We start from the raw sequence: 57146 nt of genomic DNA on the forward strand, positions 1-57146 counted from the left end.
GCTTCAGGCTTCAGGCTTCAGGCTTCAGGCTTCAGGCTTCAGGCTTCAGGCTTCAGGCTTCAAGAAGATTGTGCAGCTCGACGAATTGCTGGGTGAGCTTGTGGCTGCGGTCCAGGTGGATGAGCGGGGTGCAGGCCTGGTGGGACTCGCGCATTTTCACCGAGCTCATCAGGTTCACCGGCAGCACCGGCAGGCCCTCGGCGATGAGTTCGTCCAGCAGCTGCTGGGGCAGGCTGGCGCGGGGCTGGAACTGGTTGACCACGATGCCTTCCACCTCCAGGCCGTCGTTGTGGTCTTCCTTCAGCTCCTCGATCTCGGCCAGCAGGCCGTAGAGGGCATTGCGCGAGAAGCTGTCGCAATCGAAGGGAATCAATACGCGATCCGCCGCGATCAGCGCCGAAACCGTATAGAAGTTCAAGGCCGGCGGCGTATCCAGGTAGATACGGTCGTAATCCTCGGCCAGCTCGTCCAGCAGCTTCGCCAGCTTGTTGATCTTGTGCTTGGCCTCCAGCTTCGGCTGCAGGTCGGCCAGCTCCGCCGTGGCGGTGATCACGTGCAGGTTGTCGAAGGGGGTTTCGTAGATATCCACCTTGCCCTTCTTGCCGAAGGGCCCGGACGACAGGGTCTGCTTGAAGAAGTCGGCGATCCCCATGGGGATGTCCTCGCCGGTCAGGCCCGTCAGGTAGTGGGTGGAGTTGGCCTGGGTGTCGAGGTCGATCAGCAGCGTGCGATAACCCTCCGATGCACTCACCGCCGCCAGGTTGCAGGCGATGCTCGACTTGCCCACGCCGCCCTTCTGATTGAACACCACTCGCCGCATCACACACCTCCCGGGTCCCTTGGATAGTCCCGGATTCTATGCAAAGCCCGTGACAAGGGCGAGCACTGACGGGCCTTTCTTACCAGCGGGGATTTATGTGCCTTACATCTGAAGATTGTGTCTGAAGTTTGCGAAGTTACCCGACGGTCGGGGATAATGCGGCACTTTGCTATGGCGTCATCGACAAGGCCTTTGTCGTTCAGGGATTGCCAGTCGACAAGGACGCCCACAGGGGCCGGGAAGAGCTCTTAGCGTGACTCACTTCAGCATCGAACAATGGCGTGCCTGGGCCCCGGGTCTGGAAAGCGAGGACGACTGGCGCGCCTGGTGCAGGCAGCCGTTCGCGCCTGCCGACCTCACTGCGCAACCCGATGTCTCCTTCCTTCCCGCCATGCAGCGGCGGCGCCTGTCGCGCCTCGCACGCATGGCGATGAGCGTCGCCTGGCCCCTGGCCGCCGAGGGTGAGCAACTGCCCATGGTGTTCGCCTCGCGCCACGGCGAAACGCCCCGCACCCTGGCCCTGCTGCAGGACCTGGCGCGCGGCGAGCCGCTGTCGCCCACCCAGTTCAGTCTTTCCGTGCACAACGCGATCATCGGCCAGTGGTCGATCCTGCGGGGTGACACCAGCGAGATGACCGCCCTGGCCGCCGAAGGCGACGGCCTGGAGCACGCGGCCCTGGAAGCCGCCGGCATGCTCGCCGAAGGCGCCCCGGCCGTGCTGCTGGTAGTGACCGAGGAGTGCCCGCCGGACATCTACCGCCCGTGGGTGGAGGATGTGCCCTTCCCCTACGCCGTGGCCCTGCGGCTCGCGCCCGGGGACCAGTGGCAGCTGAAGCTGTCCCCCGAAGCGCCGGAACAGGCGCCGGAACCCTGGCCCCATGCACTGGGCCTGCTGCGAGCACTGCTTAACGATCTGCCCCACCGTCAGCATCAATGGAAGAGCCGTAAATGGACCTGGCAACGCAACCGGCCCTGAACGCCCGCCCCAACGCCCCCTACTGGTGGCGCCTGATCGCCACCGCGCTGTCCTTCACCCTGTTCGGGGTCGGTGGCGTGCTGTTGCGCATCGTCGTATTCCCGCTGCTGTCGCTGCTGCCGGGCAGCGCCCTCGACCGCCGTCGCCGCGCCCGCGCCACCACCAGCCGGCTGTTCTGGCTGTTCGTGCAGTTCATGTACCGCAGCGGCGTGCTCACCTATGAAGTGGAAGGCGCCGAGCGCCTCGGCCGCCCCGGGCAGATGATCATCGCCAACCACCCCTCGCTGATCGACGTGGTGGTGCTGATCGCCCTGATCCGCGATGCCAACTGCGTGGTCAAGCAGAGCCTGTGGGACAACCCCTGCATGCGTGGCCCGATCCGCGCCGCCCAGTACATCAGCAACAGCGGCAGCATGGACATGCTCGACGAGGCCGCCGCCGCCCTGCAGGAAGGCCAGACCCTGATCGTCTTTCCCGAAGGCACCCGCACCACGCCGGGCCAGGCCCCGCAGTTCCATCGCGGCGCCGCCGCCATCGCCCTGCGCGGCGCCCGCATCGTCACCCCGGTGACCATCACCGTGACCCCCACCACCCTGACCAAGGCCGAGCCCTGGTACAGCATCCCGGCGCGGCGCTTCCACTTCCACCTGCGCGTCGGCCACGACATCGACCCGCAGAGCTTCGCCGCACAGGGGCCGGCGCCGATCGCCTCGCGCCGCCTCAACGACCATCTGCATCAACACTTCATGAAGGAGCTCGGCCTGGATGAGCGCTCTGCAGCTTGAAATCAAGAACCTGATCATCGAGGCCCTGGGCCTCGAAGACATCGGCCCCGACGACATCGACGCCGAGCAGACCCTGTTCGGCGAAGGCCTGGGCCTGGATTCGGTGGACGCCCTGGAACTGGGCCTGGCCATCCAGAAGCGCTTCGGCATCAAGATCGACGCCGATGCCAAGGACACCCGCAAACACTTTGCCAACGTGGCCAGCCTCGCGGCCTTCGTCTCGGCACAGAAAGCCGCCTGAGGAAAGACCGCGATGCAAACCCGTGACGAGATCTTCACCACCCTGCGCGACGCCCTGGTCGAACTCTTCGAGCTGGACCCGGCGCAGATCAGCCTGGAATCCAACCTCTACGAGGACCTGGAGATCGACAGCATCGACGCCGTCGACCTGATCGACCACATCAAGCGCCACACCGGCCGCAAGATCGCCGCCGAGGACTTCAAGGCCGTGCGCACCGTCAGCGACGTGGTCGAGGCCGTGCACCGCCTGGTGAACGAGCCCGCATGAGCCGCCTGATCGGGCTGCTGCTGGTGCTGGCCGGGCTGGGCTACCCCTTCGCCGTGTACTACGGCATGGAGCACCTGTCGCCGCGCCTGTTCGCCCTGCTGCTGGGCGGCCTCTGGCTGGCCCGCAGCCTGAGCGCCGCGCAACGCCCCGGCAACCGCTGGACGGCCATCGCCGCCCTGGGCTTCTGCCTGCTGCTGGGGCTGGTCAACCAGGCCGACCTGCTGCGCTGGTACCCGGTGCTGATGAGCGCCGTGCTGCTGGGCCTGTTCGGCGCCAGCCTGGTCCATGGCATGCCGCTGGTGGAACGCCTGGCGCGCCTGCGCGAGCCCGAGCTGCCCGAGGTGGCGGTGCGCTACACCCGCCGCGTCACCGCCGTCTGGGCGCTGTTCTTCCTGGCCAACGGCCTGATGGCTGCGGCTCTCACCCTCTGGGCGCCGCTCAGCTGGTGGACCCTCTACACCGGCTTCATCGCCTACCTGCTGATGGGCCTGCTGTTCGCCGGCGAGTGGCTGGTGCGCCAGCGTGTGCGGAGGTTCGCGTGAACTGGATCGCCCCGCAGGACCTGCTGCTCCACACCGCCGCGCAACGCCCGGTCACCTTCGCCCCGGCGCTGGACCAGGCCACCCTCGCTCAGCGCGCCCTGCGCCTGGCCGGTGCCCTCCAGGCCCGCGGCATCCAGCGCGTCGCCCTGTACCTTGAAGACGGCGCCGAGCTGGCCACCGCCCTGCTGGCCGCCTGGCGCGCCGGCATCGAGGTGCTGCTGCCGGCCGACGCCCAGGCACAGACCCGCAAGCGCCTCGGCGAACGCTGCGACCTCTGGCTCGACACCCTCGACGGCCTCGACGGCGAGCCCCTGGCCCCCGCCGCGCTGGACCTGGACGCCTGCCGCCTGGTGCTGTGCACCTCAGGCTCCAGCGGCGAAGCCAAGCTGATCGACAAGACCCTGCGCCAGCTGGCCAACGAGGTCGAAGCCCTGGAAGCGCTCTGGGGCGGCGACCTGGCTGGCGCCACCCTGGTGGCCAGCGTCTCCGCCCAGCACATCTACGGCCTGCTGTTCCGCGTGCTCTGGCCCCTGTGCGCCGGCCGCCCCTTCGTGCGCCGGGCCCAGCCCTTCGCCGAAGACATGCAGCAGGCCAGCCTGGAGGCCGGCGACTTCGCCTGGGTCGCCAGCCCCGCCCTGCTCAAGCGCATGGGCGACAACCTCGACTGGCCCGCCCTGGGGGGCGTACGCCGGGTGTTTTCCTCCGGGGGCGCCCTGCCCGCCGACGCCGCTGCCGAGCTGCAGCAGCGCCTCGGCCAGTGGCCCACGGAAATCTACGGCAGCTCCGAGACCGGCGGCATCGCCTGGCGCCAGGGCGGCGCCCTGTGGCAGCCCTTCGCCGGCGTCGAGCTGGGCCGGGACGAGGAAGGCGCACTGAACCTCGCCTCGCCCTACCTGCCCGCCGGCCACCGCGAACAGACCGCCGATGCCGTGCGCATCGACGCCGACGGCCGCTTCGAACTGCTCGGCCGGCTCGACCGCATCGTCAAGCTGGAAGAGAAACGCATCTCCCTGCCCATGCTGGAACAGGCCCTGGGCGAACATCCCTGGGTGGCCGAAGCCCGCCTGGGCGTGGTGCAGGAAGGCCGCGCCTTCCTCGGCGCCCTGGTGGCCCTGAGTGCCGACGGCATCCACGCCCTGCGCAACCAGGGCCGCCGCGCCGTCACCGAAACCCTGCGCCGCCACCTGGCCGGCCATTGCGAAGCCATCGCCCTGCCGCGCCGCTGGCGCCTGCTGCGCCAGTTGCCCTGGAGCAGCCAGGGCAAGCTGCCCCAGGCGCTGGTGGAAACCCTGGTCAAGGCCCCGCGCCCGAAAACCGTGGAGCCGCTGGCCAGCCGCGAAGCCTACGGCGAATGGCAGCTCGAACTGGAAGTGCCGCTGGACCTGGCGCACTTCTCCGGCCACTTCCCGCGCACCCCGGTGTTGCCTGGCGTGGTGCAGATCGACTGGGCCCAGCAGCTGGCCCGCCAGCTCATGGACCTGCCGCCACGCTTCGCCGGCATGGAAGTGCTGAAATTCCAGCAACTGGTACGCCCCGGCGATCGCCTGCAGCTGTCCCTGCGCTTCGACGCCGACAAGGGCAAGCTCTACTTCGCCTTCCGCAATGGCGAGGCCGCCTGCTCCTCCGGGCGCATCCTGCTGGTGGCCGCGCATGTTTAAGAGCTGCGCGGTGATTCCCGTCTACAACCACGAACACGCCCTGCCCCTGGTGGTGGACGCCCTGCGCCAGCACGGCCTGCCCTGCGTGCTGGTGGACGACGCCTCCAGCACCGACTGCGCACGGGTGATGGATGATCTGGCCACCCAGCCCGATGTCCACCTGGTGCGCCTGGCGGTGAACCAGGGCAAGGGCGGCGCGGTGATGGCCGGGCTGCGCGAGGCCGGGCGCCTGGGCTTCTCCCACGCGCTGCAGGTGGATGCCGACGGCCAGCACGACCTCGAAGACGTACAGCGCTTCCTCGCCGCCGCCGAAGCCCGCCCCGCGGAACTGGTGTGCGGCTACCCGCAATACGACGAGAGCGTGCCCAAGAGCCGCCTCTATGCCCGCTACCTGACCCACGTCTGGGTGTGGATCAACAGCCTGTCGCTGTCGATCCGCGACGGCATGTGCGGCTTCCGCGTCTACCCCCTGGCACCGACCCTGGCGCTGATCGACTCCGCGAGCCTGGGCAAGCGCATGGACTTCGACCCGGAGATCCTCGTGCGCCTGGCCTGGCGCAACCAGCCCATGCACTGGCTGCCGACCCGGGTGCACTACCCGCTGGACGGGCTCTCGCACTTCCGCCTGTTCCACGACAACGCGCTGATCTCCAAGATGCACGCCAAGCTGTTCTTCGGCATGCTCCTGCGCGCCCCGCTGATCCTCTGGCGCAGGTGCCGGCCATGAGCGAGGGGCACTGGGCACGCCAGGACGAACGCGGCAGCTTCCTGCTGATGAAGTTCACCGCCCTGGCCGTGCGCCACCTGGGCCGGCGCGTGCTCAGCCCGCTGCTCTACATCATCGTGTTCTACTTCTTTCTCTTCGGTGCCAAGGCCCGCCGCAGCGCCCGCCGCTACCAGGCCAACCTGGCCGCCTGGAGCGGCCGGCCGGAGCTGGCGCCGACCCTCCGCTCGGTGTTCGCCCAGTTCATGGCCTTCGCCGACGCCCTGCTGGACAAGCTCGACATCTGGCGCGGCAAGCTGCCCCTGGAACGCATCGAACTGGTGGACCCGAGCGGCCTGCGCCAGCAACTGCGCGGCGAGCGCGGCCAGCTGCTGGTGGGCGCCCACCTGGGCAACCTGGAGGTGTGCCGCGCCCTGGCCGAGCTGGGCGAGAAGGTGCAGATGAACGTGCTGGTGCACACCCGCCACGCCGAGCGCTTCAACCGCCTGCTGGGCGAGGCCGGCGCCAGTCACCTGCGGCTGATCCAGGTCAGCGAACTGGACCCGGCGATCATGCTGCAATTGAGCGATCGCCTGGAGCGCGGCGAATGGCTGGCCATCGCCGGCGACCGCGTGCCGCTGCACGGCGGGCGCAACGTCAAGGTCGACTTCCTCGGCCACCCCGCCGCCTTCCCCCAGGGCCCCTGGCTGCTGGCCGGGCTGCTCAAGTGTCCGCTCAACCTGATGACCTGCCTGAAGATCGACGGCCGCTACAAGGTGTTCCTCGAACCCTTCGCCGACGCCGTGCAGTGGCGCCGTGGCGAACGTGACGCGGTGATCGAAGGCTGGGTCCAACGCTATGCCCAGCGCCTCGGCGAGCTGTGCCTGAAGGCGCCCGAGCAATGGTTCAACTTCTACCCGTTCTGGAACGAACATGACGACACATCAGCCTGAACCCGTGGTCTTCGGCGAGCTGCCGCTGACCATCGAGCAGGTCGTGGCCCTGTCCCAGCGCCGCGCCCCCTCCCTGTTGCAGGGCGACGCCGCCTGGCGCGAGCGCATCGCCAAGGGCGCGCGTTTCCTCGACACCCTGCTGGACAAGGAAGGCGTGATCTACGGCGTCACCACCGGCTATGGCGACTCCTGCGTGGTGGCCGTGCCGCTGGAGCAGGTCGAAGCCCTGCCGCGCCACCTGTTCACCTTCCACGGCTGCGGCCTGGGCAAGGTGCTGGACGAGGCCGCCACCCGCGCAGTGCTGGCGGCACGCCTGCAGTCGCTGTGCCATGGCGTTTCCGGCGTGCGCGTCGAACTGCTGGAGCGCCTCCAGGCCTTCATCGACGAGGACGTGCTGCCGGTGATCCCGGAAGAGGGCTCGGTGGGCGCCAGCGGCGACCTCACCCCTCTTTCCTATGTCGCCGCGACCCTTTCCGGCCAGCGCGACATGTTCCACAAGGGCCAGCGCCGCAGCGCCGCCGAGGTCCACGCCGAACTGGGCTGGCAGCCGCTGGTGCTGCGCCCCAAGGAAGCCCTGGCGCTGATGAACGGCACCGCCGTGATGACCGCCCTGGCCTGCCTCGCCTACGCCCGCGCCGACTACCTGCTGCAACTGGCCACGCGCATCACCGCGCTCAACGTGGTGGCGCTGGAAGGCAACCCGGAGCACTTCGACGAGCGCCTGTTCGCCGCCAAGCCGCACCCGGGACAGATGCAGGTGGCTGCCTGGCTGCGCCAGGATCTGGCCATCGACGCGCCGACGCCGCCGCTGCACCGCCTGCAGGACCGCTACTCGCTGCGCTGCGCGCCCCATGTGCTGGGCGTGCTGGCCGACAGCCTGGGCCTGCTGCGGCAGTTCATCGAGACCGAGCTGAACAGCGCCAACGATAACCCGCTGATCGATGCCGAGGCCGAGCGCGTGCTCCACGGCGGCCACTTCTACGGCGGCCACATCGCCTTCGCCATGGACAGCCTGAAGAACCTGGTGGGCAACGTCGCCGACCTGCTCGATCGCCAGCTCGCCCTGCTGGTGGACGTGCGCTACAACCACGGCCTGCCGAGCAACCTCTCCGGCGCGCCCCAGGCCACGGCCATGATCAACCACGGCTTCAAGGCGGTGCAGATCGGCGCCAGCGCCTGGACCGCCGAGGCGCTGAAGAACACCCTGCCGGCCAGCGTCTTCTCGCGCTCCACCGAGTGCCACAACCAGGACAAGGTCAGCATGGGCACCATCGCTGCCCGCGATGCCCTGCGCAGCCTGGAGCTCACCGAACAGGTGGCCGCCGCCACCCTGCTGGCCGCCAACCAGGGCGTCTGGCTGCGCCAGCGCGAGAACCCGCGCGCGCTGCCCGAGCCGCTGACCGCCATGCACCAGCAACTGGCCGGCGACTTCCCGCCGGTGATCGAGGACCGCGCCCTGGAGGGCGAGCTGCGCCTGTGCCTGGAGCGCATCCGCGCCCGCCACTGGAGGCTCTATGCGTAGCGCCGGGGTGATCCAGGCCGAGGTGGAAGTCCTCGTGCCCTTCTTCGACGTCGACATGATGGAAGTGGTCTGGCACGGCCACTACGTCAAGTACCTGGAAATCGCCCGCTGCGCCCTGCTCGACAAGCTCGGCCACAACTATTCGCAGATGCGTGACGCCGGTTATGCCTGGCCGATCATCGATCTGCAGCTGCGCTACATCCGTGGCGCCCGCTTCGGCCAGACCATCGTCGTGCGCGCCGACCTGGTGGAGTGGGAGAACCGCCTGAAGATCAACTACCTGATCACCGACGCCGCCACCGGCGAGCGCCTGACCCGGGGCAGCAGCGTGCAGGTGGCGGTGGAGATCGCCACCCGCGAGATGCTGTTGGCCTCACCCAAGGTGTTCGTCGAAGCCGTGGAGCGGGCGCTGCCATGACCGCCCGCCTGCTGCGCGTCTTGCTGCTGGTGCCGGCCCTGCTGGCGGGCTCGCTCGCCCAGGCCTTCGACCTCGACCAGCTCGCCGCGCAACTGGGCAAGCCCGCCGTGGTGCGCGGCCCCTTCGTGCAGGAGAAACACCTGCGCGCCCTGCCCAGACCGCTGACCAGCGAAGGGCATTTCGTGCTCTCCCGCGAGCAGGGACTGCTCTGGCTGCTGGAGAAGCCGCTGCAGCAGGACTACCGCATCGGCGCCGCCGGCATCGCCCGCCGCGTCGACGGCCAGTGGCAGGCGCAGCCCGGCCAGGACGTCGCCGCCCAGCAGAGCCGCCTGTTCCTCGCCGTGCTCAAGGGCGACCACCAGGGCCTGGCCCGCGACTTCCAGCTGCAGCTCCGCGGCGACGCCGACCACTGGCAGCTGCAACTGACCCCGAATTCCCTGCTGCTCAAGCAGATCTTCAGCGCCATCCAGATCCAGGGCGGCGCCCTGGTGGAACGCATCGAGCTGCTGGAAACCCAAGGCGACAGCACCGTGCTGCGCCTGCCGGCAAGCCAGCCAGGCGACGCCCTCGATGCCGCGGAGGCACGTGACCTTGCGCCCTGAACGCCTGTTGCCGCGCCTGTTCCTGCTGGGCCTGGTGGCCCTGCTGGCGCTGGCCGCCTGGCAATGGCGCAACGGCCCGCCGGTGGCCGCCGACATGCTCGCCCTGCTGCCCCAGGGCGCCGGTGACGCCTGGGTGCAGCGCGCCGAACAGCGCATGCAGGAACCGCTGAACCGCGAGGTATTGCTGCTGGTGGGCCACACCGACGCCGGGCGCGCCCAGGCCCTGGCCCGGCAGATTGCCGAACGCTGGCAAGGCGAACCGCGCTTCGAGCGCGTGCAGTGGAGCTTGCAGGCCGACCTGCCCGCCCTGCGCCAGCAACTGCAGGACAGCCGCCTGGCGCTGCTGCCCCGTGCCGACCGCCAGTTGCTGGAGCAGGCGCCCGAACGCTTCATCGCCCAGCGCGCCGAACGTCTTTTCGACCCCTTCTCCGCCGTCGCCCTGGTGCCGGCCGAGGACGACTGGCTGGGCATCGCCGGCCTCGCGCAGAAGGCCCTGGTGCCCACCAGCCGGGTGCAGACGGACCTGGCCAGTGGCGCGCTGCAGGTGCAGGACGGCGACACCACCTGGGTGCTGCTGCGTGCCCGCACCAAAGACGGCGCCTTCGATATGCAGGCACCGCCCTGGTTGGCCGGCGAAGTGGCCGGCGCCCGCCAGCAGATCGAAGCCGCAGGCGGCCACCTGCTGGCGGCCAGCGGCCTGCTCCACGCGGCCGCCGGCCAGGCCAAGGCGGCCCGCGAAATCAGCCTGATCGGCGGGGGCGCCAGCCTCGGCACCCTGCTGCTGATGCTGGTGGTATTCCGCCGCCCGCGCACCCTGCTCAGCCTGCTGCCGGTGGGCCTGGCCCTGGGCGCGGGCTGTACCGCCTGCGTGCTGGTGTTCGGCGAGATCAACGCGCTGACCCTGGTGCTCGGCGCCAGCCTCACCGGCGTCGCCGCCGACTACCCGCTGCACTACCTGAGCAAGAGCTGGACCGGCCAGCCCTGGCGCGCCTGGCAGGCGGTACGCGACACCCTGCCGGGGCTCAGCCTGAGCCTGGGCACCAACCTGATCGGCTACCTGGCCCTGGCCTTCACCCCCTTCCCGGCGCTGACCCAGATCGCGGTGTTCTCCGCCGCCGGCCTGGTCACCGCCTACCTCTGCTCGGTGTGCCTGCTGCCGGCGCTGCTGGGCAACCTGCGCCTGGCGCCGCCGAACGCGCCCCTGCGCCTGGCCGAGCGCCTGCTGGCCTGCCGCGAGCGCCTGCTGGCGCGCACCGGCAGCCTGCCCTGGCTGCTGGCCCTATTGGCCTTCTGCGCCGCCGGCCTGTGGCAGGTGCAGCCGCAGAATGACCTGCGCCAGTGGCTCGGCGCCGAACCCCGCCTGCTCGATGAAGCCCGCGAGATTGCCCGCCTCACCGGCCTGCAACCCACCAGCCAGTTCTTCCTGGTGCGTGGCGACAGCCAGGAGCAGATGCTCCAGCGCCAGGCCGAGCTGGCCGAGCGCCTCGACGCGGCGGTGGCCGATGGCAACCTGCAGGGCTACCGCGCCCTCAGCCAGCTGGTCGCGCCCGAAGCGGAACTGCAGGCACTGCGCGATGCGCTCGCGCGGCTGCCGCAGCACTGGCAAGCGCTGCTCGACCTGGGCATCCCCACCGAGGTGCTGGAAAACGAACTCAACCGGCTGCGCAGCCAACCCCCGCAAACGCTGGATGCAGCCCTGGCCGGCCCCCTGGGCGAGGCCTGGCGCCCGCTCTGGCTCGGCAGCGACGACCAGGGCCGCGCCGCCGGCATCGTCAGCCTGCAAGGGCTGGCCTCCCCGGCGCTGATGGCCGATGCCGCGCGAGGCCTGGACGGTGTGCAACTGATCGACCGCATCGGCGAGCTCAACCAGCTGTTCGCCGCCACCCAGTTCAGCGCCGCCGAGCTCAAGCTGGCCTCCTGCGCGGCCATTCTCGTGCTGCTGTGCATCCCCTTCGGCCTCGGCGGCTCACTGCGCATCGTCGCCCTGCCGCTGCTGGCGGCGCTGGCGTCCCTGGCCTGCCTCGGCTGGCTGGGCCAGCCGCTGACCCTGTTCAGCCTGTTCGGCCTGCTGCTGATCACCGCCATCGGCGTCGATTACGCCATCCTCATGCGCGAAGCGGTGGGCGGTGCGGCGGTGAGCCTGCTGGGCACCCTGCTGTCGGGCATGACCAGCTGGCTGTCCTTCGGCCTGCTGCTGCTCAGCCAGACCCCGGCCATCGCCAACTTCGGCCTGGCCATCAGCCTCGGCCTGTTCTTCTGCTTCCTGCTCGCCCCTTGGGCACAGGCCGCACAAGCCCATGGCAAGGAGGTGCCGGCGTGAGCGTCGTGCTGTTCTGGATCGGTCTGCTGGCGCTGTTCGCCCTGGTCACCTGGGTGGGCCGCACGCTGGGCCTGATCCCCATCGTCAGCCAGCTGCTGCTGGCCAGTTTCGGCCTGCCGCTGGTGATGCTCTGGCTGGGCGCGCCCGTGGGCCTGGACAACGCCCAGGTGCTCGCCGCTCCCTGGCTGCAGTCGCTTTACGGGGTGGCCTTCACCCTGCTGCTGGGGCACATCCTCAGCGATGTGATCGACCTGCGCCTGCAGGCCTCCAGCGTGAAGATCGCCCTGCCGAGCTTCTTCCTGCCGTTCTTCTGCGGCCTGGGCTGTGCCCTCTGGCTGCTGCCGGCCGACGGCCTGCTCTCGGCAATCGCCGTGGGGCTGCTGTTCGCCCTGACGGCGATCCCGGTGCTGTTCCTCTACCTGCGCCACCTGGGCTACGACGAGGCGAGCATCCGTCGCCTGCTGCAGGCGGCGATCCTGATGGACCTGATGTGCTGGAGCATCTTCGGCCTGGCCCAGGGCAGCGCCGCACCCACCACCCTGCTCTGGCCCCTGCTGGCGGCGCTGCTGCCGCTGGCGCTGTACCTGGCGCGGGTGCGGGCGCCGCTGGTCTACAGCCTGGCGTTCTTCGCCCTGCTGCTGACGCTGCAGCAGCTCAAGCTCAACGCCCTGGTGTTCGGCATCGCCTACCTGCTGGTGATGGCGGCCCTGCGCCTGCCCTTCCGCCTGCCGCTGCCGGCCGGCGTGTTCCACGCCGTGCAGGTGTGGCTGGCGGTGCCGCTGATCCTCGCCTTCGGCCTGCTGCAGATCGACTGGCACACGGCCTGGCAGAACTACTCCTGGCTGCAGTTCGGCGCCCTGCTGGTGCTGCCCATCGTCAGCAAGCTGGCGGGCAACTGGCTGGGCCTGTCCTGGGCCGAAGGCCGCCTGGCGGCCAGCCCGGTGAAGTGGCGCGAAACCGTGCTGCTGAACACCCGCGGCCTCACCGAAATCGTTTTTCTCAACCTTCTGTTCCAGCAGCACATCATCAGCGCGCAGCTGTATTTCGCCCTGATGCTGATGGGATTGATCGCCACCCTGTTGCCGGCCCTGACGCGCAGAGCGCACGCGCCCGCAGCCACCGCCCCGGAAAGGAGTCCCCATGAAGCCCATTGAAATCCAGCAGCGCCAGGTCGTGGTCATCGGTGCCGGCCCTTCCGGCGCCATCGCCGCCGCCCTGCTCAAGCGCAAGGGCCACGACGTGCTGATCCTCGAGCGCCAGCGCTTCCCGCGCTTCTCCATCGGCGAGAGCCTGCTGTCCCATTGCCTGGACTTCATCGAGGAAGCGGGGATGCTCGAAGCGGTCATGGCCGCCGGCTTCCAGATCAAGCATGGCGCGGCCTTCGCCTGGGGCGAGCGCTACACCGATTTCGACTTCCGCGACAAATTCACCCCGGGCAAGGGCACCGTCTTCCAGGTGCAGCGGGCCAACTTCGACAAGCTGCTGGCCGACCAGGCCGCGCTGCAGGGCGTGGAAATCCGCTACGAGGAAGAGATAGTCGCCGCCGAGTTCGGGGGTGATTGCCCGCTGCTCACCGTGCGCCGCCTCGACGGCAGCGAGTACCAGGTGGAGACCGCCTTCGTCCTCGACGCCAGCGGCTACGGCCGGGTGCTGCCGCGCCTGCTGGACCTGGAAGCGCCCTCCAGCTTCCCGGTGCGCCAGGCGGTGTTCACCCACATCGAGGACCGCATCGACGATGCCGGCTTCGATCGCGAGAAGATCCTCATCAGCATCCACCCCGAGCACCGCGACATCTGGTTCTGGCTGATCCCCTTCAGCAACGGTCGCTGCTCCCTGGGCGTGGTGGGCGAGCCCAGCCACTATGCGGGCCGCCCCGAGGACCTGGACGCCTGCCTCAAGGGCTTCATCGCCGAGACGCCGAACCTGCGCCGCCTGCTGGGCAACGCCGTGTGGGACACCCCGGCCCGCGTCCTGGGTGGCTACTCGGCCAACGTCAAATCGCTGCACGGCCAGGGCTTCGCCCTGCTGGGTAACGCCGCCGAGTTCCTCGACCCGGTGTTCTCCTCCGGCGTGACCATCGCCATGCGTTCGGCGAGCATGGCCGCGGCCGTGCTCGACCGGCAGCTCAACGGCGAGACGCCGGACTGGGAAAGCGAGTTCTCCATCCCGCTGAAGAAGGGCGTGGACACCTTCCGCGCCTATGTCGAAGGCTGGTACGAAGGCAGCTTCCAGGACGTGATCTTCCACGCCGGCGGCTCGCCGGAAATCCGCGGGATGATCTGCTCAATCCTCGCGGGCTACGCCTGGGACGAGCGCAACCCCTTCGTCGCCGAGCCCAAGCGCCGGCTGCGGATGATCAGCGAATTCTGCGCCAGCGAATGAGGGAGCCGACCATGGAACGCGCCGCCGCCACCTACGTCGAGGAAACCCGCTTCGGCTTCTGGTTCCTGCAGAGCCACACCTGGCAGCACCACGTGCTGCGCGTGGCGATCAACGACCTCAAGGGCCTGTTCGCCGAGCCCCTGCCGGAAGCACCGGTGCTGCTGGACGCCGGCTGTGGCCAGGGCAAGTCCTTCGGCCTGCTGAATGCCGCGTTCGCCCCCGCGCGGATGATCGGCCTCGACGCCGACCCGCACAGCCTCGACTGCTCCCGCGCCGAGGCCGAGCGCCTGGGCCTGGAGGTGCAGCTGGTGAGCAGCGACTGCGCCGAGATCGCCCTGCCGGACGCCAGCGTCGACCTCCTCTTCTGCCACCAGACCTTCCATCACCTGGTGGAGCAGGAGCGTGCTCTGGCCGAGTTCTGGCGGGTGCTGAAGCCGGGCGGCTACCTGCTGTTCGCCGAGTCCACCCGCTATTACATCGACACCTGGGTGATCCGCTGGCTGTTCCGCCACCCGATGCACGTGCAGCGCACCGCCGAGGAATACCTGGAGATGCTGCGCGGCCGGGGCTTCGCCTTCGAGCCGCGCAACGTCTCCTACCCCTACCTGTGGTGGAGCCGCTCCGCCGACTTCGGCCTGCTGGAACGCTGGGGCCTGCGCAATCCGCCACCACCCGGCCAGCGCAACGAGACCCTGGTCAACGCCGTGGCACGCAAGCCCCTGGAGAATGACGGCCGATGAGACGCCTGCTGCTCGCCGGCCTGAGCCTGCTGCTCGCCGCCTGCGCGGCGCGTACGCCGGTGCCCGAGCGGCCCCCGAGGCTGGAGCTGCCGCAGTCATTGCAGGTGCAGCGCCAGGCCGACGGCGAGGTGCGTGACTGGCTACTGGTGGTGCAGGCCGAAGGGCCGGCGCTGCGCTGGTCGCTGTTCGACCCCCTGGGCGTGCCCCTGTCGCGCCAGCTGCTGCAGGACGGCAGCTGGCGCAACGACGGCCTGCTGCCGCCCAACGACGAGGCCCGCGAACTCTTCGCCGCGCTGCTCTACGCCCTGGCCCCGGCCGAGGCGCTGCAACCGGCCTACGCGAGCATCGAGCAACGCATCGCCGAAGATGGCCGCCGCGAGCTGGCCGGCCGCTGGAGCATCGCCTACCGCGCGCCGCAGGACTTCGACCTGCAGCGCCGCGATGGCCCGCATTACCGAATCACCGCCCTCGACGAGGAACCCCGATGACCGCCAATCTCAATGCCCTGGGCCTGGTCTGCGCCCTGGGCCAGGGCAAGCAGGCAGTGGCCGACGCGCTGTTCGCCGGCGACGCCTCGGGCATGCGCCGCCTGGGTGGCTGGGTCGCCGAGCGCGAACTGAGCATCGGCGCCGTACCCGGCGAATTGCCGGCCATGCCAGCCGGGCTGGAGGACTGCCAGAGCCGCAACAACCAGTTGCTGCTGGCCGCCGCCCTGGAGATCGAGCCGCAACTGCGCGCCGCCATCGAGCGTCATGGACTGGACCGGGTGGGCATCGTCCTCGGCACCAGCACCTCGGGCATCCAGGAAGCCAGCGAAGGCATCGGCGAGCACCTGCGCAGCGGCACCCTGCCGGACGACTACCGCTACCCGCAGCAGGAACTGGCCGCACCGGCAGCCTTCCTCGCCGCCTGGCTGGGCACCCGCGGCCCGGCCTATTGCATCTCCACCGCCTGCACCTCCAGCGCCCGCGCCCTGATGAGCGCACGCCGGCTGCTGGCCCTGGGCGTGTGCGACGCGGTGATCTGCGGCGGCGTGGATTCCCTCTGCGGCCTGACCCTGAATGGTTTCAGCGCCCTGGAGGCGGTTTCCGCCGAGCCCTGCAACCCGCTGTCGCGCAACCGCAGCGGCATCAATATCGGCGAGGGCGCGGCGCTGTTCCTGCTGGACCGCGAGCCGGGCCCCATCGCCCTGCTGGGCGCCGGCGCCTGCTCCGACGCGCACCACATCTCGGCCCCCGAGCCCAGCGGCATCGGCGCCCAGCGCGCCATGCGCCAGGCCCTGGCCGACGCCGGCACCTGTGCCGAGGGCATCGACTACCTGAACCTGCACGGCACCGCCACTGCGCACAACGACGCCATGGAGAGCCAGGCCACCGCCGCGCTGTTCCCGGCGGGGGTGCCGGTGTCGTCCACCAAGCCGCTGACCGGCCATACCCTGGGCGCCGCCGGCGCGCTGGAGGCAGCCTTCTGCTGGCTGGCCCTGAGCGAACACAACCGCGACCGCCTGTTGCCGCCACACCTGTGGGACGGCGACGCCGACCCGGAGCTGCCCGCGCTGCACCTGGTGCGCCATGGCGGCGCGCTGGAGAAAACCAGCGGCCGTCGGCTGATGAGCAACTCCTTCGCCTTCGGCGGCAGCAACATCAGCCTGATCATCGGAGATGCGCCATGAACGACTGGCCGATTGCCGAGCTGGTCCCCCACGCCGGGGACATGATCCTCATCGACCGCGTGCTGCGCTTCGGCGACGAGGACGTGGAAACCACCGCCACCGTGCGCCCGGGGCTGTTCAGCCAGGACGACGGCAGCCTGCCGGCCTGGGTCGGCGTCGAGCTGATGGCCCAGAGCATCGCCGCCTACGCCGGCTGCCAGGCGCGCCAGGCGGGGCAACCCGTGGAGCTGGGCTTCCTGCTCGGCACCCGCAACTTTCAATGCGACGTCGACCGCTTCCCGGCCGGCGTCGAGCTGCATATCCGCGCCACCCGGACGCTGCAGGACGACAACGGCATGGGCGTCTTCGAATGCCAGCTGGACGGGCCCGGCATCGCTGCCTTCGCCCGCCTCAACGTCTTCCGCCCGCCGCAGGTGGCCAGTTACCTGGAGGAACCCCAACCATGAGCGAGACCATCCTGGTCACCGGCTCCAGCCGCGGCATCGGCCGCGCCATCGCCCTGCGCCTGGCGCGCGCCGGCTTCGACCTGGTGCTGCACTGCCGCTCGCGCCGCGATGAGGCCGAGGCGGTGAAAGCCGAGATCGAGGCCCTGGGCCGCCATGCCCGGGTGCTGCAGTTCGACGTGTCCGACCGCGCCGCCTGCCGCGAGCAACTGGAGGGCGATGTGGAAGTCCACGGTGCCTACTACGGTGTGGTGTGCAATGCCGGCCTGACCCGCGACGGTGCCTTCCCGGCGCTGACCGAGGAGGACTGGGACAGCGTGCTGCGCACCAACCTGGACGGTTTCTACAATGTGCTGCACCCGCTGTGCATGCCGATGATCCGCCGCCGCAAGCCGGGCCGCATCGTGTGCATCACCTCGGTCTCGGGGCTGATCGGCAACCGTGGCCAGGTCAACTACAGCGCCTCCAAGGCCGGCGTGATCGGCGCCGCCAAGGCCCTGGCCATCGAGCTGGGCAAGCGCCGCATCACCGTCAACTGCGTGGCCCCGGGGCTGATCGACACCGAAATCCTCGACGAGCAGGTGCCGGTGGAGGAGATCCTCAAGATGATCCCGGCCCAGCGCATGGGCACGCCGGAGGAAGTGGCCGGCGCCGTGAATTTCCTGATGTCCGAGGAGGCGGGGTACATCACCCGCCAGGTCCTCGCTGTTAATGGTGGGTTGTGCTGATGAAACGCGTCGTCATTACCGGCATGGCCGGCGTCACCTCCCTGGGCAACGACTGGGCCGGCATCTCGGCCAACTTCCTGGGCAACCGCAGCGGCATCCGCCGCATGGACGAGTGGGACCGCTTCACCGAGCTGAACACCCGCCTGGCTGGGCCCATCGACGATTTCGCCACCCCCTCGCACTGGACCCGCAAGCAGATGCGCAGCATGGGCCGTGTTTCCAAGCTGGCGGTCTACGCGGCGGAGCGGGCCCTGGCCGATGCCGGGCTGGCCGGCGATGCGATGATCCAGGATGGGCGCATGGGCGTGGCCTGTGGCTCGTCCACCGGCAGCACCGACGAGATCAAGGCCTTCGGCAACATGCTGCTGAACTCGGTGGCGGACGGCCTCAACGCCAACTCCTACGTGCGCATGATGCCGCACACGGCGGCGGCCAATATCAGCATCTTCTTCGGCCTCAAGGGCCGCCTGATCCCCACCTCCAGCGCCTGCACCAGCGGCAGCCAGGGCATCGGCTACGCCTATGAGGCGATCAAGTTCGGCCGCCTGCCGATGATGCTCGCCGGTGGTGCCGAAGAACTCTGCCCCACCGAGGCGATGGTGTTCGACGCGCTCTACGCCACCAGCCTGAAGAACGACGCCCCGCACACCTCGCCACGCCCCTACGACAGCGGCCGCGACGGCCTGGTGATCGGCGAAGGTGCCGGCATCCTGGTGCTTGAAGAACTGGAGCACGCCCTGGCCCGTGGCGCGAAGATCCACGCCGAGATCGTCGGCTTCGGCTGCAACTCCGACGGCCAGCACACCACCAAGCCGGAGCAGGCGACCATGCGCGGCGCCATGGAACTGGCCCTGCAGGACGCCGGCCTGGCGCCCGAGGCCATCGGCTACGTCAACGGCCACGGCACCGCCACCGAGCAGGGCGACGTGGCGGAATCCCTGGCCACCAGCAGCCTGTTCGGCGCGCGCATGCCCATCAGCTCGCAGAAGAGCTTCCTCGGCCACACCCTGGGTGCCTGCGGTGCGCTGGAGTCCTGGTTCAGCATCGAGATGATGAACAGCGACCTGTACATCCACACCCTCAACCTGGATACCGTGGACCCGGCCTGCGGCGAACTCGACTACCTGCGCGGCGAGCCCCGGCAGATGAGCAACGAGTACGTGATGAACAACAACTTCGCCTTCGGTGGGGTCAACACCTCGTTGATCTTCCGTCGCTGGCGCTGAGCAGAAGACATCCGATACACCCAACAAGACCGTCAAGGAGACACCATGAGCCTCAAGACCTGGACCGCTGTTGCTGTACTGTCCGCCGCTGTTCTGCCCGGCATCAGCCAGGCCCGTGACACCGCACACTTCCTCGACTTCAACACCGTGGTCACCGAGGCCGTGCAGGCGGGCCGCCTGGATGGCAGCGTGAAGTTCTTCCTGGCCGGCAACACCCCCGCCGGCAAGGTGACGGTGATCAACCCCAACGTCACCACCAGCCAGAAGACCAACGCCTTCAACAAGAGCGACGAGGAAGCCTGCCGCTGGGTGCTGCAGTCCGCCCTGATCCGCCTGCAGGACGCGGCCAAGGCGGCCGGCGCCAACGCGGTGGTGGACATCGCCAGCAACTACAAGAACAAGGAATACAAGGACACCACCAAGTACGAATGCCACGCGGGCGCCATCATGGCCGGCGTTGCTCTCAAGGGTAAGCTTGCCAGCATCAAGTAAGCCGCTGCAGTTGTTGGAAAAGGCCGCGCGAGCGGCCTTTTTCATGGGCGCGGGAAATGCCCTGAACGAATTAGCTGACCGGAAAGTCAACTCAATCGATACCGACCCAGCCCTCGAGGAGACCCGGCATGCCCCAGCAGACATTCACCCTCCACTACCGCTTCCACAACGAACCGCGACACCACGCGCTGGAACTGGACCGCCGGCCCGCCCCCGGAGAAGCCGCCATGCACCTGCTGGTGCTGCACTTCGCCGATGCCGAGAACAGCCTGCTGATGCCGCCGGCGGACGCCACCGAGGAAGAGGTGATCCAGCAGGCCGAGCTGCTGGGGATCAGCGATGTCCGCGTGGAATAACCGGCAGAGGGGCATGAGCCCTGGCGGGACGCGCATAAAGAAAAAGGCCGCATCAGCGGCCTTTTTCATGGGCGGGTGCCACTCAGCGGTGGTACTGCGCCGACAGCTCGTGGACGGCCTCGAAGAAGGCGCCGGCGTTGGCCGGGTCGACTTCCGGGGTGACGCCGTGGCCGAGGTTGAACACCTGGCCGCTGCCCTGGCCGTAGGCGGCGAGGATGCGCCCCACCTCGGCGCGGATGGCGGCGGGGTTGGCGTAGAGCACGGCCGGGTCCATGTTGCCCTGCAGGGCGACCTTGGAACCGACGCGGGCGCGGGCGCTGCCGATGTCGCAGGTCCAGTCCAGGCCCAGGGCCTCGGCGCCGCTGTCGGCCATGGATTCCAGCCACAGGCCGCCGCCCTTGGTGAACAGGATCACCGGGACGCGACGCCCGTCATGCTCGCGGATCAGCCCATCGATGATCTGCTTCATGTAGGCCAGGGAGAACTCCTGGTAGGCCGCCGCCGAGAGGCTGCCGCCCCAGGAATCGAAGATCTGCACCGCCTGGGCGCCGGCGAGGATCTGCCCGTTGAGGTAGGCGATGATCGATTTCGCCAGCTTGTCGAGCAGGGCGTGCATGGCCTGGGGATCGTTGTAGAGCATCGCCTTGGACTTGCGGAAGTCCTTGCTGGAGCCGCCTTCGACCATGTAGGTGGCCAGGGTCCAGGGGCTGCCGGTGAAGCCGATCAGCGGCACGCGGCCGTTCAGCTCGCGGCGGATGTTGCGCACGGCGTCCATCACGTAGCCCAGGTCCTGCTCGGGATCGGGGATCGGCAGGGCCTCGACGTCGGCCAGGCTACTGACCACCTTCTTGAAGCGCGGACCTTCACCGGTCTCGAAGTACAGGCCCTGGCCCATGGCATCGGGGATGGTGAGGATGTCGGAGAAGAGGATCGCCGCGTCCAGCTGCGGGTAGCGGTCCAGCGGCTGGATGGTGACCTCGCAGGCCAGCTCGGGGTTCTTCATCAGGCTGACGAAGTCACCGGCCTTGGCGCGGGTGGCCCGGTATTCCGGCAGGTAACGACCGGCCTGGCGCATCATCCAGACGGGGGTGACATCAACGGGCTGCTTGAGCAGGGCGCGGAGGAAACGGTCGTTCTTCAAGACGGTCATGGCAGTGTCCAACGAAAAAGTGCGGGCATTTTCGCAAAGCCCAACGCAAAAGGCACGGCGGGTGCCGTGCCTTTTGTCTATCGCGACCATTTGACGCGCTCGAAGCCTACGCCGCCGGTGGATGCAAAGAGCGGCATCCACCCTACGCACTTGCAGCTTGCAGCTTGTGGCTTACCTCTTAAACACCGAGATAATCGAGGATGCCTTCGGCAGCGTTGCGGCCTTCGAAGATCGCCGTCACCACCAGGTCGGAACCCCGGACCATGTCGCCACCGGCGAAGATCTTCGGGTTGCTGGTCTGGTGCTTGAACTGGTTCTGCTCGGGTGCGACCACACGGCCCTGGCTGTCGATGCTGATGTCGAACTGCTCGAACCAGGAAGCCGGGCTCGGGCGGAAGCCGAAGGCGATCAGCACGGCTTCCGCCGGGATGATTTCCTCGGAGCCCGGGATCGGCTCGGGGCTGCGACGGCCACGGGCGTCCGGCTCGCCGAGACGGGTCTCGACCACCTTGACGCCTTCCACCTTGTCTTCGCCGACGATGGCGATGGGCTGGCGGTTGAAGAGGAATTTCACGCCCTCTTCCTTGGCGTTCTTCACCTCTTTGCGCGAGCCGGGCATGTTTTCTTCGTCGCGACGGTAGGCGCAGGTCACGGATTTGGCGCCCTGGCGGATGGAGGTGCGGTTGCAGTCCATCGCGGTGTCGCCGCCGCCGAGGACCACGACGCGCTTGCCCTTCATGTCGATGAAGTCTTCCGGCGCCTTTTCGAAACCGAGGTTGCGATTGACGTTGGCGATGAGGAAGTCGAGCGCGTCGTGCACGCCCGGCAGGTCTTCGCCCGGGAAGCCGCCCTTCATGTAGGTGTAGGTGCCCATGCCCATGAACACGGCGTCGTACTCATCCAGCAGCTGCTGCATGGTGACGTCCTTGCCGATCTCGGTGTTCAGGCGGAACTCGACGCCCATGCCGGTGAAGACTTCACGGCGGCGGCTGAGGACGGTCTTCTCCAGCTTGAACTCGGGGATGCCGAAGGTCAGCAGGCCACCGATCTCGGGGTTCTTGTCGAACACCACCGGGGTCACGCCGTTGCGCACCAGGATGTCGGCACAGCCGAGCCCGGCCGGGCCCGCACCGATGACGGCGACGCGCTTGCCGGTGGGCTTGACCTTGGACATGTCCGGCCGCCAGCCCATGGCGAAGGCGGTGTCGGTGATGTACTTCTCCACCGAGCCGATGGTGACCGCGCCGAAACCGTCGTTGAGGGTGCAGGCACCTTCGCAGAGGCGGTCCTGCGGGCACACGCGGCCGCAGACTTCCGGCAGGGTGTTGGTCTGGTGGGACAGTTCGGCGGCGGCCAGGATATTGCCTTCGGAAACCAGCTTCAGCCAGTTCGGAATGAAGTTGTGCACCGGGCACTTCCACTCGCAATAGGGGTTGCCGCAACCGAGGCAACGGTGCGCCTGGTCAGCCGCTTGCTGCGGCTTGAACAGGTCATGGATCTCGACGAATTCGCGCTTGCGCTGACGCAGCAGCTTCTTCTTCGGATCCTTGCGCCCGACCTCGATGAACTGGAAGTCGTTGTTCAGACGTTCAGTCATTTGAAAAACCTCTTAACAGCAGCGGCAAGCTACAAGTTGCAAGCTGCAAGACTCATCACGGTTAGCCGGCGGGCCCGGCGTGCATCACGCTCGGGCTCGCGGCTTGGGCTGCTTGTTATTGCGGGTTGGCTCGGGTGCTGGAGAGCAGCGACGCCAGGTTCGCGGCCTTGGGCTTGACCAGCCAGAACTTGCGCAGGTAGTCGTCCAGGTTCTCCAGCAGGTGGGCGCCCCACTCGCTTTCGGTTTCCTTGACGTACTCGGCCAGCACGCTTTGCAGGTGGCTGCGGTAAGCCTCCATCGCCTCGTTGCTGATGCGCTGGATTTCCACCAGTTCGTGGTTGACCCGGTCGACGAAGCTGTTGTCCAGGTCGAGCACGTAGGCGAAGCCGCCGGTCATGCCCGAGCCGAAGTTGTAGCCGGTCTTGCCGAGGACGCAGACGAAGCCGCCGGTCATGTATTCGCAGCAGTGGTCGCCGGTGCCTTCCACGACGGTGTGGGCGCCGGAGTTGCGCACGGCGAAACGCTCACCTGCGGTGCCCGCGGCGAACAGCTTGCCGCCGGTGGCGCCGTACAGGCAGGTATTGCCGATGATGGCCGACTCCTGGGTCTTGAACGGGCTGCCCTTGGGCGGGGTGATGACCAGCTTGCCGCCGGTCATGCCCTTGCCGACGTAGTCGTTGGCGTCGCCTTCGAGGTACAGGTTCAGGCCACCGGCGTTCCACACGCCGAAGCTCTGGCCCGCCGTGCCCTTGAAGCGGAAGGTGATCGGCGCCTTGGCCATGCCCTGGTTGCCGTGCACACGGGCGATTTCGCCGGAGACACGGGCACCGATGGAACGGTCGCAGTTGCAGATATCCAGGGCGAACTCGGCGCCGCTCTTGGCATCGATGGCAGCCTTGGCCATCTCGACCATCTTCTCGGCCAGCAGGCCCTGGTCGAACGGCGGGTTCTTCTCGACTTCACAGAACTGCGGCTTGTCGGCCGGAACCTTGTCGCTGCCCAGCAGCGGGGACAGGTCCAGGTGGCCTTGCTTCTCGGTCTCACCGGGGAGCATTTCCAGCAGGTCGGTACGGCCGATCAGCGCGCCCAGGCTCGGTACACCGAGCTTGGCCAGCCACTCGCGGGTGTCTTCGGCGACGTAGGTGAAGTAGTTGGTGACCATCTCGACGGTGCCGATGAAGTGGTCCTTGCGCAGCTTGTCGTTCTGGGTGGCGACGCCGGTGGCGCAGTTGTTCAGGTGGCAGATGCGCAGGTACTTGCAGCCCAGGGCGACCATCGGGCCGGTGCCGAAGCCGAAGCTCTCGGCGCCGAGGATGGCGGCCTTGATCACGTCGAGGCCGGTCTTCAGGCCACCGTCGGTCTGTACCCGGACCTTGCCGCGCAGGTCGTTGCCGCGCAGGGTCTGGTGGGTTTCGGCAAGGCCGAGCTCCCAGGGGCTGCCGGCGTACTTGATGGAGCTCAGCGGCGATGCGCCGGTGCCACCGTCGTAGCCGGAGATGGTGATCAGGTCGGCGTAGGCCTTGGCCACGCCGGCGGCGATGGTGCCGACACCGGCTTCCGCCACCAGCTTCACCGAGACCAGCGCCTTGGGGTTGACCTGCTTGAGGTCGAAGATCAGCTGCGAAAGGTCTTCGATGGAGTAGATGTCGTGGTGCGGCGGCGGCGAGATCAGGGTCACGCCGGGCACCGCATAGCGCAGCTTGGCGATCAGGCCGTTGACCTTGCCGCCGGGCAGCTGGCCGCCTTCACCGGGCTTGGCGCCCTGGGCGACCTTGATCTGCAGCACTTCGGCGTTGACCAGGTACTCGGGGGTGACGCCGAAGCGGCCGGTGGCGACCTGTTTGATCTTGGAGCTGCGTACGGTGCCGTAGCGCGCCGGGTCTTCACCGCCCTCACCGGAGTTGGAGCGGCCGCCCAGGCGGTTCATGGCCTCGGCCAGGGCCTCGTGGGCTTCCGGAGACAAGGCGCCGAGGGAGATGCCGGCCGCGTCGAAGCGCTTGAAGATGGCGTCCAGCGGTTCGACCTGGTCAAGGGACAGCGGCTGCTCGGCGAGTTTCACCTTGAGCAGGTCGCGCAGCATCGACACCGGGCGGTTGTCCACCAGGGCGGCGTATTCCTTGTACTTCTCGTAGTTGCCCTGCTGCACGGCAGCCTGCAGGGTGTTCACCACGTCGGGGTTGTAGGCGTGGTACTCGCCGCCGTAGACGAACTTCAGCAGGCCGCCCTGCTGGATCGGCTTGCGGTTGTTCCAGGCCTCATTGGCGAGCAGTTTCTGCTCGGCCTCGATGTCGACGAAGCGTGCACCCTTGATTCGACTGGCGACGCCACGGTAGCTGAGCTCGACCACTTCCTCGGACAGGCCGACGGCTTCGAACAGCTGCGCACCGCGGTAGGAGGCGATGGTGGAGATGCCCATCTTCGAGAGGATTTTCAGCAGGCCCTTGGAGATGCCCTTGCGGTAGTGCTTGAAGACTTCGTAGAGATCGCCCAGGACTTCGCCGGTGCGGATCAGGTCGGCCAGCACTTCGTAGGCCAGGTAGGGGTAGACGGCGGAAGCGCCGAAGCCCACCAGGACGGCGAAGTGGTGCGGGTCACGCGCGGTGGCGGTCTCGACCAGGATGTTGCAGTCGCAACGCAGGCCTTTTTCGGTCAGGCGGTGGTGCACCGCGCCAACGGCCAGGGAGGCGTGGGCCGGGAGCTTGCCGGGGGCGATGTGGCGGTCGGTGAGGACCAGCAGCACCTTGCCGGAGCGCACGGCCTCTTCGGCCTGGTCGGCGATGTTGCGCACAGCGGCCTCGAGGCCGACGGACTCGTCGTAGTTGAGGTCGATGACCTGGCGCTCGAAGCCTTCACGGTCGAGGCTCATCAGCGCACGCCACTTGGCGGGAGAGATCACCGGGCTGCTGAGGATCACGCGGGTGGCGTGCTCGCGGGACTCGGAGAAGATGTTGCGCTCGGCGCCCAGGCAGATTTCCAGGGACATCACGATGGCTTCGCGCAGCGGGTCGATCGGCGGGTTGGTGACCTGCGCGAACTGCTGGCGGAAGTAGTCGTAGGTGGAGCGCACACGACGCGAGAGCACGGCCATGGGGGTGTCGTCGCCCATGGAGCCGACGGCTTCCTGGCCCTGCTCACCGAGCGGACGCAGGACCTGATCACGCTCCTCGAAGGTGACCTGGTACATCTTCATGTACTGCTTCAGCTGGTCACTGTCGTAGCTGGCCACGCCATGGTCGTCGTCGAGCTTGGCCTGGATGCGCACGGCGCTCTGGCGCAGCCACTGCTTGTAGGGGTGGCGCGACTTGAGGCGGTTATCGATGTCGTCGGTGGTCAGGACCTGGCCGGTCTCGGTGTCCACGGCGAGGATCTGGCCCGGGCCGACACGGCCCTTGGCGATCACGTCTTCGGGCTTGTAGTCCCAGACGCCGATCTCGGACGCCAGGGTGATGTAGCCGTTGCTGGTGGTGACCCAGCGGGCCGGGCGCAGGCCGTTGCGGTCGAGCAGGCAGACGGCGTGGCGGCCGTCGGTCAGCACGACGCCGGCGGGGCCGTCCCAGGGCTCCATGTGCATGGAGTTGTATTCGTAGAAGGCGCGCAGGTCGGCGTCCATGGTCTCGACGTTCTGCCAGGCCGGCGGAATGATCATGCGCAGGCCGCGGAACAGGTCGATGCCGCCGGTGACCATCAGCTCGAGCATGTTGTCCATGCTGGAGGAGTCGGAACCGACGCGGTTGACCAGCGGGCCGAGCTCGTCGATATCGGGCAGTTGGTCGTTGGCGAACTTGGTGCGACGGGCCAGGGCCCAGTTGCGGTTGCCGGTGATGGTGTTGATCTCGCCGTTGTGGGCGAGGAAGCGGAAGGGCTGCGCCAGCGGCCACTTCGGCAGGGTGTTGGTGGAGAAGCGCTGGTGGAAGACGCAGATGGCGGTCTGCAGGCGTTCGTCACCCAGGTCCGGGTAGAACTGCTGCAGGTCGGCCGGCATCATCAGGCCTTTGTAGATGATGGTCTTGTGCGAAAAGCTGCAGATGTAGTGCTCGCTGTCGTCGGCGTTGGCCACCGAGGAACGACGGCGGGCGCTGAACAGCTTGATGGCCATTTCCTGGTCGGAGAGGCCTTCACCGCCGATGAACACCTGCTCGATCTGCGGCAGGCGCTCCAGGGCCAGGCGACCGAGGACGCTGGTGTCGGTAGGCACCTTGCGCCAGCCGATCAGCGTGAGGCCGGCGGCTTCGATCTCGCGGTTCATGTTGGCACGGGCGGCTTCGGCGCGGGTCTGGTCCTGGTTCAGGAAGACCATGCCGACGGCGTATTGGGCCGGCAGCTCGACCGCGAACTCGGCCTTGGCCGTGGCACGCAGGAACAGATCGGGTTTCTGGATCAGCAGGCCGCAACCGTCACCGGTCTTGCCGTCGGCGTTGATACCGCCGCGGTGGGTCATGCAGGTCAGTGCTTCGATAGCGGTTTGCAAAAGATGGTGGCTTGCCTCGCCTTGCATATGGGCGATCAAGCCGAAACCGCAGTTATCCTTGAACTCATCAGGATGGTACAGACCTGCTTTCATAGGGAACTCTCACCAGGAACTGCCTTGTTAAAAAGGCAAAATTGCTTTGTAGTTCAACCAGTTACCACACGCGCAGGACTAGGCGCCAGCTTTGCGCAGGCAAAAGGGAGGTCATTGTACATATCCACCTGGCTCGTCACAAATCTTCACGACGATCCAATGAAAGTTTATGTCGCCAAACCGAAGGATTAGACCGGAAGGTCGTGCTATCGACCCTCCGGTCACGGAGGCGGGAGGGAGAGGAGGCCCGCTGTCAGCGGGCGATTTCCTGCTGGATGCTGGCGAAGCTCTTGGGCCAGGGCTTGCCGGCCTGGACCTTGGCGGGAAGACCCTTGATCGCGGCCTGGGCGGCATTGCGACTGGCGAAGTTGCCGTAGGTGACGACGTACAGCGGCTTGCCCTGGTGGACCTTCTTGAAGTAGCGGTACTCGCCGCCATTCTGCTGGACGAACGCCTTGGCGCTGCCTTCGGAGCTGGTGCCGAGAATCTGCACGGCATAGTGGCCGCCAGCCTGGGAGCGGTACCAACCATCACCTGCACCGGCGGATGCGGTGCCGGCGCTGGCCACGGTCGGCGCGGCAGCGGGCTTGGCTGCGGCAGGCTTCTCGGCCGGCTTGGCTGGCGGGGTGGCCGCAACGACGGGCTTCGCAGGTGCTGCCGGAACCGCAGCAGGTGCGGACGAAGCCGTGGTCGGCGCGGTGGCGATCGGCTGGATAGGTTTGACCGCCGCTGGCTGCTGGGTGATCACCGGAGCCGGCGGCACGGCCGGAGTGGCACCCGCAACGGCGCCAACGGGCGGCGCGACAGTGGTGACGGTCGGCGGGATGGTCGCCTGGGAACCGGGCTGGGCGCCGCCATCATCGAGATCATCCTGACCGGCGGCCTGGGCCAGCGGTTCACGGATCACCGGCTGCGCTTCCCCCACCAGGGGCAAGGGGAGCGGTTGCGAGGAGCCGGCGAACTCGACGGCAGGTGCACCACCCGGTGCCGGGGCCTGGCCAGCGGGCGCCTCAGCAGCGGGTGCCGGCTGCTGCCCCATGGGCAGTTGCGCAGTGGTGGGCTGGGTGGACGCCGGGCTATCCGAGCGATTCTGCATCGCCAAGGCCGCAACCACGCCAATCGCGACGACCCCCAGTGCCAGCAGGTGCTTCTTCGGTAGATTCAAGCTGAACCCTCCTTTGCGCGAGGCCCCCCGCTCGGCGAGCATGGCCTCGACCAACAGTTCACGAGCGGACTGATTGATGCCGCCGGGCCAGCCACCGGATTGCAGATGAACGTCCTCGATCTGCTCTTCGGTCAGCAGCTCAATCCCCTGTCCGGCGCCCTCGAGCCGCTGCGCCAGATATTCGCGGGTTTCGTCCTCGCTGTAGGGCAGAAGTTCAATGGCATGGAAACGTTCTTCGCCATCGGCCAGCAGTTCCAGGCGTGGCAGCAGGCTGGAATCAGCGAAGAGAAACACGTGCGGGCGCGCTTCACTGTTGCCCGCAGCCAGTGCCAGCAGGTTGTCGAGGCCTGCATCGTCGAGTTCTTCGGCATCGTCTACCAGCAGGTAGACCTCCTGGCCGGTCAGCGCCAGTTGCCCGACCTGAGCAAGGATGGAGCGCGAGTCGGTCTGCGCCACACCCAGCCCCTGGGCGACCAGGCGCATCAGGCCACCGGCCTCGGCTGCGCCACGTGCGGATATCACCACGCTTTGCACCGCCTGCTTGTTGGTGCTGGCGACCAGCGCCTGGCGCAGCAAGGTCTTGCCGCTGCCCTGGGGACCGGTCACCACCAGCAGCAGCTGGCTGTAGCGGGCCAGGTGATGCAGCTGCCCCAGCACCGGCTTGCGCTGGGCGGGATAGAACTTGAAGCCGGGTACCCGCGCGGCGAAGGGGTCGTGGGTGAACTGGTAGTGGGCCAGGAAGGCCTCATCGGCGTGCAGGCTGGTCATGGGACTCTTTTTACTCTCCAAGCTGGTCAGCCAGGGCGCGGTAGTCCGCGCTCAGGGTGTCGTCCAGAATATTTCGCGGGTAATCCGCCGTCACATCGGCCTCGCCGATCGCGCGCAACAGCACCAGGCGCAGCTGACCGTCGAGGACCTTCTTATCAACTGCCATGTGTTCGAGGAACTGCGCAGGCGTCATCTCCTCCGGCGGCACGATGGGCAGGCCGGCATCGCGCAGCAGGCGGATCGAACGATCACGCTCCTCTTCGCTGATCCAGCCCAGGCGCCGGGACATCTCCAGGGCCATTACCGTACCGGCCGAAACCGCCTCGCCGTGCAGCCAGACGCCATAGCCCATGTGGGTCTCGATGGCGTGGCCGAAGGTGTGGCCGAGGTTGAGGGTGGCACGCACGCCGGACTCGCGCTCATCGGCACCCACTACACGCGCCTTGGCGGCGCAGGAGCGCTCGATGGCTTCGGTCAGGGGTTCCTGCTCCAGGCTGCGCAGGGCTGGCATATGCTCCTCCAGCCAAGGCAGGAAGGGCTCATCGCAGATCAGCCCGTATTTGATCACTTCGGCGAGGCCGGCGGAGAGCTCGCGCGGCGCAAGCGTGCGCAGCGTCGCAGTATCGATGATCACCGCCTGGGGCTGGTAGAAGGCACCGACCATGTTCTTGCCCAGCGGGTGGTTGATGCCAGTCTTGCCACCCACGGAGGAATCCACCTGGGACAACAGCGTGGTGGGCACCTGGATGAAGTCGACGCCGCGCTGATAGCAGGCCGCTGCAAAGCCAGCCATATCGCCGATCACCCCACCGCCCAGGGCAATGACGGTGGTACGACGATCATGACGCGCCGTGAGCAGGCCATCGAAAATCAGCTGCAGGGTTTCCCAGTTCTTGAAGGCTTCACCGTCGGGCAGCACGATCGGCTGCACCTTGTAGGCGGAAAGCGTGCGGGTCAGCTGTTCGAGGTAGAGCGGGGCGACGGTCTCGTTGGTGACGATTGCCACCTGCTTGCCGGCGATGTGGGGCGCGAAAAGCTCGACCTGCGACAGCAGGCCAGCGCCGATATGGATGGGATAACTACGCTCGCCAAGATCGACCTGAAGTGTCCGCATGGGGCCCCCGCTATGAAAAGGGCACTAGGATAGCGCAGTTCCGCCCCTGCTTTAACGGGGTGGCAGTGCCTGCAATCGTTCGAGTATCTCCTGCACCACCATGCGTGGCGGCCGCTCGTCGGTCTCGATGATGATGTCAGCGATTTCGCGGTAGAGGGGATCACGGATAGCCATCAGGTCGCGCAGCACCCGACCTGGATCGGCAGTGCGCAGCAAAGGCCGGTTGCGATCGCGGGAAGTGCGGTCGATCTGCTGCTCCACCGAGGTGTGCAGATAGACCACGCGGCCGCCGCCCCTAAGCGCTTCCCGGTTGGCTGGGCGTAAGACAGCACCGCCACCGGTCGCAACTACCACACCATCAGCGAGGCAGAGCTCTTCCAGCATCGACTGCTCGCGATCGCGAAAGCCCTGCTCGCCTTCGACATCGAATATCCAGGGGATATCCGCGCCCGTCCGCTGCTCGATTTCCTTATCGGAATCCTTGAAGGGCAGGCGCAGTTCTTTGGCAAGCAGACGCCCGATGGTGCTCTTTCCAGCTCCCATCGGGCCAACGAGGATCAAATTACGCACTGATGTCAGCGACTCACCGCAATAGCCTGGTTGTTCATGATACGCGGGGTGAGGAAGACCAACAGCTCGGATTTACTATCTTCCACCACGTCACGCTTGAACATACGTCCCAGGTAGGGAAGATCGCCAAGGAAGGGAACCTTGTCAGTCGTTTTGGTTTGCGTATTGGAAAAGACACCGCCGATCACGATCGTCTCGCCGTCGCTTACCAGAACCTTTGCATTGACCTCGTTCTTGTTGATAGGGGGAACGCCATTGACTTGCCGGGAGAAGTCCGGGGCATCCTTCGTCACCTTGACTTCCATGATGATGCGGTTGTCTGGCGTGATTTGAGGTGTCACTTCAAGGGACAGCGCAGCCTCTTTAAACGACACGGTAGTCGCGCCACTTGAACTGGCTTCCTGGTAGGGAATCTCGGCCCCTTTCAATATCTTCGCAGTCTCTTTATCGGAGGTGACTACCTTGGGCTGAGATACGATCTCGCCATTACCGGTTTTCTCCATCGCAGAGAGTTCGAGATCCAGAATCGTATTGTCCGTTACGAAACCAATACCAATGGAGGAACTAGCGTTGTCGACCCCCATGTCAACGAAGGTTCCGAGGGCAGTATTGGGGCTGGTGCCCCCACCTCCGACCCGGTTACCGCCCGCGCCGCCAACAACAAAGTTATTGTCACCAACACGGGCACCGCGCCAATTCACACCGAGCGACTTATCGTAGTCCACGTTCGCTTCAACGATGCGAGCCTCAATCATCACCTGACGAACCGGGATATCCAGCTGAGCCACTATACGTCGCAACTCGTCTAGCTTGTCTTGAGTCTGATAGGCAATGATGCTGTTGGTACGATCATCAACGGTGACGGAGCCACGCTCGTCGCTACCGGTAGTTTCATCGCCGCTAGTCACTGACTGAAACAGCTGGGCAATGTCCGCCGCCTTGGCGTAGTTAACCTGGATCAGCTCACGACGCAGCGGTGCCAATTCGGCAATCTGTTTCTGAGACTCGAGTTCCTGGCGTTCACGCGCAGCGATCTCGTCTGCCGGCGCTACCAGCAGCACGTTACCGATCTTGCGTTTGTCGAGACCCTTGGTCTTCAGCACGAGATCCAACGCCTGGTCCCAGGGCACATTCTGCAGGCGCAGCGTGATATTGCCTTGAACGGTATCCGAGGCCACGAGGTTGAGGTCGGTGAAGTCGGCGATCAACTGCAACACCGAACGCACATCGATATCCTGGAAGTTCAGCGAGAGCTTCTCACCGGAGTAGGCGAAGCGTTCGTTCTTGCGCTTCTCGACATCATCCTGCGTCAACGGCTTGATGCTGACAGTGAGCTTATTCTCGGTCTGATACGCCAGATAGTCGTAAAAGCCCGTGGGCTCGATGGTGATGCTGGCGTTCCCCGAAGAGCCAGAGGCACTGACGAATTGAACGGGGGTCGCGAAGTCCTTCACATCAAGACGGACACGCAGGGACTCAGGAAGCTGGGTCTTGGAGAAGTCGAGGCGGATCTTGCCACCCTGCTCCTGAATATCAGGGCTAACGGTCGGGTCGGACAGCGTGATGACGACATTGCCCTCACCCTGGTCGCCGCGCTGGAAGTCGATATTGCTGATCGCCTTGCCAGCCGCAGCATAAGCTTTGACGGGCGCAGCTACCACAGGAGCGGCTACAGGAGCGGCACTGGCAGCTTGCTGACCAGCAACAGCTGCTTCACCGACTACGACGAAAAGATTGTTACCCTCGACGCGCGTACTGTAAGGCACGAGTGTCGCTAGATTGACGATCAACCGGGTACGATCTTTCGCTTCGACGATAGTGACGCTGCGCGCATTACCAACGCCAAGCTCACGGTTCTTGCTACCCAGCTTGTTGGCCACCCCGGGAAGGTCCAGGGCGATACGCGCCGGCTGCTCGATGGTATAGCCGCGCGGTGCCGCAATGGGCTCGTCAAAAGCGAGTTTCAGTTCGACCTTGCCGCCAGGCAAAGCCGCTACATCGAGGCCCTGCAGGTCAGCAGCCAGCAGTACTGGCGACAACATGGCGGCCAATAGAGAAATACCGAGGCGCGAAAGCGAGCTGTTCATTATCTGGTTCCGTTGTGCAGACCGGTGTTTGTTGTTCATAAGTCACCCCGCCCTTAAGAGCGCTCCTTGAGCGTGAGACTGCGCGGACGCTCCAGCCAGCCGCCCTCTCCGTCCGGGACTATCTCGACGACGTCAATCTTGGATTCATTGATAGCGATGACTTTGCCGTCATTTCGGCCCAGGAAATCGCCAACCCTTATTCGGTGCACCCCTCCCGCGCCCCGAACCAGAGCAAACATGCCCCCCTCGTTGGAAAGCGTGCCTACCATCTCGAACGCTTCGATATTGAAGCCTTCAAGGAACTGCTTGACCCGGGTTTCATCCGGGTGCACGTCCTTGCTGCCCTTTATCTTGTTCGCCAGATCAATCTTGACCGGTGGCTGGAACGGGCTACGCAAGGCAGCGGCGCTGTATGTAAAAGCTTCATAGGGCTGAAACTTCGGGAGCGGCTCAATCGACCCCTTCGGGCGAGCACGAACATCATCCATGTACGCTTGAAGATCAGCAAAGTCGCCGCTATTCCCGCAACCGGAAAGACTAGCCAGCAGCAGACCAGAAATAATCAGACGGGCGCTGGTAATCATTTTTGCAGCCCCTTGTCGTTATAGCGATAGGTCTTGGCCAGGATACTCATACGCAGCTTTGACGTACTGTCTACATCCAGCGGAGTGATGGAGAAGTCATGCAAAGTAACGATACGTGGCAGGCTGGCAACACCACTGACGAAGGTTGCAAGATCGTGATAGCTACCGACCACGGAGATCTGAATCGGCAGTTCGATATAGAACTGCTGAGTGGTCTCAGGCAGCAGTTTGATTTCTTCGAACTCGAGCCCACTTCCCAACCCGGTTCGAGTGATGTCTTCCAATAGCCCTGGCACTTCGGTATCGCTTGGCAACTGGCGAAGAAGCGCACCGAAGGAGGTTTCCATCTCCTTCATCTGATCCTTGTACGCTTCAAGGTTGGCCGCTTGGAAAGCCTTGGTGGTGAACTGCTGCTTCAGTGTTTCTTCTTCAGCGCGCTGCTGATCAAGTTGCAGTTCAAGGTCCTTGAGGTGGAAGTTGTAGCCCAGCGCCAGAATGGCAGCCATCAACAACACACAGGCTATGATCTTTACAGCAACCGGCCATGAACCAACATTGTTGAAATCAAGGTCATTTAGATCAACCTTGCGCAAGCTTTCGAGGGAGTCAGCCAAACTCATTTTTTGACTCCTTCTGCATCAACGGCGGGCTGAGTCTGCTGAACCGTCAGCTGGAATACGTTCGCCTGGTCAACTGCACCTGCTGTAATCGCCCTAACTTCGGTCAGATTAGGTGCGGTCAGCCATTCAGAGGCATCGAGGTTACGCATCAGGTTCGAAACCCTGTTGTTTGATTCAGCAGCACCGACAATGGCAATGTTTTGCCCGATCATTTTCACTCCGGTGAAATAGACACCATCCGGCAGCGTGCGAACCAACTGATCGAATACACGGCCGATGATCGGCCGGTTGCCTTGAAGGTCCTGAATGATCTTCATCCGCTCGAGCAACTGCTGGCGACGGGTCTTGAGTTCGCTGATCTCCTTGATCCGCGTATCCAGGACGGCGATTTCCTTGCGCACGAATTCGTTACGTGCCTGCTGGTTCTCGATTTCACCGTTCAGGTACTGGTCACCAAGGAATACCAGGCCGGCCGATACCACCAGCACACCCGCCAGGGCGACGAGGAAGCGCTGCTTGCGCTCCTCGCGCAGCTGCTCCCGCCAGGGAAGTAGGTTGATGCGTGCCATCAGTCGAAACTCCTCATCGCCAGTCCGCAGGCAATCATCAGCGCCGGGGCATCACTGGCCAATGCACCCGCATTGACCTTGCCGCTCAGCGCCATCTCCGCGAAGGGGTTGGCAACCTGGGTAGGAGTGCCGATCTTCTGCTGGATCAGCCGATCCAGATCAGGAATGGACGCAGTACCGCCCGCCAGGAGGATGTAGTCGACATCGTTGAACTGACCCGCAGCGAAGAAGAACTGCAGCGAGCGAGACACTTGCTGAACCACTGCATCCTTGAACGGCTGCAACACTTCGCTGTCGTAGTCATCCGGAAGACCGCCCTGCTTCTTGGCAAGACCGGCTTCTTCCACGGACAGGCCATAGCGACGCTGAATCTCCTCGGTGAGCTGACGCCCACCAAAAAGCTGCTCGCGGCTGTAGATGGTGCGCCCGTTGTGCAGAACGCTCAGCGTCGTCATGGTCGCGCCGATATCCACCACCGCGACAGTCAACTCGTCATGGCCGCTACCCAACTGCGCAGCGAGCAGCCCATAGGCACGCTCCAACGCATAGGCTTCGACATCGACGACCTTGGCGGTCAGACCTGCAAGCGCCAGCGCCGCCTCACGGACTTCGACGTTCTCCTTGCGGCATGCCGCAAGCAGCACATCGACCCTTTCGGAGTTGCGCGAAGACACACCCTGCACTTCGAAGTCGATGGCGACTTCTTCCAGCGGGTATGGGATGTACTGGTCCGCCTCGATCTTCAGCTGGTTTTCCAACTCGTCGTCGGAAAGACCGGCATCCATCTCGATGGTCTTGGTGATTACAGCGGAGCCCGCCACGGCAACAGCCACGGACTTGGAGCTGGCTTTCGCCTTGCTCAGAACACGGGACAACGCCTGGCCGACCCCCTCCAGTTCGGCGATGTTCTTTTCGACCACAGCATTCGGTGGGAGCGGCTCGACGGCGTAAGCCTCTACCTTGTAGCGGCTTCCCGAGCGACTCAATTCAAGGAGCTTGACTGAGGTCGAGCTTATGTCGATCCCCAGCAGCGTATTCGCTTTCTTGTTGAAGAGCCCTAGCACGACCGATTTCCTATCAGCATCCGAGACTTACGGACGATTTATGTTTTTCCACATTAAATAACAGTCTTGACAGAAGCGCAAATGGCGACCCAGGAAAAAAAACGCTTATAATGTGAACAGTTTTTCCCTTTTAAGATCTGCTTCCGCTTAACTCATTCTTTTATCTGGAAATCCAAGAGCCTTGATACGCCTGCTGAAGTTTTTCTGGTGGTCCTGCGTCGCCGTTTTTTGTGGGCTGTTGCTCAGTTTCAGCGGCGCTTACCTCTACCTTAGCCCGACTCTTCCTTCTGTCGATTCCCTACGCAGCATCCAGCTGCAGATCCCGCTGCGCGTGTACAGCAGCGACGGCAAGCTGATCGCCGAATTCGGCGAAATGCGCCGTGCGCCCATCCGTTTCGCGGACATACCACCAGAATTCATCCAGGCACTATTGGCTGCCGAGGATGACAACTTCGCCAACCATTATGGCGTCGACCTCACCAGCCTGGTGCGCGCTGCCACGCAATTATTGAAAAGCGGTCATATCCAGAGCGGCGGCAGCACCATCACCATGCAGGTGGCGAAGAACTATTTCCTCACCAGCGAGAGAAGTTTCTCCAGAAAGATCAATGAAATACTTCTCGCCCTGCAGATAGAACGGGAGCTCAGCAAGGATGAAATCCTCGAGCTTTACGTAAACAAGATCTACCTCGGCAACCGCGCCTACGGTATCGAAGCTGCTGCCCAGGTGTACTACGGCAAATCGATCCGTGATGTCAGCCTGGCACAGATGGCGATGATCGCCGGCCTGCCCAAGGCGCCCTCGCGCTTCAACCCGCTGGTCAACCCCGTACGCAGCAAGGAGCGCCGCGACTGGATCCTCGGCCGCATGCTCAAGCTCGGCCGCATCGACCAGGCACGCTATGACCAAGCGCTAGCAGAGCCGATCGACGCCAGCTACCACGTACCGACGCCGGAAGTGAACGCACCCTATGTTGCCGAAATGGCCCGCGCCGAGATGGTCGGCCGCTTCGGCAGCGAGGCCTACACCGAAGGTTTCCGCGTCACTACCACCGTACCGAGCGATCTGCAGGAAGCGGCCAACAATGCACTGCGCGGTGGGCTGATGGAGTACGACCAGCGCCACGGCTATCGCGGCCCGGAATCACGCTTCCCCGGCATGACCCGCGAAAGCTGGACGCAGGAACTGGCCAAGCAGCGAACCATTGGCGGCCTGGAGCCAGCGATCGTCACCCAGGTGGAGAAAAGCGGCCTCCTCGTGCTCACCCGTGGCGGCAAGGAAGAAACCGTCGGCTGGGACAGCATGAAATGGGCCCGCCCCTTCCTCAACACCAACAGCCTCGGCCCACGCCCCCAGCAGCCTGCCGACGTCGCCCAGGTCGGTGACCTGATCCGCGTTCAGCGCCAGGCCGATGGCAACCTGCTCTTCGTCCAGCAGCCGGCCGCTCAAAGCGCACTGGTATCCCTGGATCCGGAGAACGGCGCAATCCGCTCCCTGGTCGGTGGCTTCTCGTTCGAGCAAAGCAACTACAACCGCGCCGTCCAGGCCAAGCGCCAGCCAGGCTCAAGCTTCAAGCCGTTCCTCTACAGCGCCGCCCTGGATAACGGCTTTACCGCAGCCAGCCTGGTCAACGACGCCCCCATCGTCTTCGTCGACGAGTATCTGGACAAGGTCTGGCGCCCGAAGAACGACAACAACACCTTCCTCGGCCCGATCCGCCTGCGCGAGGCGCTCTACAAGTCACGCAACCTGGTATCGATCCGCCTGTTGCAGGCCGTGGGCATCGAATACGCGCTGAATTACATCAGCCGCTTCGGCTTCAACAAACAGGAACTGCCCCGCAACCTGTCCCTGGCCCTGGGCACCGCCACGCTGACGCCCATGGAGATCGCCAGCGGCTGGAGCACCTTCGCCAACGGCGGTTACAAGATCCAGCCCTACCTGATCGATCGCATCGAAAGCCGCGACGGCAAGGTGATCTTCACCGCCAACCCGCCTTCCGTGCCGAAAGACGACGCGCCGGATACCGAGGTCGCCCAGACGGTCGCCGCACCGGACAGCCGCCTACCCAGCGTCGAGCATCAGGAGCCGGCGGTAGCCGAGCGCATCGTCGACGCGCGCACCACCTACATCCTCAACAGCATGCTGCAGGATGTGATCAAGCGCGGCACCGGCAGACGCGCACTATCCATGGGTCGTGGCGATATCGCCGGCAAGACCGGCACCACCAACGAATCCAAGGACAGCTGGTTCTCCGGCTACAACGCCGATTACGTCACCACCGTCTGGGTCGGCTTCGACCAGCCGGAAAGCCTCGGTCGCCACGAGTACGGCGGCACCGTCGCCCTGCCCATCTGGATGACCTACATGAGCGCGGCCCTGAAGGACAAACCGGAGCACGTGCTGCCCGAGCCCGAAGGCATACTCACTCTGCGCATCGACCCCCTGAGCGGCCGCGCCGCAGCGCCAGGTGCGCCCAACGCCTTCTTCGAACTGTTCAAGAGCGAGGACTCACCGCCGCCGATGAGCGAGTTCGACCCAGGCATGAGTGCCCCGGGCAGCCCGCTGCCCGCAGACGAAGCCGCACCCATCGATCTGTTCTGATCACGCGTGCCAACCAGAAGCCCGTCTCCATGACGGGCTTTTTGCTTCACCCCAGAACGAAATAACAGCCAATAAAAAACCCGCCGTGAGGCGGGTTTTTCATCGACTGACGGATCAGCCGTTGAACACGTCATCCACCGACTTCAGCGGATAGTGTTTCGGGTAGGGTAGGGTCGCCACGCCGGACTCGATGGCAGCCTTGGCCACGGCATCGGAAACGATGGTGATCAGGCGCTTGTCCATGGGCTTCGGAATGATGTACTCGCGGCCGAACTCCAGGGAGTCCACGCCGTAGGCATCGCACACGTCCTTGGGCACCGGCAGCTTGGCCAGGTCACGCAGGGCCAGTGCGGCGGCGATCTTCATCTCTTCGTTGATGCGAGTGGCGCGAACGTCCAGGGCACCACGGAAGATGAAGGGGAAGCCCAACACGTTGTTGACCTGGTTCGGGTAGTCGGAACGACCGGTCGCCATGATCACATCGTTACGAGTGGCGTGAGCCAGCTCCGGCTGGATCTCCGGATCCGGGTTGGAGCAGGCGAAGACGATCGGATTCGGCGCCATGCGCTTGAGGTCTTCGGCGCTCAGCAGGTTGGCACCCGACAGGCCGACGAACACATCCGCACCATCCAGCGCGTCCGAGAGGGTGCGCTTGGGCGTTTCATGGGCGAAGACCGCCTTGTACTGGTTCAGATCGTCGCGGCTGGCATGGATCACGCCCTTGCGGTCGATCATGAAGATGTTTTCGACCTTGGCACCCATGCTCACCAGCAGTTTCATGCAGGAGATGGCTGCAGCGCCCGCACCGAGGCAGACGATCTTGGCTTCCGGCAGGCTCTTGCCGGCAATTTCCAGGGCGTTGAGCATGCCGGCAGCGGTCACGATCGCAGTGCCGTGCTGGTCATCGTGGAAGACCGGAATGTCGCACTGCTCGATCAGGGTGCGCTCGATCTCGAAGCACTCGGGCGCCTTGATGTCTTCGAGGTTGATGCCACCGAAGGTGATGGAGATGCGCTTGACGGTGTCGATGAAGGCCTGGGGGCTCTCGGCGTCGACTTCGATGTCGAACACATCGACACCGGCGAAGCGCTTGAACAGCACGCCTTTACCTTCCATGACCGGCTTGGAGGCCAGCGGGCCGAGGTTGCCCAGGCCCAGGATCGCGGTGCCGTCGGAGATAACTGCCACCAGGTTGCCCTTGCCGGTGTACTTGAAGGCCAGCTCCGGATCGCGGGCGATCTCGCGGACGGGCTCGGCCACACCCGGGCTATAGGCCAGCGACAGGTCGCGGGCGGTGGCGGTCGGCTTGGTCAGCTCGACGCTGAGTTTCCCGGGACGGGGCTGGGCGTGGTACTCGAGAGCGGCAGTTTTCAGATCAGACATTTTGGCATTCCGCTTTTACTGTGGTGACAGACGGACGGGCGAGGATACGCAAGATACCGGGGGGCGACAAGACTGTTCAGTCACGCTGCGTCAAGCCCTCTAACGTACGACTTTAAGCCAATCCCCCGCTTTCGGCTCGCCGATTGGATACAAATTATTCATCAATCGGATACGATTTTCCAGCTCGACGGGATCCCCCGGCAAACCAGCGCCGCGAGCCATGCTCCTGATGGTTTCGCCGGCCTTCACTTGCACCAGATGCAACCGCAGGGGCTGGGCCAGGTTCTTCTCTTCGGGCTTGAGCGAGCGGAAGCTGTGAATGACGGAAAGGAAGTTCGCATCCTCCGTTTCCAGGGAGGCCCTTTCTCTCATCCCAGCGATAAAGAGATACGCCTGATCCCCTTTGAAGACGACAGCCACACGTCGGGCGGAATCGCCGGGAATCACCGCAGTCACGCCTATCACGCCATCCTTGCTGAAGGTCTCCTCCATCACCAGGCGCTGGCGGCCCGCTCGCTTGTGCAGCAGCTCCGCAGGCGTCAGCCCCGGGGTGCGCTCCGCCAACTGCATGGCGATGAATGCCTGCTGGTCGGCGGTGTGACCGATCAGCGCATCGGACCTGTTGATCAGCTCCCAGCCATCCGGGTAGCGCAGCGCGAAGTCCAGGCCGACGTGATAGAACTGCTGCCCGCGCTGGATGCCCGACTCGGCGGAGTCACCGAAGGGCAAGCCCTCGATGGCCTTCAGGTAGGCATCACGGTTCACCTCCTGCTGCCCACCGGCCAGGGCCCGAGCCGGCCCGACCACTTGCTGCAGGCGCGTGTCGTTGTCCGGGTGGGTATCGAAAACGCCGTGGTAGCTGCCCGACTCGGGTACTTCCTGGCCCTTGCGCTTGGCCTCGTCGCGGGCGAACTCCTCCTGGTTCTTCAGCACCTTGACCACCTCGATCATCGCCTGGGGGTCGTAGCCGCTGCGGGCCAGGTACTGGGCGCCGAGACCATCGGCCTGCAGCTCCATGTCACGGCCGTACCCCCGGACCATCGCCCCGCCCAGCACATTGGTCAGGTCGCCTGCGGCACTGACGCCGGTGCCGATGGCCACCGCCTGGCCAAGGATGTTCCAGGCCTGGGACTGGCTCTGCTGCTGCACGCTGTGGCGCGCCGTGACGTGGCCCACCTCGTGGGCCAGCACCGCCGCCAGCTCCGCCTCGGAGCTCAGGTAGGCTATCAGGCCGCGATGTATATAGATGTAGCCGCCCGGCAGGGCGAAGGCGTTGATGTCCGGCGAGTCGACCACGGTGAAGATGTAATTGAGGTTGGCGCGGTGGCTGTGCTTTGCCAAGCGCTCGCCCACCCGCTGCACATAGGCCTGCAGCCGATCATCGGCGTAGCGGGGGTATTCCTTCTGGATCTGCTGGTTGTAGCGGCTGCCGAGGTCGAGTTCCTGGCTTTCGCTCATCATCACGAAATTGCGCTCGCCCGTGGCCGGGTTGACGGCGCAGCCGGTGAGGAGGGAGAGCAGCAGGCAGAGCAGCAGAATAGGTAAAGCGGGCATGGATCACCTCGGCGACCGCTCGCGCAACCACTGCGTCCTGCGGGGCTATGCGGTTTTTACGCTGCAGCCGGGGGCCGGTCAATCACTACCCTTGCGCAGGGGCGGGCGAACACCGGAAACGAAAAAGGCGCCCATCGGGCGCCTTTCTCTGTACAGCTGGAAGGCTTCATCGAAGCCTTCCCGGCTATTCGGTCGCTTATTTGGCGCCGAATACACCGAAACGCTGCTTGAAGCGATCGATACGGCCGCCGGTGTCCAGGACTTTCTGCTTACCGGTGTAGAACGGGTGGCACTCGGAGCAAACGTCGAGGCTGATGTTCTTGCCCAGGGTAGAGCGGGTCTTGATGACGTTACCGCAGCTGCAGGTAGCTTCGATCGCTACGTATTCGGGATGGATTTCCGGTTTCATGGCTTGATCCTCAGGTCTGGCGTGCCGCCACCCGACCCTATGTCGAGCACCGCACGGAAACAGGCGCGAGATGATACCAGAGCTTCGCCATCACGCAAGTCGGCCGCCACGCCTGGCGACGTGCGGCCGTGCTAGGATCGCCGCGCCCATTCGGAGACCCCCGTGCCCAACGCCATCCTGCGCCTTGCCCTGCCCTCGCCCCTGCGCCGCCTGTTCGACTACCGCGCACCCGCAGGCGTATCCGGTCGGCAGTTGCAGCCCGGCGTGCGCCTGCGCGTGCCCTTCGGCCGTCGCGAGGTGATCGGCGTCCTGGTGGAGGTGGCCGAGCACAGTGATGTTCCCGAAGACAAACTGCGCCCCGCCCTGGAACTGCTCGACCAGAAGCCGCCGCTGCCCGCCGAGCTGTTCAAGCTCTGCCTGTGGACCGCCCAGTACTACCAGCACAGCCTCGGCGACACCCTCAGTTGGGCGCTGCCCGTACTCTTGCGCCAGGGCGAACCCGCGGAAGTGCGCCAGGAGCGCTTCTGGCACGTCAGCGAAGGCGCCCGCGCCGAAGACCCGCGCCTGGCCCGCGCACCGCGCCAGCGCCAGGCGTTGACCACCCTCGCCCAGCACCCCCACGGCGTCGCCCACCAGTTGCTCAGCCAGCTGCAGTTGAACAAGGACAGCCTCGACCTGTTGCTGGAAAAGGGCCTGGTCTATATCGAGACCCGCCGCAGCACCGCCACGCCGCGCCATGAGCACTGGCTGGCCCAGGCCGAGCTGCCGCTCAACGCCGAACAGCGCGCCGCCTATGACGCCGTGTATTCCACCTTCGGCCAGTTCAACGCCTTTCTCCTCGCCGGCGTCACCGGCAGCGGCAAGACCGAGGTCTACCTGCAACTGATCCGCGAGACCCTCGCTGCCGGCAAGCAGGCCCTGGTGCTGATCCCCGAGATCAACCTCGGTCCGCAAACGCTGGAGCGCTTCTCCCGCCGCTTCAACGCACGCATCGCCCTGCTGCACTCGGCGGTGAACGACCGCGAGCGTCTCGATGCCTGGCTGGCAGCCCGCGACGGCGAGGCCGACATCATCATCGGCACCCGCTCGGCGCTGTTCACGCCGATGAAGAACCCCGGCCTGATCATCATCGACGAGGAGCACGACGCCTCCTACAAGCAGCAGGAAGGCCTGCGCTACCACGCCCGCGACCTGGCCCTGGTACGCGCACGCCAGGACAACATCCCCATCCTTCTCGGCTCCGCCACGCCCTCCCTGGAAAGCCTGCAGAACGCCCATGCCGGCCGCTACGGCCTGCTGCGCCTGACCCAGCGCGCCGGCGGCGCCCGCCAGCCACGCTTCCTGCGCCTGGACATCAAGAGCCGGCCGCTGGACTCGGGCCTCTCCGGGCCGCTGCAACAAGCCATCGAGCAGACCCTCAAGGCCGGCCAGCAGGTGCTGGTGTTCCTCAACCGCCGCGGCTTCGCCCCGACCCTGCTGTGCCATGACTGCGGCTGGATCAGCCAATGCCCGCGCTGCGACGCCCGGATGACCCTGCACCAGCGCTCCGGCGAACTGCGCTGCCACCACTGCGGCCATACCCAGCGCCAGCCCCGCGCCTGCCCGGACTGCGCCAAGGTCGACCTGCGTCCCGTCGGCGCCGGCACCGAGCGCGCGGAAGAGCGCCTGAACATCCTCTTCCCGGGCGTCCCCGTGCTGCGCATCGACCGCGACAGCACCGCGCGCAAGGACGCCATGAACAAGCTCTTCGCCACCATCAACAAGGGCGAGCCCTGCATCCTCGTGGGCACCCAGATGCTCGCCAAGGGGCACCACTTCCCCCGCGTCACTCTGGTGGCGATCCTCGATGCCGACGGTGGGCTGTTCTCCGCCGACTTCCGCGCCAGCGAGCGCATGGCCCAGCTCATCGTCCAGGTGGCAGGCCGTGCCGGGCGGGCGGAAGAACCGGGCCGGGTGATCATCCAGACCCACCTCGCCGACCACCCGCTGCTGGTGCAACTCACCGAGGAGGGCTACTTCGCCTTCGCCGAGCAGGCCCTGTCCGAGCGTCGTGCCGCCGGCCTGCCGCCCTTCGCCCACCTGGCACTGCTGCGTGCCGAAGCGCACAAACCCGGGCAGGCCGAGGAATTTCTCGATGCCGCCTGCGCCGAAGCGGAACATTTGCTCGCCGAACAGGGTCTGTCCGGCATCGAGTTGCTCGGCCCGGTGCCCGCCCCCATGGAGCGCCGTGCCGGCAAGCACCGTGCGCAGCTGCTGGTCCAGGCCAACGCCCGCGCCACCCTGCACCGCCTGCTGACGCCCTGGAGCCTGGCCCTGGAGCAGTTGCCCGGCGGGCGCAGCGTGCGCTGGTCACTGGATATCGACCCGATCGATCTTTTCTAGCGGCAGGTCACGTTCCAGGGCCGCCGCCAAGGGCTTCCCACATGCGGCTTGGCGCTTGCCGCTTGAAGCTGCGGGCTCCGCGCACCGATAATGCCCAGTTTTCAACCAGCGCCCAGGCGCCGCCGCACACCGGCCGAGAGCAGAACATGAAAGACACCATTCGCCAGCTGATCCAGCAAGCCCTGACCCGTCTCGCCAGCGAAGGCGTGCTGCCCGAGGGCCTCAGCCCGGCCATCCAGGTGGAAAACACCAAGGACAGGACCCACGGCGACTTCGCCAGCAACATCGCCATGATGCTGGCCAAGCCGGCCGGCCTGAAGCCGCGCGACCTGGCCGAAAAACTCATCGCCGCCCTGCCCCAGGACGACCAGGTGAGCAAAGTGGAGATCGCCGGCCCCGGCTTCCTCAACTTCTTCCAGAACACCCAGGCCCTGGCCCAGCGCCTGGACGCCGCCCTGGCCGACGCCCACCTGAATGTGCGCAAGGCCGGCCCGGCCCAGCGCGTGGTCGTCGACCTCTCCGCGCCGAACCTGGCCAAGGAGATGCACGTCGGCCACCTGCGCTCCACCATCATCGGTGACGGCGTGGCGCGGGTACTGGAGTTCCTCGGCGACGAGGTGATCCGTCAGAACCACGTGGGCGACTGGGGCACCCAGTTCGGCATGCTGCTGGCCTTCATGCAGGAACAGCCGGTGGGCAGCGACGCCGAACTGGCCGACCTGGAAGGCTTCTATCGCGCCGCCAAGAAGCGTTTCGATGAATCCAGCGAATTCGCCGATCGCGCCCGCGAGCTGGTGGTCAAGCTGCAAGCCGGCGACGACGAGTGCCTGCGACTGTGGAACCGCTTCAACGACATCTCCCTGAGCCACTGCCAGGCCGTCTACGACCGCCTGGGCGTGAAGCTCACCATGGCCGACGTCAAGGGCGAGAGCGCCTACAACGACGACCTGGCCAATGTGGTCGCCGACCTGCGCGCCAAAGGCCTGCTCACCGAGAGCGACGGCGCACTCTGCGTGTTCATGGACGAGTTCAAGAACGCCGAAGGCGACCCACTGCCGCTGATCGTGCAGAAAGCAGGCGGCGGTTACCTCTACGCCACCACCGACCTGGCCGCCACCCGCTACCGCAGCGGCGTGCTCAAGGCCGACCGCGCCCTGTATTTCGTCGACCAGCGCCAGGCCCTGCACTTCCAGATGGTCTTCGCCGCCGCGCGCCTGGCCGGCTTCGTGCGCCCCGACTTCGAAATGGAACACATGGGCTTCGGCACCATGAACGGCGCCGACGGCAAGCCCTTCAAGACCCGCGACGGCGGCACGGTGAAGCTGATCGACCTGCTCAACGAAGCCGAAGAGCGCGCCTACGCCCTGGTCAAGGAAAAGAACCCGGAGCTGGGTGACGCCGAACTGCGCCAGATCGGCCGCGCCGTCGGCATCGGCGCCGTGAAGTACGCCGACCTCTCCAAGCACCGCACCAGCGACTACAGCTTCAACTTCGAGCAGATGCTGAGCTTCGAGGGCAACACCGCGCCCTATCTGCTCTACGCCTACACCCGTACCGCCAGCGTGTTCCGCAAGCTGGGCAAGGGCATTGACGAGATCGGCGGGCAGATCATCCTCGCCGCCGAACAGGAGCAGGCCCTGGCCGGCAAGCTGGCGCAGTTCGCCGACACCCTCAACAACGTCGCCGCCAAGGGTGTGCCGCACATCCTCTGCACCTACCTCTACGACGTGGCCGGCCTGTTCTCCAGCTTCTACGAGAACTGCCCGATCCTCGCCGCCGAAGACGACGCCACCCAGCAAAGCCGCCTGCGCCTCGCCGCGCTGACCGGCCGCACCCTCAAGCAGGGCTTGGAGCTGCTCGGCCTGCAACCCCTGGAACGCATGTAACGGACTATGGCGAAGAAAAAAGCAGCACCCAAGCGCGGGGCCAGCCGCTATCAGGCACCGCCGAAGAAGCCGGTACCGGGCTGGGTCTGGCTGGCGATGGGCCTGGTCATCGGCGGCTTCGTGGTCATGCTGATGAAGCTCGAGCCCGGTCGCGACGACATCCGTCGCACCAAGCCCGAGCAGCAGCAGGCGGCGAACGGCAAGCCGACGCCGCGACCGCAAGCGGGCGGCCAGCAACAGCCCCAGGCGACGCCGGAGCCGACCAAGCCGAAATACGACTTCTACACGCTGCTGCCGGAATCCGAAGTCATAGTGCCGCCGGACGCCATGCCCAAGGACACGCCGCCGACCACGCCCACCCAGCCGGTGACGCCCGAGGAAGCCGCGAAGATCGACGCCGCACGCGCCGAAGCCGCCCTCGCCGGGCAGGTGCCGCCGCCCCCGCCCACCGTGGCCAAGGCGCCGGTCACCCAGTTCTTCCTCCAGGCCGGTTCCTTCCGCAAGAAGGACGACGCCGACCGCGTACGCGCGCAGATCATCCTCCTGGGGCAGAACGTCCAGGTGGAATCCGGCACCGTGCGCGAGGAGACCTGGTACCGCGTTCTGGTCGGCCCCTTCGCCACCCGTGAGCAACTGGCGGGCGCACAGAAACAGCTGGCTGGCAGCGGCTTCGGTAATCTCCTGTTGCAACAACGACAGGCACGCTGATCGGCTATTCGCAGGCGCGCGGTTGAAAAGCCGCGCCGCCTCCCCCATCTGGGTTTCCATTCGGGCAATTCGCCCCGCTGCGTGGAGACTCTCCCCTTGACCACCATCGTTTCAGTCCGCCGCAACGGCAAAGTCGTCATGGGCGGCGACGGCCAGGTTTCCCTCGGCAACACCGTGATGAAGGGCAACGCCAAGAAGGTCCGCCGTCTCTACCACGGCCAGGTGCTGGCCGGCTTCGCCGGTGCCACCGCCGACGCCTTCACCCTGTTCGAACGCTTCGAAGGCCAGCTGGAGAAACACCAGGGCCACCTGGTCCGTGCCGCCGTCGAGCTGGCCAAGGACTGGCGCACCGATCGCTCCCTCAGCCGCCTGGAAGCCATGCTCGCTGTGGCCAACAAGGACGCCTCGCTGATCATCACCGGCAACGGCGACGTGGTCGAACCCGAGCACGGCCTGATCGCCATGGGCTCCGGCGGCGGCTTCGCCCAGGCCGCAGCCACCGCGCTGCTGCAGCGCACCGAGCTGTCCGCCCGCGAGATCACCGAGACCGCCCTGAACATCGCCGGCTCCATCTGCGTGTTCACCAACCAGAACCTCACCATCGAGGAGCTGGACGCCGCCGAGTGAGGCCGTCCAGACCGGAGCTTCCGTACATGTCCATGACACCCCGCGAGATCGTCCACGAACTCAACCGTCACATCATCGGCCAGGACGACGCCAAGCGCGCCGTGGCCATCGCCCTGCGCAACCGCTGGCGGCGCATGCAGCTGCCGGTCGAGCTGCGCGCCGAGGTAACGCCGAAGAACATCCTGATGATCGGCCCGACCGGCGTAGGCAAGACCGAGATCGCCCGTCGCCTGGCCAAGTTGGCCAACGCGCCCTTCCTCAAGGTCGAAGCCACCAAGTTCACCGAGGTGGGCTACGTGGGCCGTGACGTCGAATCGATCATCCGCGACCTGGCCGACGCCGCCGTGAAGATGATGCGCGAGCAGGAGATGCACAAGGTGCGCTTCCGCGCCGAGGACGCCGCCGAGGAGCGCATCCTCGACGCCCTGCTGCCGCCGGCCCGCAGCGGCTTCGGTGACGAGCCCGCCCGCGAGGATTCCAACACCCGCCAGCTGTTCCGCAAGCGCCTGCGTGAAGGCCAGCTGGACGACAAGGAGATCGACATCGAAGTGGCCGAAAGCCCGGCCGGCGTCGAGATCATGGCCCCGCCCGGCATGGAGGAAATGACCAGCCAGTTGCAGAACCTGTTCTCCAACATGGGCAAGGGCAAGCGCAAGAGCCGCAAGCTCAAGGTCAAGGAAGCGCTGAAGCTGGTGCGCGACGAGGAAGCCGCGCGCCTGGTCAACGAAGAGGAACTCAAGGCCCGCGCCCTGGAGGCGGTGGAGCAGAACGGCATCGTCTTCATCGACGAGATCGACAAGGTCGCCAAGCGCGGCAACGTCGGCGGCGCCGATGTCTCCCGCGAGGGCGTACAGCGCGACCTGCTGCCGCTGATCGAGGGCTGCACCGTCAACACCAAGCTGGGCATGGTCAAGACCGACCACATCCTGTTCATCGCCTCGGGCGCCTTCCACCTGTCCAAGCCCAGCGACCTGGTGCCGGAGCTGCAAGGCCGCCTGCCGATCCGTGTGGAGCTCAAGGCCCTGTCGCCCGAAGACTTCGAGCGCATCCTCACCGAGCCGCACGCCTCGCTCACCGAGCAATACAGCGCCCTGCTGAAGACCGAAGGCCTGAACATCGAGTTCGCGCCGGAAGGCATCAAGCGCCTCGCCGAGATCGCCTGGCAGGTCAACGAGAAGACCGAGAACATTGGTGCCCGTCGCCTGCACACGCTGCTGGAGCGCCTGCTGGAGGAAGTCTCCTTCAGCGCCGGCGACCTGGCTGCCCAGCACGACGAGAAGCCGATCCTGATCGACGCCGCCTACGTCAACAGCCACCTCGGCGAGCTGGCCAAGGACGAAGATCTGTCGCGGTATATTCTCTAACCGCAGCCTCAAGCCCCAAGCTGCAAGCGGCAAGCACCCCGCCTCTTGCAGCTTGAAGCTTGCCGCTTGGAGCTATCGCCATGCGCATCCCCACTTCGATCCAGTTGCATAAAGCCTCCCGCACCCTGGTGCTGGGCTATGGCGATGTGAGCTACAGCCTGCCGGCGGAGTTCCTGCGGGTGCATTCGCCCTCGGCCGAGGTGCAGGGCCACGGCAAGCCGATCCTGCAGTACGGCAAGGCGCGGGTCGCGCTCGTCGGCGTCGAACCGGCGGGCAACTATGCCCTGAAACTGACCTTCGACGACGGCCACGACAGCGGCCTGTTCACCTGGGACTACCTCCATGAGCTCGCCGTCCGCCAGGACGCCCTCTGGGAGGATTACCTGCAGCAGCTTTCCGCCGCCGGGCGCTCCCGCGATCCCGACGAAAGCGTCGTCCGCCTGATGCTCTGACCCGGTGCGCCGGCCAGCCCCTTTCTGGCCAGGCCGCACTAGGTTAGAGCGCATTTTCTAGAAGCTCGCGACATACTCCCCGGCGCGCGCCCGACCCAGGGCCAGCTTGCGCAAATCCACAAACTCGGGTAACCAAGAACTGGCAGGTTCCATGCATTTGGCAACCACAGGTTCATAGAAATCGGCGAAGTTCTCTTCGCACCCCCGGTAACCCGAGCAGTACCAGGCACGCTTAACTGTCCCGTACAGCAGTAACCCGGTATCCGCCTCTGGACAATGGAGCGTCGTAGATGAGCAACAAGAACAATGAAGACCTGCAGCGCCAAGCCTCTGAGAATACCCTCGGGCTGAACCCGGTGATCGGCATCCGCGGCAAGGATCTGCTGACCTCCGCGCGCATGGTCATGCTGCAGGCCATCAAGCAGCCCTTCCACAGTGCCAAGCACGTCGCCCATTTCGGGGTCGAGCTTAAAAACGTCCTGCTCGGCTCCTCGGCCCTGCAGCCGGAAGCCGACGACCGCCGCTTCGCGGACCCGGCCTGGAGCCAGAACCCCCTCTACAAGCGCTACCTGCAGACCTACCTCGCCTGGCGCAAGGAACTGCACCAGTGGATCGAGCACAGCGACCTGTCGTCGTCCGATACCAGCCGCGGCCACTTCGTGATCAACCTGATGACCGAAGCCATGGCCCCCACCAACACCATGGCCAACCCGGCAGCGGTGAAGCGCTTCTTCGAAACCGGCGGCAAGAGCCTGCTCGACGGCCTCTCGCATCTCGCCAAGGACCTGGTCAACAACGGCGGCATGCCCAGCCAGGTCAACATGGACGCCTTCGAGGTCGGCAAGAACCTCGCCACCACCGAAGGCGCCGTGGTCTTCCGTAATGACGTGCTGGAGCTGATCCAGTACAAGCCCATCACCGAGCAGGTGCACGAGCGCCCGCTGCTGGTGGTGCCGCCGCAGATCAACAAGTTCTACGTCTTCGACCTGTCCCAGGAGAAGAGCCTGGCGCGCTTCAACCTGCGCAACGGCATCCAGACCTTCATCGTCAGCTGGCGCAACCCGACCAAGGCCCAGCGCGAATGGGGCCTGTCGACCTACATCGAGGCGCTCAAGGAAACCATCGAGGTGGTGCTTAAGATCACCGGCGCCAAGGACCTCAACATGCTCGGCGCCTGCTCCGGCGGCATCACCACAGTCGCCCTGCTGGGCCACTACCAGGCGATCGGCGAGCACAAGGTGCACGCCTTCACCCAGCTGGTCAGCGTGCTCGACTTCAACCTGGATACCCAGGTCGCGCTGTTCGCCGACGAGACCACCCTGGAGGCCGCCAAGCGCCGCTCGTACCAATCCGGCGTGCTGGAAGGCAAGGACATGGCCAAGGTCTTCGCCTGGATGCGCCCCAACGACCTGATCTGGAACTACTGGGTGAACAACTACCTGCTCGGCAACGAGCCGCCGGTATTCGACATCCTCTACTGGAACAACGACACCACGCGCCTGCCCGCCGCCTTCCACGGCGAGCTGGTGGAGATGTTCAAGACCAACCCGCTGACCCGCGCCGATGCGCTGGAGGTCTGCGGCACGCCCATCGACCTCAAGCAGGTGAAGTGCGACTTCTTCTGCGTGGCCGGCACCACCGACCACATCACCCCCTGGGAAGCCTGCTACCGCTCGGCGCTGCTGCTGGGCGGCAAGTGCGAGTTCGTGCTCTCCAACAGCGGGCATATCCAGAGCATCCTCAACCCCCCGGGCAACCCCAAGGCGCGCTTCTCCACCAACAGCGAGATGCCTGCCGACCCGAAGGCCTGGCAGGAGAACGCCACCAAGCACGCCGATTCCTGGTGGCTCTACTGGCAGGCCTGGCTGGCCGAGCGCTCGGGCAAGACCAAGAAAGCCAGCTTCACCCTCGGCAACAAGGCCTACCCGGCCGGCGAGGCTTCGCCAGGGACCTATGTCCACGAACGTTGATCGCGCGCATTGCGCATTGCTGCCCCGGCACCCGGACGTGCCAGCCAGGCCCACCGCCAATACCGGCGGCGGCCTGAACCAGGCTCGGCCTGGCGCTACAGGGAGGCCCCTCGCGGGTGCCTCCCGTCGTTTCAATCCATAGGGGCCCGCGCATGCCGCAACCTTTCGTCTTCCGCACCATCGACCTCGATGGCCAGACCATCCGCACCGCCGTCAGACCCGGCAAGGACCACCTGACGCCGCTGCTCATCTTCAACGGCATCGGTGCCAACCTCGAGCTGGTGTTCCCCTTCGTCCAGGCCCTCGACCCGGACCAGGAGGTGATCGCCTTCGACGTGCCCGGTGTCGGCGGTTCCTCCACGCCGAGCAAGCCCTACCGCTTCCCCGGCCTGGCCAAGCTCGCCGCCCGCATGCTCGACTACCTGAACTACGGCCAGGTCAACGCCATAGGCGTGTCCTGGGGTGGCGCCCTGGCGCAGCAGTTCGCCCACGACTACCCCGAGCGCTGCAAGAAGCTGATCCTCGCCGCCACCTCGGCCGGCGCGATCATGGTGCCCGGCAAGCCCAAGGTGCTCTGGCGCATGGCCAGCCCGCGGCGCTACATCCAGCCGTCCTATGGCGTGCACATCGCCCCGGACATCTACGGCGGGGCTTTCCGCCGCGACCCGACCCTGGCCATGGCCCACGCCAGCAAGGTGCGCTCCTCCGGCAAGCTCGGCTACTACTGGCAGCTGTTCGCCGGCCTCGGCTGGACCAGCATCCACTGGCTGCACCGCATCCGCCAACCCACCCTGGTACTGGCCGGCGACGACGACCCGATCATTCCGCTGGTGAACATGCGCATGCTCGCCTGGCGCATCCCCAACTCGGAACTCCATGTCATCGACGACGGTCACTTGTTCCTCGTGACCCGGGCGGAAACCGTGGCGCCGATCATCATGAAGTTCCTCGCCCAGGAACGTCAGCGCGCGGTAATCCACCCGCAGCCGATGCAACTGCGCAATCCCTGAAGCCCGCAGGCGGCGGTGCCTCCGCTCCATGATGGGGCGGCAGCACCGCATTCGCGCGGCAAAACGCCCGCTGTAACGAACTTGAATTTCCCGCGCAGTAGTCTGGAATGCACCTATTGCGCTCAGTGGTACGAGCCTTGCCTAAACCTCCTTGACGACGGATTGATTACGGAGCGTTGCCCCCATGCGAGAGAAACAGGTGTCGGGAGCCTTGCCGGTCCCCGCTAACTACATGAACGCACAGAGCGCCATTGTCGGCTTGCGAGGCAAGGACCTGGCCTCCACCGTCCGCACCCTCGCCCTGCAGGGTTTGAAGCACCCCGTGCACAGCGCCCGCCACGTCCTCGCCTTCGGTGGCCAGCTGGGCCGCGTATTGATGGGCGACACCCCGCACAAGCCCAACCCGCAGGACGCACGCTTCGCCGACCCGTCCTGGAGCCACAACCCGTTCTACCGTCGCGGCCTGCAGGCCTACCTGGCCTGGCAGAAGCAACTCTATGCCTGGGTCGAGGACAGCGACCTCGCCGACGATGACCGCGCCCGCGCGCGCTTCGTCCTGGCCCTGGTCAGCGATGCCATGGCGCCCTCCAACAGCCTGCTCAACCCCCTGGCGGTGAAGGAGCTGTTCAACACCGGCGGCCTCAGCCTGTTCAATGGCGCGCGCCACCTGCTGGACGACGTGCTGAACAACAACGCCATGCCGCGCCAGGTCAGCAAGCACTCCTTCGAGATCGGCCGCAACCTGGCCATCACTCCCGGTTCGGTGGTCTATCGCAACGAGCTGCTGGAGCTGATCCAGTACAAGCCGATGAGCGAGAAGCAGTACCTCAAGCCCCTGGTGATCGTCCCGCCGCAGATCAACAAGTTCTACATCTTCGACCTCTCGCCGGAGAAGAGCTTCGTCCAGTACGCGCTGAAGAATGGCCTGCAGGTGCTCATGGTCAGCTGGCGCAACCCCGACGCGCGCCACCGCGAGTGGGGCCTGTCCACCTATGTGCAGGCGCTGGAGCAGGCGGTCGACGTGGCCCGCGCCATCACCGGCAGCAAGGACGTCAACCTGATGGGCGCCTGCGCCGGCGGCCTGACCATCGCCGCCCTGCAAGGCCACCTCCAGGCCAAGCGGCAACTGCGCAAGGTCAGCAGCGCCAGCTACCTGGTCAGCCTGCTGGACAGCCAGGTCGAAAGCCCCGCCGCCCTGTTCGCCGACGAACAGACCCTGGAGGCGGCAAAACGCCGCTCCTACCAGCACGGCGTCCTGGACGGCCGCGACATGGCGAAGATATTCGCCTGGATGCGCCCCAACGACCTGGTGTGGAACTACTTCGTCAACAACTACCTGCTGGGCCGCCAGCCGCCGGCCTTCGACATCCTCTACTGGAACAACGACAACACCCGCCTGCCCGCCGCCTTCCACGGCGACCTGCTGGACTTCTTCAAGCACAACCCGCTGACCCGGGGCGGCGCGCTGGAAATCTGCGGCACCCCCATCGACCTGCAGAAGGTCACGGTGGACAGCTTCAGCGTGGCCGGCATCAACGACCACATCACCCCCTGGGATGCGGTCTATCGCTCGGCCCGCCTGCTGGGTGGCGACAGCCGCTTCGTGCTGTCCAACAGCGGGCACATCCAGAGCATCCTCAACCCACCGGGCAACCCCAAGGCCAACTACCTGGAAAACGGCAAGCTCAGCTCGGACCACCGCGCCTGGTACTACGACGCGAAGAACGTGCAGGGCAGCTGGTGGCCGGAGTGGCTGAGCTGGATCCAGGCGCGCTCGGGGGAGCAGCGCGAAACCCTGGTCACCCTCGGCAACCAGGCCCACCCACCCATGGAGGCGGCACCCGGCACCTACGTGCACGTGCGCTGAAGACGTTCGGCCGGCCGGGGAACACCCGGCCGGCCGCATGCAACGACGACAAGAAGACTGGATGAAGACCCGAGACCGGATACTCGAATGCGCCCTGATGCTGTTCAACAGCGAAGGCGAACCCAACGTCACCACCCTTGAGATCGCCACCGAACTGGGCATCAGCCCGGGCAACCTCTACTACCACTTCCATGGCAAGGAACCGCTGGTGATGGCGCTGCTGGAGCGTTTCCAGGACGAGCTCGCGCCGCTGCTCGACCCGCCCGAGGACGTGGAGCTGGGTGTCGAGGACTACTGGCTGTTCCTGCACCTGATCGTCGAGCGCCTGGCGCAGTACCGCTTCCTCTTCCAGGACCTCTCCAACCTCGCCGGGCGCCTGCCCAAGCTGGCCCGTGGCATGCGCGCCTGGCTCAACGCACTGAAGCGCACCCTGGCCTCGCTGCTGGCGCGGCTCAAGGCGCGAGCGCAGTTGGTCAGCGACACCGAATCCCTCGGCCAGTTGGTGGAGCAGATCACCCTCACCCTGCTGTTCTCCCTCGACTACCAGCGCATCCTCGGCAACGACGGCGAAGTACGCCTGGTGGTCTACCAGATCATGATGCTGGTGGCCCCGCATCTGCAGGACGACTCGCGCCAGGCCGCCGAGCGCATGGCCCGGCGTTATCTGGAAGCCTGAAACGCAAACGCCCGGCGCGAGGCCGGGCGTCTGTGGTCCCTGACGATCAGGACTGGCTTGGCGTGCTGGCCGGAGCGGACGGCGCCGGAGTGGCGGCGGGAGCGCTCGGTGCAGCGGCCGGAGCCGGGGTTGCGGCCGGGGTCGCCGGCTTGGCAGCTGCCGGTTTCGGCGCAGCGGCTTTCTTCACCGCAGGCTTCTTCGCAGCAGGTTTTGCAGCGGGCTTCGCCGCCGGCTTGGCAGCCGGTTTTGCCGCAGCTGCAGGCTTGGCAGCGGCTGCGGGTTTGGCCGCTGCCGGCTTCGCCGCAGGCTTGGCTGCTGCCTTGGCGGCAGGTTTCGCCGCGGGCTTGGCGGCCGGCTTGGCAGCCGGTTTCGCCGCAGCGGTCTTCGCAGCGGGCTTCGCTGCAGCCTTGGCGGCCGGCTTCGCAGCCGGTTTAGCGGCAGGCTTGGCAGCGGGTTTCGCGGCAGCGGTCTTGGCAGCAGGTTTGGCGGCGACCTTGGCGGCCGGTTTAGCGGCAGCTTTCGGAGCGGGCTTGGCAGCCGGCTTGACCGACTTGGCGGAGACGCCGGTCAGCTTCTCGATCTGCCGGGTCAGGCTGTCGACCTTGCTGTTCAGGTCCTTCACCTCGTTGCGGCTAGGAACGCCGAGACGGGAGATGGCACTGTTCAGACGCTTGTCGAAGGCCTCTTCCAGCTCGCCCCATTTGCCGATCGCCTTGTCCTTGACCTCATCGACCTTGGACTTGGCGGAGCCGACGCGGGAACCAACCCGAGACTTGACCGCATCGACCTGCTTGTCGACTTCGGTCTTGGCCTGTTTTTCAGCCTTCTCACCATCCTTGACCAGCGTATCGAACAGCTTGGTGCCGTCGTTGCTGACCTTCGAGTAGGCCCCCAAGCCAGCCAGCCAGATCTGGCGCGAGTATTTCTCGATCTCGCCGATCCAGGAGTTGGTTTCTTTCGTGGTTTTTTTCTTACCAGCCATCCTGCTCTCCTTATTTGGTTCGCGCGACGTGCTCGAGCAACGCGCTCAGCTCGTCAAGCTTAGCAGAGAGTGCCTCAACGTCCTGTCGCGAGGGAATACCCAGGCGATTGAGTGCGACAGCGACGCGGTTGTCGAAGGCTTTTTCGATCTTGTCGAGCTGCACTTCGACCTTTTCCTTCACGCCGGTGACCGAGCCCTTGACGCTGCCCTTCACCGAATCGATCTGGCTGTTGGCGGCTTCGACGCGCGCATCGACGACCTTGCGGCCCTGCTTCTCGACGCTCTCGCCGGCCTTCACCAGGTCGCGCAGGTAGTCGGCGCCTTCCTGCCCGGCCTTGGCGTAGGCACCCAGGCCAGCCAGCCAGATCTTGCGGGCATAGAGACGGACATCGGAAAGGACGGTGGTCTTGGTTTCTTCGACTTTCTTCTTGACGACGGCGGCTTTGGCCATGGTGCACCTCACTCGGGTAATGGAGGACTCGCCCTTTCTCAGGGCTTGAGGTGCACATTAACGAGGAAAATTAGAAACCGCATACTAGCCGCGGGTTGGGTGAAACGCGCCGTGCCCGCCCTATCCACGTGCCGTGAAAAGAGCCCTCACGGCATCAGGCCAGGTACTCGTCCAGCGCCTTCTCGATCTCGCGCTTGATGCTGCCGCTCATGGCCGACAGCAGCAGGCCCAGCTTCACCTCGACATTCACCTTGTCGTCGCTGACCTCGATCTGCCCGTCGGCGCCGCTGCGCTTGAACTCCAGGGTGTCGCCACGCCACTGATAGCGCACGTCGTATTCACGGGCGAGGCGCTCGGCGAGCTGCTCGGCCTTGGCCCGGACGGCGCTGCGGCCCAGGTTGTGGGAACGTTCGACATTGATGCGGGCCATGGGCCAACTCCTGACTGCGACTTAAGGTCGCGCGACTATAGCAGGCCGCCCGCGGGCCCTGGCGAACCGGCACCGTTCGGGGCCAAGACAAAGCAGGCCAACCGCGCCTAAAATGGCCGCCAATTTCTTCCGGGGCAGCGACATGAACGATCCGCGCAAAGGCAGCGATGCCGAACCCACCACCCACTTCGGCTACCAGAGCGTTCCCGAGAGCCAGAAGGCCGACAAGGTCGCCGAGGTGTTCCACTCCGTGGCCGCCAAGTACGACCTGATGAACGACCTGATGTCCGCGGGCGTCCATCGGCTGTGGAAGCGCTTCACCATCGAACTCTCCGGCGTACGCCCGGGCAACCGCGTGCTCGACATCGCCGGCGGCACCGGCGACCTCACCCGCCAGTTCTCGCGCCTGGTGGGCAGCACCGGCGAAGTGGTGCTGGCCGACATCAACGCCTCGATGCTCAAGGTCGGTCGCGACAAGCTGCTGGACAGCGGCGTCGCCGGCAACGTCAGCTTCGTCCAGGCCGATGCCGAGCAGTTGCCCTTCCCCGACAACCATTTCGATGTAGTCACCATCGCCTTCGGCCTGCGCAACGTCACCCACAAGGACGCCGCCCTGCGCTCCATGCTGCGTGTGCTCAAGCCCGGCGGCCGCCTGCTGGTGCTGGAGTTCTCCAAGCCCACCAGCAACCTGCTGT

Annotated in this window: 52 protein-coding genes (1 of these 52 running past the window's edge); 34 read left to right on the plus strand and 18 right to left on the minus strand. The window is 65.8% G+C overall.

Translation table 11 applies throughout. The annotated features are described in order from the left end of the window. Window positions 1-52: 52 nt before the first annotated feature. Window positions 53-820, minus strand: coding sequence for a ParA family protein (locus OEJ36_RS06845; protein WP_263400872.1), 768 nt, complete (start codon window positions 818-820; stop codon window positions 53-55). Between the two features lie 253 nt (window positions 821-1073). On the opposite strand from OEJ36_RS06845, the gene OEJ36_RS06850 reads away from it, so the two are divergent. The 22 genes from OEJ36_RS06850 to OEJ36_RS06955 all read left to right on the plus strand — a co-directional run bounded on the left by OEJ36_RS06850 (window position 1074) and on the right by OEJ36_RS06955 (window position 19846). Then, window positions 1074-1796 (plus strand): beta-ketoacyl synthase chain length factor, encoded by a 723-nt coding sequence (locus OEJ36_RS06850; RefSeq protein ID WP_263400873.1) that lies wholly within the window; start codon window positions 1074-1076, stop codon window positions 1794-1796. Further along, window positions 1769-2581, plus strand: a complete 813-nt coding sequence (locus OEJ36_RS06855) for a lysophospholipid acyltransferase family protein (RefSeq protein ID WP_263400874.1) — start codon at window positions 1769-1771, stop codon at window positions 2579-2581. Before OEJ36_RS06850 ends, OEJ36_RS06855 begins: the two co-directional genes overlap by 28 nt. Next, window positions 2562-2822, plus strand: a complete 261-nt coding sequence (locus OEJ36_RS06860; RefSeq protein ID WP_021219835.1) for a phosphopantetheine-binding protein — start codon at window positions 2562-2564, stop codon at window positions 2820-2822. Before OEJ36_RS06855 ends, OEJ36_RS06860 begins: the two co-directional genes overlap by 20 nt. 12 nt (window positions 2823-2834) lie before the next feature. Next, on the plus strand, window positions 2835-3089 hold the full coding sequence (locus OEJ36_RS06865) for an acyl carrier protein (RefSeq protein WP_021219836.1): 255 nt from the start codon (window positions 2835-2837) through the stop codon (window positions 3087-3089). After that, window positions 3086-3631, plus strand: a complete 546-nt coding sequence (locus tag OEJ36_RS06870; RefSeq protein WP_021219837.1) for a hypothetical protein — start codon at window positions 3086-3088, stop codon at window positions 3629-3631. Before OEJ36_RS06865 ends, OEJ36_RS06870 begins: the two co-directional genes overlap by 4 nt. Beyond that, window positions 3628-5289, plus strand: a complete 1662-nt coding sequence (locus OEJ36_RS06875) for an acyl-CoA synthetase family protein (protein WP_263400875.1) — start codon at window positions 3628-3630, stop codon at window positions 5287-5289. Before OEJ36_RS06870 ends, OEJ36_RS06875 begins: the two co-directional genes overlap by 4 nt. After that, window positions 5282-6016, plus strand: a complete 735-nt coding sequence (locus OEJ36_RS06880; RefSeq protein WP_263400876.1) for a glycosyltransferase family 2 protein — start codon at window positions 5282-5284, stop codon at window positions 6014-6016. The genes OEJ36_RS06875 and OEJ36_RS06880 overlap by 8 nt, the downstream gene beginning before the upstream one ends. Continuing rightward, complete coding sequence (locus OEJ36_RS06885; protein ID WP_263400877.1) at window positions 6013-6945, plus strand: glycosyl transferase; 933 nt, start codon at window positions 6013-6015, stop codon at window positions 6943-6945. The genes OEJ36_RS06880 and OEJ36_RS06885 overlap by 4 nt, the downstream gene beginning before the upstream one ends. Next, window positions 6926-8467 carry a histidine ammonia-lyase gene (hutH, locus tag OEJ36_RS06890; protein ID WP_263400878.1) on the plus strand — a complete coding sequence of 514 codons (1542 nt, stop codon included), beginning with the start codon at window positions 6926-6928 and terminating at the stop codon, window positions 8465-8467. The genes OEJ36_RS06885 and hutH overlap by 20 nt, the downstream gene beginning before the upstream one ends. After that, window positions 8460-8885, plus strand: coding sequence for an acyl-CoA thioesterase (locus tag OEJ36_RS06895; protein ID WP_263400879.1), 426 nt, complete (start codon window positions 8460-8462; stop codon window positions 8883-8885). Before hutH ends, OEJ36_RS06895 begins: the two co-directional genes overlap by 8 nt. Then, the gene (locus OEJ36_RS06900; protein ID WP_263400880.1) at window positions 8882-9487 is read left to right on the plus strand and encodes an outer membrane lipoprotein carrier protein LolA; all 606 of its coding nucleotides are present in this window, start codon (window positions 8882-8884) and stop codon (window positions 9485-9487) included. Before OEJ36_RS06895 ends, OEJ36_RS06900 begins: the two co-directional genes overlap by 4 nt. Beyond that, the gene (locus OEJ36_RS06905; protein WP_263400881.1) at window positions 9456-11807 is read left to right on the plus strand and encodes an MMPL family transporter; all 2352 of its coding nucleotides are present in this window, start codon (window positions 9456-9458) and stop codon (window positions 11805-11807) included. Before OEJ36_RS06900 ends, OEJ36_RS06905 begins: the two co-directional genes overlap by 32 nt. After that, window positions 11804-12961, plus strand: a complete 1158-nt coding sequence (locus OEJ36_RS06910) for a sodium:proton antiporter (protein WP_263400882.1) — start codon at window positions 11804-11806, stop codon at window positions 12959-12961. Before OEJ36_RS06905 ends, OEJ36_RS06910 begins: the two co-directional genes overlap by 4 nt. Beyond that, window positions 12948-14189 (plus strand): NAD(P)/FAD-dependent oxidoreductase, encoded by a 1242-nt coding sequence (locus OEJ36_RS06915; protein ID WP_263400883.1) that lies wholly within the window; start codon window positions 12948-12950, stop codon window positions 14187-14189. Before OEJ36_RS06910 ends, OEJ36_RS06915 begins: the two co-directional genes overlap by 14 nt. An 11-nt stretch (window positions 14190-14200) precedes the next feature. Continuing rightward, complete coding sequence (locus OEJ36_RS06920; RefSeq protein ID WP_263400884.1) at window positions 14201-14929, plus strand: class I SAM-dependent methyltransferase; 729 nt, start codon at window positions 14201-14203, stop codon at window positions 14927-14929. Then, window positions 14926-15417, plus strand: coding sequence for a hypothetical protein (locus OEJ36_RS06925; RefSeq protein ID WP_263400885.1), 492 nt, complete (start codon window positions 14926-14928; stop codon window positions 15415-15417). The genes OEJ36_RS06920 and OEJ36_RS06925 overlap by 4 nt, the downstream gene beginning before the upstream one ends. Next, window positions 15414-16601, plus strand: a complete 1188-nt coding sequence (locus tag OEJ36_RS06930) for a beta-ketoacyl-[acyl-carrier-protein] synthase family protein (protein ID WP_263400886.1) — start codon at window positions 15414-15416, stop codon at window positions 16599-16601. The genes OEJ36_RS06925 and OEJ36_RS06930 overlap by 4 nt, the downstream gene beginning before the upstream one ends. Then, window positions 16598-17047, plus strand: coding sequence for a hotdog family protein (locus OEJ36_RS06935; protein ID WP_263400887.1), 450 nt, complete (start codon window positions 16598-16600; stop codon window positions 17045-17047). The genes OEJ36_RS06930 and OEJ36_RS06935 overlap by 4 nt, the downstream gene beginning before the upstream one ends. Then, window positions 17044-17772: a 3-oxoacyl-ACP reductase FabG gene (fabG, locus tag OEJ36_RS06940; protein WP_021221330.1), complete on the plus strand. Its 729-nt coding sequence runs from the start codon at window positions 17044-17046 to the stop codon at window positions 17770-17772. The genes OEJ36_RS06935 and fabG overlap by 4 nt, the downstream gene beginning before the upstream one ends. Continuing rightward, on the plus strand, window positions 17772-18998 hold the full coding sequence (locus OEJ36_RS06945) for a beta-ketoacyl-ACP synthase (RefSeq protein ID WP_263400888.1): 1227 nt from the start codon (window positions 17772-17774) through the stop codon (window positions 18996-18998). Before fabG ends, OEJ36_RS06945 begins: the two co-directional genes overlap by 1 nt. A 45-nt stretch (window positions 18999-19043) precedes the next feature. After that, on the plus strand, window positions 19044-19490 hold the full coding sequence (locus tag OEJ36_RS06950; RefSeq protein ID WP_263400889.1) for an excinuclease: 447 nt from the start codon (window positions 19044-19046) through the stop codon (window positions 19488-19490). 128 nt (window positions 19491-19618) lie between these two features. Further along, on the plus strand, window positions 19619-19846 hold the full coding sequence (locus OEJ36_RS06955) for a hypothetical protein (RefSeq protein WP_263400890.1): 228 nt from the start codon (window positions 19619-19621) through the stop codon (window positions 19844-19846). 82 nt (window positions 19847-19928) lie between these two features. On the opposite strand, the gene hemE is transcribed toward OEJ36_RS06955, so the two are convergent. The 11 genes from hemE to OEJ36_RS07010 form a co-directional block, all read right to left on the minus strand. Further along, complete coding sequence (hemE, locus tag OEJ36_RS06960) at window positions 19929-20996, minus strand: uroporphyrinogen decarboxylase (RefSeq protein WP_021221335.1); 1068 nt, start codon at window positions 20994-20996, stop codon at window positions 19929-19931. A 178-nt stretch (window positions 20997-21174) separates the two neighbouring features. Next, window positions 21175-22593 (minus strand): FAD-dependent oxidoreductase, encoded by a 1419-nt coding sequence (locus tag OEJ36_RS06965; RefSeq protein WP_263400891.1) that lies wholly within the window; start codon window positions 22591-22593, stop codon window positions 21175-21177. 115 nt (window positions 22594-22708) lie between these two features. Beyond that, window positions 22709-27154 carry a glutamate synthase large subunit gene (gene gltB, locus OEJ36_RS06970; RefSeq protein ID WP_263400892.1) on the minus strand — a complete coding sequence of 1482 codons (4446 nt, stop codon included), beginning with the start codon at window positions 27152-27154 and terminating at the stop codon, window positions 22709-22711. Window positions 27155-27407: 253 nt separating this feature from the next. Then, window positions 27408-29087, minus strand: a complete 1680-nt coding sequence (locus OEJ36_RS06975; RefSeq protein ID WP_263400893.1) for an AAA family ATPase — start codon at window positions 29085-29087, stop codon at window positions 27408-27410. 10 nt (window positions 29088-29097) lie between these two features. Beyond that, a complete protein-coding gene (gene aroB / locus OEJ36_RS06980; RefSeq protein WP_263400894.1) occupies window positions 29098-30201 on the minus strand; it encodes a 3-dehydroquinate synthase in 1104 nt (367 codons plus the stop codon). A gap of 51 nt (window positions 30202-30252) precedes the next feature. Further along, window positions 30253-30771 (minus strand): shikimate kinase AroK, encoded by a 519-nt coding sequence (aroK, locus tag OEJ36_RS06985; RefSeq protein WP_081672329.1) that lies wholly within the window; start codon window positions 30769-30771, stop codon window positions 30253-30255. 5 nt (window positions 30772-30776) lie between these two features. Further along, entirely contained in the window at window positions 30777-32858 is a 2082-nt protein-coding gene (pilQ, locus tag OEJ36_RS06990) for a type IV pilus secretin PilQ (RefSeq protein ID WP_263400895.1), read from the minus strand. 53 nt (window positions 32859-32911) lie between these two features. After that, window positions 32912-33442 (minus strand): type 4a pilus biogenesis lipoprotein PilP, encoded by a 531-nt coding sequence (gene pilP / locus OEJ36_RS06995; RefSeq protein ID WP_263400896.1) that lies wholly within the window; start codon window positions 33440-33442, stop codon window positions 32912-32914. Further along, the gene (pilO, locus tag OEJ36_RS07000; RefSeq protein ID WP_263400897.1) at window positions 33439-34062 is read right to left on the minus strand and encodes a type 4a pilus biogenesis protein PilO; all 624 of its coding nucleotides are present in this window, start codon (window positions 34060-34062) and stop codon (window positions 33439-33441) included. The genes pilP and pilO overlap by 4 nt, the downstream gene beginning before the upstream one ends. Next, window positions 34059-34631 carry a PilN domain-containing protein gene (locus tag OEJ36_RS07005; protein ID WP_263400898.1) on the minus strand — a complete coding sequence of 191 codons (573 nt, stop codon included), beginning with the start codon at window positions 34629-34631 and terminating at the stop codon, window positions 34059-34061. The genes pilO and OEJ36_RS07005 overlap by 4 nt, the downstream gene beginning before the upstream one ends. After that, a complete protein-coding gene (locus OEJ36_RS07010; protein WP_021221345.1) occupies window positions 34631-35695 on the minus strand; it encodes a pilus assembly protein PilM in 1065 nt (354 codons plus the stop codon). Before OEJ36_RS07010 ends, OEJ36_RS07005 begins: the two co-directional genes overlap by 1 nt. Window positions 35696-35879: 184 nt before the next feature. Here OEJ36_RS07010 and OEJ36_RS07015 point away from each other — a divergent pair, with 184 nt between their 5' ends. Then, complete coding sequence (locus OEJ36_RS07015) at window positions 35880-38300, plus strand: penicillin-binding protein 1A (RefSeq protein ID WP_263401052.1); 2421 nt, start codon at window positions 35880-35882, stop codon at window positions 38298-38300. Window positions 38301-38414: 114 nt separating this feature from the next. Here OEJ36_RS07015 and OEJ36_RS07020 read toward each other — a convergent pair whose 3' ends face one another. The 3 genes from OEJ36_RS07020 to rpmE form a co-directional block, all read right to left on the minus strand. Further along, window positions 38415-39683 carry a malic enzyme-like NAD(P)-binding protein gene (locus OEJ36_RS07020; RefSeq protein ID WP_263400899.1) on the minus strand — a complete coding sequence of 423 codons (1269 nt, stop codon included), beginning with the start codon at window positions 39681-39683 and terminating at the stop codon, window positions 38415-38417. 99 nt (window positions 39684-39782) lie between these two features. Next, window positions 39783-41237, minus strand: a complete 1455-nt coding sequence (locus tag OEJ36_RS07025; RefSeq protein ID WP_263400900.1) for a M48 family metalloprotease — start codon at window positions 41235-41237, stop codon at window positions 39783-39785. Between the two features lie 196 nt (window positions 41238-41433). Beyond that, a complete protein-coding gene (gene rpmE, locus OEJ36_RS07030; RefSeq protein ID WP_003453200.1) occupies window positions 41434-41646 on the minus strand; it encodes a 50S ribosomal protein L31 in 213 nt (70 codons plus the stop codon). 162 nt (window positions 41647-41808) lie between these two features. Between rpmE and OEJ36_RS07035 the strand changes: the two genes are divergently transcribed. The 10 genes from OEJ36_RS07035 (at window position 41809) to OEJ36_RS07080 (ending at window position 54588) form a co-directional block, all read left to right on the plus strand. After that, window positions 41809-44028 (plus strand): primosomal protein N', encoded by a 2220-nt coding sequence (locus OEJ36_RS07035; RefSeq protein ID WP_263400901.1) that lies wholly within the window; start codon window positions 41809-41811, stop codon window positions 44026-44028. A gap of 146 nt (window positions 44029-44174) precedes the next feature. After that, window positions 44175-45914 (plus strand): arginine--tRNA ligase, encoded by a 1740-nt coding sequence (gene argS / locus OEJ36_RS07040; RefSeq protein WP_263400902.1) that lies wholly within the window; start codon window positions 44175-44177, stop codon window positions 45912-45914. Window positions 45915-45920: 6 nt separating this feature from the next. Continuing rightward, window positions 45921-46622, plus strand: a complete 702-nt coding sequence (locus OEJ36_RS07045; protein WP_263400903.1) for an SPOR domain-containing protein — start codon at window positions 45921-45923, stop codon at window positions 46620-46622. Between the two features lie 96 nt (window positions 46623-46718). Next, window positions 46719-47249: an ATP-dependent protease subunit HslV gene (gene hslV, locus OEJ36_RS07050; protein WP_031288432.1), complete on the plus strand. Its 531-nt coding sequence runs from the start codon at window positions 46719-46721 to the stop codon at window positions 47247-47249. A gap of 26 nt (window positions 47250-47275) precedes the next feature. After that, a complete protein-coding gene (hslU, locus tag OEJ36_RS07055) occupies window positions 47276-48613 on the plus strand; it encodes an ATP-dependent protease ATPase subunit HslU (RefSeq protein ID WP_263400904.1) in 1338 nt (445 codons plus the stop codon). 80 nt (window positions 48614-48693) lie between these two features. Continuing rightward, the gene (locus OEJ36_RS07060; protein WP_263400905.1) at window positions 48694-49065 is read left to right on the plus strand and encodes a DUF971 domain-containing protein; all 372 of its coding nucleotides are present in this window, start codon (window positions 48694-48696) and stop codon (window positions 49063-49065) included. A gap of 290 nt (window positions 49066-49355) precedes the next feature. After that, a complete protein-coding gene (gene phaC / locus OEJ36_RS07065) occupies window positions 49356-51035 on the plus strand; it encodes a class II poly(R)-hydroxyalkanoic acid synthase (protein WP_263400906.1) in 1680 nt (559 codons plus the stop codon). Between the two features lie 152 nt (window positions 51036-51187). Continuing rightward, window positions 51188-52045, plus strand: coding sequence for a poly(3-hydroxyalkanoate) depolymerase (phaZ, locus tag OEJ36_RS07070; RefSeq protein ID WP_021221356.1), 858 nt, complete (start codon window positions 51188-51190; stop codon window positions 52043-52045). A 184-nt stretch (window positions 52046-52229) separates the two neighbouring features. Next, window positions 52230-53912, plus strand: coding sequence for a class II poly(R)-hydroxyalkanoic acid synthase (gene phaC, locus OEJ36_RS07075; protein WP_263400907.1), 1683 nt, complete (start codon window positions 52230-52232; stop codon window positions 53910-53912). Window positions 53913-53973: 61 nt separating this feature from the next. Continuing rightward, window positions 53974-54588 carry a TetR/AcrR family transcriptional regulator gene (locus OEJ36_RS07080; RefSeq protein WP_263400908.1) on the plus strand — a complete coding sequence of 205 codons (615 nt, stop codon included), beginning with the start codon at window positions 53974-53976 and terminating at the stop codon, window positions 54586-54588. 46 nt (window positions 54589-54634) lie between these two features. On the opposite strand, the gene OEJ36_RS07085 is transcribed toward OEJ36_RS07080, so the two are convergent. The 3 genes from OEJ36_RS07085 to OEJ36_RS07095 all read right to left on the minus strand — a co-directional run bounded on the left by OEJ36_RS07085 (window position 54635) and on the right by OEJ36_RS07095 (window position 56451). After that, window positions 54635-55570, minus strand: coding sequence for a phasin family protein (locus tag OEJ36_RS07085; RefSeq protein ID WP_043245828.1), 936 nt, complete (start codon window positions 55568-55570; stop codon window positions 54635-54637). A 10-nt stretch (window positions 55571-55580) separates the two neighbouring features. Then, window positions 55581-56021 (minus strand): phasin family protein, encoded by a 441-nt coding sequence (locus OEJ36_RS07090; RefSeq protein WP_021221360.1) that lies wholly within the window; start codon window positions 56019-56021, stop codon window positions 55581-55583. Window positions 56022-56175: 154 nt separating this feature from the next. Further along, the gene (locus OEJ36_RS07095; protein WP_021221361.1) at window positions 56176-56451 is read right to left on the minus strand and encodes a polyhydroxyalkanoic acid system family protein; all 276 of its coding nucleotides are present in this window, start codon (window positions 56449-56451) and stop codon (window positions 56176-56178) included. 142 nt (window positions 56452-56593) lie between these two features. Between OEJ36_RS07095 and ubiE the strand changes: the two genes are divergently transcribed. Then, a protein-coding gene (gene ubiE / locus OEJ36_RS07100) for a bifunctional demethylmenaquinone methyltransferase/2-methoxy-6-polyprenyl-1,4-benzoquinol methylase UbiE (RefSeq protein ID WP_043245833.1) crosses the window boundary here: on the plus strand, window positions 56594-57146 show its 5' portion. The gene runs 218 nt beyond the window's last position; the window shows 553 of its 771 coding nt (coding positions 1-553); the start codon lies at window positions 56594-56596; its stop codon lies beyond the right edge, outside the window.

The organism is Pseudomonas sp. PDM13 (assembly GCF_025685765.1).
In the GTDB taxonomy this organism is placed as follows: Bacteria; Pseudomonadota; Gammaproteobacteria; order Pseudomonadales; family Pseudomonadaceae; genus Metapseudomonas; species Metapseudomonas solani.

Bases quoted from the DNA above. Each gene is read 5' to 3' on its own strand.
- argS (WP_263400902.1), top strand. From the start codon at position 44,175: ATGAAAGACACCATTCGCCAGCTGATCCAGCAAGCCCTGACCCGTCTC.
- phaC (WP_263400907.1), top strand. From the start codon at position 52,230: ATGCGAGAGAAACAGGTGTCGGGAGCCTTGCCGGTCCCCGCTAACTAC.
- phaC (WP_263400906.1), top strand. From the start codon at position 49,356: ATGAGCAACAAGAACAATGAAGACCTGCAGCGCCAAGCCTCTGAGAAT.
- OEJ36_RS06965 (WP_263400891.1), bottom strand. From the start codon at position 22,593: ATGACTGAACGTCTGAACAACGACTTCCAGTTCATCGAGGTCGGGCGC.
- OEJ36_RS06870 (WP_021219837.1), top strand. From the start codon at position 3,086: ATGAGCCGCCTGATCGGGCTGCTGCTGGTGCTGGCCGGGCTGGGCTAC.
- phaZ (WP_021221356.1), top strand. From the start codon at position 51,188: ATGCCGCAACCTTTCGTCTTCCGCACCATCGACCTCGATGGCCAGACC.
- hemE (WP_021221335.1), bottom strand. From the start codon at position 20,996: ATGACCGTCTTGAAGAACGACCGTTTCCTCCGCGCCCTGCTCAAGCAG.
- OEJ36_RS06845 (WP_263400872.1), bottom strand. From the start codon at position 820: ATGCGGCGAGTGGTGTTCAATCAGAAGGGCGGCGTGGGCAAGTCGAGC.
- OEJ36_RS07020 (WP_263400899.1), bottom strand. From the start codon at position 39,683: ATGTCTGATCTGAAAACTGCCGCTCTCGAGTACCACGCCCAGCCCCGT.
- pilP (WP_263400896.1), bottom strand. From the start codon at position 33,442: ATGATTACCAGCGCCCGTCTGATTATTTCTGGTCTGCTGCTGGCTAGT.
- OEJ36_RS06895 (WP_263400879.1), top strand. From the start codon at position 8,460: ATGCGTAGCGCCGGGGTGATCCAGGCCGAGGTGGAAGTCCTCGTGCCC.
- OEJ36_RS06855 (WP_263400874.1), top strand. From the start codon at position 1,769: ATGGACCTGGCAACGCAACCGGCCCTGAACGCCCGCCCCAACGCCCCC.
- OEJ36_RS07060 (WP_263400905.1), top strand. From the start codon at position 48,694: ATGCGCATCCCCACTTCGATCCAGTTGCATAAAGCCTCCCGCACCCTG.
- OEJ36_RS07080 (WP_263400908.1), top strand. From the start codon at position 53,974: ATGAAGACCCGAGACCGGATACTCGAATGCGCCCTGATGCTGTTCAAC.
- OEJ36_RS06935 (WP_263400887.1), top strand. From the start codon at position 16,598: ATGAACGACTGGCCGATTGCCGAGCTGGTCCCCCACGCCGGGGACATG.
- fabG (WP_021221330.1), top strand. From the start codon at position 17,044: ATGAGCGAGACCATCCTGGTCACCGGCTCCAGCCGCGGCATCGGCCGC.
- OEJ36_RS06930 (WP_263400886.1), top strand. From the start codon at position 15,414: ATGACCGCCAATCTCAATGCCCTGGGCCTGGTCTGCGCCCTGGGCCAG.
- OEJ36_RS06905 (WP_263400881.1), top strand. From the start codon at position 9,456: ATGCCGCGGAGGCACGTGACCTTGCGCCCTGAACGCCTGTTGCCGCGC.
- OEJ36_RS06900 (WP_263400880.1), top strand. From the start codon at position 8,882: ATGACCGCCCGCCTGCTGCGCGTCTTGCTGCTGGTGCCGGCCCTGCTG.
- pilQ (WP_263400895.1), bottom strand. From the start codon at position 32,858: ATGAACAGCTCGCTTTCGCGCCTCGGTATTTCTCTATTGGCCGCCATG.
- OEJ36_RS06950 (WP_263400889.1), top strand. From the start codon at position 19,044: ATGAGCCTCAAGACCTGGACCGCTGTTGCTGTACTGTCCGCCGCTGTT.
- OEJ36_RS07005 (WP_263400898.1), bottom strand. From the start codon at position 34,631: ATGGCACGCATCAACCTACTTCCCTGGCGGGAGCAGCTGCGCGAGGAG.
- OEJ36_RS06975 (WP_263400893.1), bottom strand. From the start codon at position 29,087: ATGACCAGCCTGCACGCCGATGAGGCCTTCCTGGCCCACTACCAGTTC.
- OEJ36_RS07095 (WP_021221361.1), bottom strand. From the start codon at position 56,451: ATGGCCCGCATCAATGTCGAACGTTCCCACAACCTGGGCCGCAGCGCC.
- OEJ36_RS06885 (WP_263400877.1), top strand. From the start codon at position 6,013: ATGAGCGAGGGGCACTGGGCACGCCAGGACGAACGCGGCAGCTTCCTG.
- OEJ36_RS07085 (WP_043245828.1), bottom strand. From the start codon at position 55,570: ATGGCTGGTAAGAAAAAAACCACGAAAGAAACCAACTCCTGGATCGGC.
- OEJ36_RS06920 (WP_263400884.1), top strand. From the start codon at position 14,201: ATGGAACGCGCCGCCGCCACCTACGTCGAGGAAACCCGCTTCGGCTTC.
- OEJ36_RS06915 (WP_263400883.1), top strand. From the start codon at position 12,948: ATGAAGCCCATTGAAATCCAGCAGCGCCAGGTCGTGGTCATCGGTGCC.
- OEJ36_RS06860 (WP_021219835.1), top strand. From the start codon at position 2,562: ATGAGCGCTCTGCAGCTTGAAATCAAGAACCTGATCATCGAGGCCCTG.
- aroB (WP_263400894.1), bottom strand. From the start codon at position 30,201: ATGCGGACACTTCAGGTCGATCTTGGCGAGCGTAGTTATCCCATCCAT.
- pilO (WP_263400897.1), bottom strand. From the start codon at position 34,062: ATGAGTTTGGCTGACTCCCTCGAAAGCTTGCGCAAGGTTGATCTAAAT.
- OEJ36_RS07090 (WP_021221360.1), bottom strand. From the start codon at position 56,021: ATGGCCAAAGCCGCCGTCGTCAAGAAGAAAGTCGAAGAAACCAAGACC.
- rpmE (WP_003453200.1), bottom strand. From the start codon at position 41,646: ATGAAACCGGAAATCCATCCCGAATACGTAGCGATCGAAGCTACCTGC.
- OEJ36_RS06955 (WP_263400890.1), top strand. From the start codon at position 19,619: ATGCCCCAGCAGACATTCACCCTCCACTACCGCTTCCACAACGAACCG.
- OEJ36_RS07045 (WP_263400903.1), top strand. From the start codon at position 45,921: ATGGCGAAGAAAAAAGCAGCACCCAAGCGCGGGGCCAGCCGCTATCAG.
- OEJ36_RS06945 (WP_263400888.1), top strand. From the start codon at position 17,772: ATGAAACGCGTCGTCATTACCGGCATGGCCGGCGTCACCTCCCTGGGC.
- OEJ36_RS07025 (WP_263400900.1), bottom strand. From the start codon at position 41,237: ATGCCCGCTTTACCTATTCTGCTGCTCTGCCTGCTGCTCTCCCTCCTC.
- hslU (WP_263400904.1), top strand. From the start codon at position 47,276: ATGTCCATGACACCCCGCGAGATCGTCCACGAACTCAACCGTCACATC.
- OEJ36_RS06880 (WP_263400876.1), top strand. From the start codon at position 5,282: ATGTTTAAGAGCTGCGCGGTGATTCCCGTCTACAACCACGAACACGCC.
- OEJ36_RS06925 (WP_263400885.1), top strand. From the start codon at position 14,926: ATGAGACGCCTGCTGCTCGCCGGCCTGAGCCTGCTGCTCGCCGCCTGC.
- OEJ36_RS06865 (WP_021219836.1), top strand. From the start codon at position 2,835: ATGCAAACCCGTGACGAGATCTTCACCACCCTGCGCGACGCCCTGGTC.
- hutH (WP_263400878.1), top strand. From the start codon at position 6,926: ATGACGACACATCAGCCTGAACCCGTGGTCTTCGGCGAGCTGCCGCTG.
- gltB (WP_263400892.1), bottom strand. From the start codon at position 27,154: ATGAAAGCAGGTCTGTACCATCCTGATGAGTTCAAGGATAACTGCGGT.